This window comes from Marivirga tractuosa (genome assembly GCF_042140215.1).
GTDB classification, from domain to species: Bacteria; Bacteroidota; Bacteroidia; order Cytophagales; family Cyclobacteriaceae; genus Marivirga; species Marivirga tractuosa_A.
The window spans coordinates 4,225,218-4,282,888 of the sequence record NZ_CP159478.1; the positions used below are offsets into that span (position 1 = coordinate 4,225,218).

The following is a 57,671-nucleotide window of genomic DNA, read 5'->3' on the forward strand; positions in this document are numbered from 1 at the left end:
AAAAATATGGAAAAGCGATTCTCCAATGCAGTTACCTTCCCAAATGAAGGAAATAATTTAGAATTGAGACCTGAAAAGGGAACTGCATTTTTGAGATATTCAACTGAAGGTTTTAGCCATATAGACACACACTTGGTAGGTCAATTTAATTATCTAAATGTGGCTGCAGCACTATGTATAGGTAAATATTTTGACGTTTCTATGGAAAAAGCCATAGAGGCAACGCAGGAATATATGCCTGAAAATATGCGTTCTCAGATGATCAAGACGGATAATTATACTATTTTATTGGATGCTTACAATGCCAATCCTGATTCTATGGAATTAGCTATCAAAAGTCTGGGAGCTATTGAAAACACAGAATCAGTAGTTATTTTAGGGGATATGCTGGAATTGGGCGATACATCAGAGTTGGAACATGAGAAACTGGGAGAGTTGGCAGTGGATTTGGGTATTAGCAAAAGATATTATTGTGGAAAACAAATCCAATCCGCATCCAAAAAAGATACTTTCGGTAAGTATTTCGAAACTAAAGAAGAATTGATTGAGCACCTAAGGGCTAAACCTTTAAAAAAGGGAAGCACTGTTTTAATTAAAGGCTCCAGAAAGAATGCTTTGGAAGAAATAGTTCCTTTTTTGGTGAAGTCTGAGGGGAGATAGGAATTGAAACTTCGTTTCAATAATACAAGATTCCCACCTTCGTGGGAATGACGCACGGATTGAGATTTCCATAAAATCAAAAACTTTAATCTCAAGAAATTAATTTCATAAAATCAAAAATTAAAAGTAGGATTAGGACGTCCCCGCTTTAGAGTGCGGGGCAGGCTATCCTCGGGAAGGCGGGGATCTATTGATTTTAGGCTCCTCTTGAAAAATGCTTGAAGCAGCGAACGTTTAGGGGGTATAATAATTTAATTTCTTTACCTCATGCATTTTTACATCCTAAATCTGATTTTAACCTCTTGGATTAGTACAATTTCAGCTCTCAAGCAGCTTGATTTTTTCCGTTTTTTAGCGATTGGACGTACCTGTCCTGTAAAATAATGTGATGTTCATTTTTTTCTTGTCAGGCTGCCAGTCGGACTGGGGGAGAAATTTTGTTCAAGGCCAGTTTCTTGGCGTTTGATGCCATAACACCAAAGAACACCCATACCCTTTCGTTTTGAGCGCCCCTTGCTTTTATTTTCCTTAACCCATAGTGGTTTTTATGGTTCCCAAAACTTCCTTCCAACACCGTTGACCTGTCCTTGTTAAGTTCTGCCTGTAAGGCTTTTTCGGGCTTGCTTAATTTGACGGGCCTTTTTTGGCAAAGTTGGTGAAGATATGTTTAGAGGTAATGTAGCGCCTGTTTTCATTTGTAGGGTATATCTTGTCGGCAGACAGTTGGTGCAGTTGCCCAAAAAGCATCCTATGCTTTAAACAGCTTATCTTAAGTCTTTTACATTCGTTATAGGCATTAAAGTCCATCAGGTCAAAATACTGAATACCTCCTGTTTGTAGCATGTGGACTTTCATCCCAAATTCCACGGGCTTGTTCTCCTTTCCCCTTACTATTGGGCGAACATAGGGCTTATAGAGTGAAACAATGCGGTCTTTTACCTTTTCGCCAGGATTATTGAACAGGTATTCTTGTTGTTGCAGTACTTTTTTAATGGTGCGGATGTAGCCGTACTGGTGGGAAGTAAGTATTACTTCCGGATGAAGGTTGAGAAAATCCTGCAATTGCCCCAGCCCTTTGCCCAACAGGTAGATCAAGCTCTTCTTACGGGCCTTCCCTTTTTTTATGCTCTTCTTGCGCAGCCTATCATAGGTGAGCTGTTTGCGCTTTTGATCAATAAACTTGTTCCTCGGTCTTCTTTCACCGGTAACCTTGCAAAGTTTGAAAAGCAGTTTTTCATATACCCATTGATTGGACTCCCATAATAACTTTACATCTGTGGGAAAACGGATGCAGCTCTCATAGCAGGTGGCATCCATGGACAGCACATGGGTGTTCTCTATGTCATCCTTCCAATGATTGAGCAAAACTGTTTGCAACTGGTTTAAATCCGCATGCTTTGCAATATGGGTCCTTACCCTTGAAGGCAGGTTAGAATCTTTAATGAGTTTACCATCAGCCAGTGGCCTGTTGCAAAATATTTGCAAAGACCAATCGGTATTGAAACGCTCTATCAACTGGTGGTCGCTCAAGTTCAGGTAATGCTTTAAAAACATCAGGGCAAACATGCCCTCATTGCTCAACCATCTGGGAGCACCTTTACTGTTTTCATCCTGCGGAGGGAGACATTCTCCCAGTTCTTTTAAAGGAAGCCTTTCGTGTACTTTTCCGATTTCGAGTGTCTTGAAAATATACCATTTTGGAGAAACTATTGATTTGAGTGGGAATAAATTCAGCTGTGCCATATATTGCAGTTGTTATTTGTTTTTTTCTCAACTACAATATAACACAAAACCCCGAAAATTGCCATATATGGCGAAATTCGGGGTTTTAAATTAATTTTCCCTGGTTTTAATTCATTGAAAAACAATTATTTATATCTATCCAAGGGGAGCCGATTTTAACCAAAGGTTAAAATATACAATCAGCTAAGCCGAAAATACATCAATTTCTATTCCAACTCCACCTTAAACATTTTACCATTCCTGCCCGCCATTAAAGCTGTTCGGCTGTCAATAAAGGTGGCTGTCCAAATATCTTCTTCACTTAAGATTTGCCACTTTTCTTGATCACCCAACCAAATCTCAGCTCCTTTTGGTTCACAAACCAATACAAACTCATTTTCTAAATAATTTGTGACCGCTAAGCCGTAGAAAGAGCCTTGAGTTTGATGAGATGGAAGAGTTTTCCAACTTCTCCCATTATCTTCAGAATAGTAAACATTTTCCAATTGCTGATCCGTAATGGCTAAGTCACCGCCTGTAATCCATAATTTGTCATTTGACTTTTTAATGGCCGTCAAACCTGCGAATTCACCTGTCATCATAGGGGTGCTTTTCACTTCCCAGCTTCTGCCATAGTCTGATGTATAAAAAACCCTTGCACTTCCGTTGGCTCCTGTTGCTATCCATGCTTTTCCATCTGCGTCAGTCAAAATATTGCTGCCGCTTGAAGCAAAACCACCTTCGCCCTCATTTGCCTTTGGAGCAGTCGGAATTCGAGTCCAGCTTCTACCAAAGTCAGCTGTTTTAAGAATATATGCCAATGAATCAATTGCATCTCCATAAACAAGTCCTTGTCCATTTTCCCAGAATTGCACGGCATCTATGAAACCTTTCTCATTTTCCATCTGAAAGACTTTTCTCCATCCTGATTCTTCATGGAAATAGAAGATTTGGCTCAATTCCCCCTCACCTGCACTTAATACAATGGCTTCTTTATCACTAATGGGATGAACATCACGAAATTGAAGACTATCAATCTCAGGATAAGTAAAGACTTTCCAATCTTCGCCTGCATTAGTCGATTTAAGCAATGTGGAATAAGTCCCGCTTGCCCAAACTATGGAGTCGTTGAATGACTGCAAACCGATAATTAGCGCATCGGTATTCGTTTTTAGCTCTGTTACTTTAGGGGTCACTTTTTTATTTCCACATGATGCGATTAAAAATATTACCACTATCATTAAGCCTGAACTAGCTATTCTTTTACCAATCAAAATATTCTTCTTCATTTAATTCAACTTCTTTTTCTTCTTTCTCTGGGAGTTTTTCTCCTTTGATGATTTTCTTTAAAGTTTTGCCCTCTTCTTTAATTCTCTGTGCTACAGATTGTAATGACCGCTTTCTATCCCAGCTGACTTCAAAATCATCTGTAGTACCCAAAATCTTCAAATAAAGATTAGAGTATTCTCCACTTTCCTCTATGGCACCGAATGCCGCATCACTATCTTCCTTTTTATAGTTTTTTAAAGGTACTAATAATCTATAATTAATTTCTTGATTGAAAGTATGAGTACCTTGTAATAAAATATCAGATACATTAGACTGAATGGACATCTCAGGTAGGTAAATTACTTTATTCTTGATTTCTATGGTGTTGCTTAATTCCCCAAAATTCAAATGTGTGAGCTCATCTTCTCTCACATAATCGGACAAACTTAGCATAGGCTCAAAATTGTTGAGCTCTCCATTTTCAACCTTTGCATCAATAGTAGCAGTAAAAGCATCGGATTGAAAATTCAAGCTTTCATCTAGCATTATAAAAGCTTTCACATCAGCATCAATTTTCCCTTTCAAATGACGGTCTGTTAAGAAATCCTGCTGGAAATTTTCGAAAGTATAAAAAATGCTATCTACATTCATTCCTTTAAAATAGGCTTGAGTGTTAATGATAATTTCATTTTTCTTTTTCGCATTTACTGTACCACTCAAAGTCATTTTACCCCCATTGCTTTCCAAAGCCAATTGAGGTGCCTCTAGAATTTGATTAGATAATTTAATTTTACCTGAAATTTCCCTGCCTTCAAATCGCTTAAATTCCAATTTGGAGATATGAGAAGTTAAGTCCAATTGCAGTTTAGGGCTTAAGGCAAACTTGAAAGATTCTTCCTGTTTTTCGATTGAGTTTTCAGCATTGGACAATCCCGATAGCAACTCATTTAAATTAATGTTTTCACTGATAGTTTCTGCCTCAATTAGTAGTGGTTGGTTTTCTTTTAAGAAATAAGGTATGATATTGAGAAAAAATCCACTTAATTCAATATCAGAATCTCCAATCTTTCCCTGCAAATGATTGATGGCAATGTCATTCTTATTAAACATTAATCTCCCATTCAATCCAGAAATAGGTAGGGGATAATCTAAATAAACCCCACTCAAATTGCTCAGAATAATTTCCCCAGAATTATTGATTCGGGAGGCAGTGGAAGCCTGCTTAAAATCATTATAATAGCCAGCTATATTTAAATTGAAATCAATTAAGCCTTCTAGTTTAGTGTATTTTTCATGATTGGGAAAGAAAGTAAATAAATCCTGAGTTGAAATCTGACCTTTGGTTGAAAGATTAATAAGGTAATTTTCAAAATCCTTAATGCCTAAATTAGCGCTAAATGCTTTTCCTTTAAGATTTCCCGTTAAATCTTTTAAAACCAATTGAGAAGTTTTCAGGCTTTGCCTCTCACCATTATTGAAATTCCCATGAAAGCTTAAATCCTCAAATCTTGTATTATATTCAGCTTGAAAAAGAGAAGCATTCTCCACACTAAAATTGAAATTGATTCTAGGACTTTCCTTAGACGTTAACTTTCCGATTAAACTTCCTTCGAATTGGGCGTTGCCTGTGCTTTCATAATCATCCAATTGCTTTCTATATTCCTCAGGTAATAGAGAAATAAGCGTTCTAAAATCCGACTCCACACCTTTCACTTGAATATCCATATGACTGTTGAGAATTTCATAATTACCTGAAACTAGAAATTCATTGCCCGACAAAAGGATTTGAGAAGGCAAAATATCTACAGTTTCCGCTCCTTGGGTATAATCCAGTTTAGCTTTGACCTTTAGATATTTATTTTCAAAATAACTGTACTCTCCAATTTTTATAGCTTTGGAATTAATTTTTCCCTCAGCCTTTATACGGTAAACCTCCCCCACTTTATTTAAGCTTGCATACAAGCTTTCAGCAAATTGCAAATAAGATTGCTTTAAAGACTCATCCACATAATTGACCTGCACGGCTTGAATCTGTATATTCTTCAAATTGAAATTGACCGATTGATTAGATGATTCACCTGAACTTTTAATAATATCATAATTTCTCTCGCCTGTTCGAGTAGTGCGAATGGTTACCTCTCCCCTTTTCAAAATTATTTTCTCAAATGAATAATCTCCTTTCAGAAAATCCAAAGTGTTAAAGGACAAAGCAAGTTCCTCCAACTTAGCTAAAGGAAAACTGCTCCTTTCTAGGGATTCTTCTATGAAAACATCCTGAAATCGCAATGAGATGTTAGGAAAATCAGTCCACCAGTTAATATCAATAGTACCCACCTCCACAGGCGTTTGTATAGTTTTATTAACTTCGGATAGGATTTTATCGATCAGTTGATCTTGATTATAATATAAATAAGCCGACCCGCCAGCAAAGAGCAGGATAAAAAATAAAAAAAGATAAAGAATAAACTTTCTGATGCGCTTCAAAGTATTGCTTTTGATTGATGAACGAAAATTGTGAATAAGGGGTATAAATCCAAATTAATTTTTTTAAAGGATTTAAACAGTTGATTTTCAGTTTTATAAAAGAAAGCTTAAAAATAATTTAAATTATTTTACAAAATCAATTTGTAAATATAAAAAGCAGTACTACATTTGCATTCCCAAAAGACAACAAAAGGTTGTGAAAAATTAAAAAAGGGGATATAGTTCAGTTGGTTTAGAGCATCCCGACTTACGAAGTCGGGAGGGTCGTAGGTTCAAATCCTACTAATCAGCTGGTTTTGATATAATGGGAATATAGCTCAGTTGGTTTAGAGCACCTGCCTTACAAGCAGGGGGTCGTAGGTTCGAATCCTACTATTCCCACCACAAAAGCCTTTCGATTGATTTCGAGAGGCTTTTTTCATTTTAAGGGGACTACATTGGGGACTACAATTATTTTCCGAATACTGCAATGACTAATCAATATTGTTTCTTTTTAAAGAAAATCTTCCTATCATTGATAATTAATAAATCTTCAAACACAAAAATTGAGAGGGTAAAACCTTTTTAAATTTTTAAAGTTTATTAATAATAATATAGATAATATTATTTATAATTTTATCTTTGCAGACTTAATGTAAAAACCATGGCAAAACCAATCAAAGAAACTCCAATACTTAAGGGGAAAGATGCACAAAGGTTTAATTTTAACGCTGAAACTGTTAAAGATAGACATGTTGATGCTAGAACAAAAAACAGAATACAGGAAAACTATAATTATTTAAAAAGTATTACTGTAGGGTAAAGATTTACAATATTGCCACTTCCCGAAAATTCACAAATTGTTCGACTAACTCCAGATTACACATTCAAAAGATTTAATTGTGGTGATAGTGACTTAAATGAGTTTCTTTTAGAAGATTCAATAAGTTATCTACGCAAACTTTTGGCAGTTACGAACATTATTGAAAATAATGATCAAATAATTGCCTTTTTTAGTTTATTGAACGATAAAATTACCATTGATGACACACCAAGTAAAAATCAATGGAAAAAGCTTTTCAAAAAAACAACTGGAAAAAGTTTCAAAAGTCACCCAGCAATGAAAATTGGACGGCTGGGTGTAGATGTAAATTATCAGTCTAGTGGAATAGGAACTATAATACTTGACTACTTGAAGAATCTTTTCATAGATAATAATAGAACTGGTTGTAGATTCATAACAGTTGATGCATACCGTGAATCACTAGCATTTTATCAAAGAAATGATTTTCAATTTATGACAAGTGAAGATGAAAATGCTGATACACGATTAATGTACTTTGATCTATACACTCTTTCAGATGATAATTAATAGTTTTCATTTGAGTCTAATAAGATAAAGTAATTAAAATTGAATGTATAAATTGAAATTAGCTGTATAATTATTTCATTAAAGCAAGCTCCATAGCATTACGGGGCAATTTATCAGCTTTATTGAGTTCACTCAAAACCTTCAAATACCTTTTAGTTGGCTTGCCTGCATAGTATCTCTTAAAATATTTAGCATTCATAGCCTCATAGTATTTATCCTTCTTAAATAATGGGTCAATCCATCTGAATAAACGCCTGTTTTTCTTACTGTATGTTTGGCTTTCGTACATACAATTATTAAAGGCTTCACGGTGGAAAAAATATCCATCTACTGAATAAAGTTTACGGCAGAGCTTATTTGTATGAGAGAAACGGAAATACCAAACAGAACCCTTGCACAAATTAGAGGGCAAAGAATCTAATTGCAGTTTATACTTTCGGGGTTCATCCCTGTATTTATAATCTAATTCAATGTATGGATAATATTCTTGAGTGTTTACCAAAAATGAAATACTACCTGTCTGCCTTCCATTTGTACTCCATTTGATTGTACCGCATTGAATTTAATTAGAATTAAGGTACTCTAACCTTTTAAGGTCTGCAATACTTAATTGCAAAGCATCATTGTAAAGAATTGGAAAAGTAAATGGCTTTGGCATAATTTCTCTGTTAGCGCGAAACCTAAATAACTAAGGAAAACGGACTTTAATTCGTTTTATTATGTGGAGGTATGAAATTATAAAGAGGTCCCTTTTAATGCAGTTAGATAGCATTTTCAAAGCATTCCAAACGGGAATTAATCCTTCCAATCCCTATGAATTCAACTGTTTTAGTTTTTATATTCGGTCTTTTAAATATGGGCTTGGATATCTATTTCGTGTTTGTCATATCAAGATTGGATGAGAATTTGATATAAATTAGTGTAACCTAATTTTAAAAAACTAGATTATAAATATATGAGAACTTTAAATACACTATTAATATTCACCTCAATATCTCTTGCTCTCTATTCTTGTAGCGATTTAACTAATCCAGATAATAATGAGCCAGAACCAATTAGTATACATAATCGAACATCTGAAACCATCTTAGTAATCGATAAGAGCACTCGTGAAGAAATACTGGTAGAACCAGATGAAAGTATGCCATTGAAAGAGTATGGCAGTATTACTGACAATTATATCTTTAAATTACCTTCAGATGAAGAGAAGTTTGTATACTTTGAATATAGCAATGACGGTAAATTCATTTTTGCGATCTATGATTTTTACCTTCAATATATAATTACTGGATCAAATGGAGCAGAAGAAGCAAGTTTAACTTGGGAAACTAGTAATGGTGGTACTGGACAAAACACAGTTAACCTACCATACACCATAGAATACGACACTCCTTTTAGCGATGATTTTTACTATATATCAGCCCAAATTGAAAATGGATATGGTACTATAAAAGTGGAAATAATAAATAGGTTTGGAAATGTAGTAGATTCTGATGCGGCAACTGGTGAATTTGCTATTGCAACTGCCTCTGACTAAAGGCTAAAATGGAACAAGGTTGATGTAGAGACAATCATAGCTAACTCCCTTTTTACAATACTCTCAAATGAAACCCAATAACAAAACAGCCTCTCTCCTTTCAAAACCACATCTTCAGGAACCATTTTACAATATTTTTAAATTATTATATAATAAGATCTACAATTTAAACTTTTTTTTATATATTTGTGTTGAAAAAAAATATCTCTGTTGGCCAGAGATATTTATCTGGTTGCTTCTATCAACCTTTAAATAAAAAATATTTATGATCACAAATTTACTAAAAAACAGAACATTGCCAAAAAGAAGAAGATTGGCAACACAAGACGGGTGTCTTCTTGATTTACAAGAAGAACTTCCAATAATGTTTAAAGCTTTTAGTGAGGCTTTTGAAGCATTTGAGAAAGAAATAAGTCAAACACCACCTATGGCACGGGCTAGAGGCTTTGAAGCTTCCTTATTAAATTCAAAAATGATTCAAAGTATTCAGGATAATTTTCCAAATAATTGGAAATTTGGAAAATATAAGCGTTTTACATTACAGAAAAATGGCTATACAATATTATTTAAGAAACTAAATAATAAGAATATGCCTATGAATATCAAAACAAATACAGTTAACGCCATCGCTCAACAAGAGCAGTTATCTTTATTTGACGATAATTCACTAGTTGCAAATCCAATACTTTATTTTGGTTACAAAAAAAGTAATATTGGAAGTATTGTCGACCCTAAATTAATATATATTGACGACAATAAACTAAAATGGATTATAACAGCTGATGATATTGTAACTACCAAAAATAGCGAAATAGAGGAAGCTTTTGAAGAAACAGAAATGGATCTTCCTAAGATAAAAGAAGATGTGAAAAGAAAAAAAGCATCAAACGAGTAAAATAAATTAGTTTAGAAGCAACCAGTTTATTTTTTTAATCAAAAATCGTAAAATCGAAATGGAATTTAATTATAAGCAATTAACTTTCGCTCGCGAATACAGGAAGTATTCCCAGACCGAATTAGCTTCCAGAATTCCTGGACTCTCGCAATCGAATCTATCTAAATTTGAAAAAGGTTTAGATACATTGTCAAATGACTTAATAGAAAAAATAATTGATTTTCTAGATTTTCCCAAAGAGTTTTTCCAACAGCACATACCTTCCATGGTAGAAAATGCAGAATATCGTAGAAGAGCTACTATCACAAAAGGGGATAGACTGGATATTGAATACAGCATAAGATTCATTAGCCACCTAATAGACCAAATGAGTAATGCTATAGAGTGGCCTGACTTAAAATTGAAAGCAATAGATATTGAGGACGGATTTAGTCCAGTCTCAATAGCAAAATTGATTAGAAAGCAATTCAAATTAAAAAACGGTGAACCTGTCAAGAACATATTTTCTATAATTGAACAAAGCGGAATTATCATTTATGAATTAGATGCAAATGAAAAATTCGATGGTGTATCATTTCAAACTGAGAATGGTTTTCCACTAATTATTGTTAATAGTAATTTTAGTAATGACAGGAAAAGATTTACCCTTGCTCATGAATTAGGACATTTAGTGATGCATGTTTTAACTGAAAATCCGATTTCAGAATATCGTAACAAGGAAAAAGAAGCAGATCAGTTCGCATCTGAATTTTTAATGCCTGAAGATGGAATTCGAAATTCTCTTCTCAATTTAAAACTAAGCTATCTTGCTGATCTTAAATCTTATTGGCTAACTTCTATGGGTGCAATTATTCGAAAAGCAAAAGATCTTCATTGCATTTCAGCAGATAAATACAAATATCTAAATATTGAATTAAGCAGAAGAGGCTGGAAAAAAAATGAACCAGTACATGTTTTTATTGATTCACCAAAACTATTTAGTGTTGGATACAAGCTTCATAAAAATGACTTGGAATATAGTGATGAAGAACTTTCAAAAGCATTTCGTGTACCTACAGATGTGGTAAAAAGATATTACAATCTACCAAGAGGTGAATCAAAACTTAGAGTTGTAATCTAAATCAACTTCAAAAGACTATTAAAATATGGTTAAAAATTATAACTACTCATTTATCAATTTATTAAAATAGCCTTACAAGCAGGGGGTCGTAGGTTCGAATCCTACTATCCCCACACCTAATTAAAAGGGTTACAGACATAAAGTTTGTAACCCTTTTTTCATTTATATACATATATTGAGGTGTTAAGTTTTCTACTTATTATATTAGATAAAACACCTACAAACTAATTTTATTCCTTCTCAAACCCGGCTTATATTCTTGACTTTTCTGGTACCTGGTCCATTGCATGCTCTGCAATAGCGGTAATAGACAATGAGGGATTAACTCCCGGATTGGCCGATATCATGGAGCCATCTATGACCATCATATTTTTATAACCAAAAACATTATTACTCCTGTCAATCACTCCTTTTTCAGAGTTTTCAGCCATAACAGCACCTCCCAAAATATGCGCTGTTGACGGAATTCCTGCCAGCGTTTCCAGCGAGAAGGCAGTGGCATTCCCATTTATAATTTTTGCATAATCTTTAGTTAGCTGAACAGATTCGGGAATATCCGGGCTCGGTGGTTTTCCATTTCCCACTTTCGATACCAGATTGCCAAGCCATCCTCTTTTAAAGTTAATGGTGCTATCAACCGACTGCATAAATAACAATATGACCGTTCGTTTTGACCAGCTGTTGAGCCAGTAAGTTCTGAAATAACGGACAGGCGACTTAAACATATTGACAAAGGTGTTTCCAATCCTTTTAAAAATAGTGTTTCCCTGTGACATGGGTAAATGCAATAACTTCCAAAAGCCTGAGCCTTCTGAGTAACGACAAATCTCGAGATGCGTGTTTTCATCAGTATGTAAAATACTGCCGATAGCCACTCCTTTAGAGACATTAATGTTTTTCTCCAGACTGGATACGCTGATCAGTGTTTCATTATTGGTTCTTATTTCTTCACCCGTTTTATCGGACAGAAGTGGCAATGAGCCTTTTTTCTTCAATTTTAATAATAATTTTATTGTGCCCATTACCCCACCGGAGAAAATCACTCCATTTGAGGTAAGAGATTTTTTTGTTTTAAAAAACTTTGTACTGGATTGAAGCTGAACATGATAACCATCTGACCCTTCTTTATTGTCAATTGGTTTCACATCAATTACTTCCTGTTCGGCTAGTATTTCAGCTCCTTCTTGCTGGGCAAGATGTAAATAATTTTTATCCAATGTATTCTTGGCGTCATAGCGACAGCCCGTCATACAGCCCCCGCAAAAAGTACAGCCTGACCTTTTAGGGCCTTTACCATCAAAGTATGGATCATCTACCTCAACTCCCGGTTTACCAAAATATACAGCCACTTTAGTAGCTTCAAATTGACTGCTGATATTTCGCTCTGCAGCCAACTTTTGAAGGGAAAGATCACCGTCAAATAATTCTGGGTTTTCGGCAGCGCCCAGCATTTTATGAGCTATTGCATAATAGGGCTTTAGCTCTGTTTCCCAATCTTTTAAACTAGCCCATGAACCCGTTTTATAAAAGGCAGTTTTAGGCACAGGTAAGGTATTGGCATAAACAAGGGAACCGCCTCCTACACCGGCACCCGAGAGAATGGCAACATGCCTGAAAACAGTGAGCTTCATAATACCGAAAAAACGCAGCGATGGCAACCATAACCACTTGCGTAAATTCCAGTTGGTTTTGGCAAAATCTTTTGATTGATACCACTTTCCTTTTTCAACAACGAGAACCTTATATCCTTTCTGCGAAAGTCTTAATGCACTAACCGAGCCCCCGAACCCACTACCAATTATAATGTAATCGTAATCAAAATCCATGATAACTAATTAAAGAAAATAAGTGATTGTTTTAGATATATAGATTAAATATATGGAAAATAATGATGGAGTAAATTGTTTATGGATAATTGGTAGAATTGATTTTATAACATCTACAATCCATTATCTCTTAAATGCTGAATTTCTTCTGATTGCTAGAATTACTCAAAAGATTTCACCCCACCAAAAACTCTTTAAACCCCTCATAATCCACTTTCATTTTTACACTCTTCTTTTCTTTTTGTATTAAAGATTGAGCTGAATCAGGTAAAATATCTTTATCCGTTACTTTCTGCACCACATCCATAAATTTGCAGGGATGGGCTGTTTCCAGTACTATGCCTTTACCTTCTGAGGATTTCATGAATTCCATTAAAGCTAAATAACCTACTGCGCCATGAGGATCTAATAAATAATTATTTTTAGTAAATACTTTTTTCATAATCTCTAAAGTTGTTTCATCAGAAAAGGCATAACCTTTTACTTTTTCTCTGATTTCCTCTTCTGAAAACAAATCTATCATACGCTGGAAGTTGCTGGGATTTCCTACGTCCATGGCATTGGAAATGGTTTGGATGGTAGCCTTAGGTTCATAATTACCGCTATTCAGAAATCGAGGTACCACATCATTACGGTTGGCTCCTGCTACAAACTGTTTGACGGGCAAACCCATTTTCTGCGCTATCAAACCAGCTGTCAGATTGCCATAATTCCCGCTAGGAACTGCAATAGTTAAGGGAGCATTTCCGAATTTTATAAATGGAGCGAAATAATAAACCATCTGAGGTAAAAAGCGAGCAACATTGATAGAATTAGCAGAACTGATATTAAGCTTTTTTCTTAAATCACTATCCAAAAAAGCTTGTTTGACTAATTGCTGGCAATCATCAAAATCGCCTTCTATTTCCAATGCTTTCACATTTTCATCAAAAGTGGTCAGTTGCTTTTCTTGTAGCTCGCTTACTTTTCCAGAAGGATATAAAATTACAACTTCAATATTTTCCACTTTTGAAAAAGCTGCCGCTACTGCCCCACCTGTATCGCCTGAAGTAGCCACCAAAATGGTGCATTTTTCCTGTTCATCTTTGTAAAACTCTTCCAAACATAAAGCTAAAAATGTAGCCCCTACATCTTTAAAAGCATAACTAGGCCCATGAAATAGTTCTAATGCATAATTATTGTGCTTTATTTTTTGAAGTGGGAAATCAAAGGAAAAAGTTTTCTGGATGATATTTTTCAATTGATCATCTTTCAAATCCTCCTCAACAAATGGCTTTAATACATCAAAAGCGATTTCACGAATGCTTTTATCCTGAATATTCTTAAAATAATCTTGAGGTAACTGAGGAATTCTCTCAGGCATAAACAAACCATTATCAGATGGTAATCCCTCAATTACGGCTTCCCGAAAACTTTTCCTCAGATCTTTATTTTTTGTGCTGTAATAGTTCATGACTCCTCCATTTTATAAGTTCCCCTTGCATTAATTTTGGATAAATAAATTTTGGAATCAATTTCTAAATCAGCATAAAATTGTTTCCATTTATCGCCCACTTCTTTAGCTTGATTCTCATTTTCACAAAAAGCAAAAATAGAAGGCCCAGAACCTGAAATACTACATCCCAAAGCTCCAGTTTCCATAGCTAAAGATTTAGCCTGAGCAAATCCAGGAATCAGGTAAGAGCGAATGGGTTCTGCAATTAAATCATTCATGCCCGATCTTATCCAATCGTAATTAGAGGTGGTAAGCCCACTTATCAATGCGGCAATATTCCCCATTTGGGTAATCACATCTGGCAAAACCATCTCCTTTTTCAAAATTTTCTTTGAATCAGCTGTCTTCACTTCAATCTGTGGATGAGCAACCACTATTCTTAACTCTTTTGGGAAAGGGATATTTAATATTTCCAGCGGATGATAACTTTTTATAATACAAAAACCACCCACTAATGAAGCCGCAACATTATCTGCATGGGCTTTTCCTGAAGTTGCTTTTTCGCCCAACATCGCAAATTCCACCAGTTCGAGTTGTGAGAAAGCTTGATCTAATAATTCATTTAGCGCAAAAGCAGTCGCAGCAGCTGTACAGCCGCTCGAACCCAATCCACTCCCAGGTTTAACAGCTTTTTCAATTTTTATACTCAACCCCTGTTTTAAGCCTAATTGATTGAGCATGGCTTGAGCCACAATTCCTGCAATATTTTCATTAGGACTTAAGGGTAAGTCAGGATATTCTGGAATGGGATGAATAATGATTGCATCGGAATCCAGCAATTCTATCTCCAAATGCTCTCCTACACCTTCCAAGGCCAATCCCAGGATATCATATCCAGGACCGACATTGGCAATAGTAGCAGGAGCAAATACTTTTATTTTTTTCATTTTTTTATCTTTTGATCTGTTTTAGCTTTTGTCTTTATCGGTCAGACGGTTCCAACCGTCAGACCGAAGCAATTAATTCCAGTCTGACTATCGCCTGGCCTAGTCAGGTATTCCAATTATCGATCAGACGCGTAATGCGTCAGACCGAACTAGCCAGCTAAACCATTTTGTCTATTATTTTTTGTCAATTGTTAACTGTTTCAGAGAGCATTTGCTATCCGTATGATATCTCCAAAAATACCGGAAGCCGTTACGGCCGCCCCAGCTCCTGCTCCTTTAATCACTAATGGCTGTTCAGGATATCGCTTGGTATTGAACAACACTATGTTATCCTTTCCTTCCAGATTATACAAAGGACTATCAGGCGCTACTTTCTCCAATCCTGTATTGGCTTTTCCGTTTTCGAAAGTGGCCACATATTTCAGCTTTTTGCCTTCAGCATTTGCTTCCTCCACCAGCTTTTTAAAATGTGCTTCTTCCTTAGCTATAGCTTCAAAGAATTTTTCTACATTTTCAGCCTGCATACATTTTTCAGGAATAAAAGGAATAGTGTCAATATCATCCAGCTCCATTTCAAAACCGCTTTCCCTGAGCAAGATCAAAATCTTTCTTTTCACATCTACCCCACTTAAATCAATTCTTGGATCGGGTTCAGTGAAACCTTCTACTTGAGCTTGTTTTACCACATCTGCAAATGATTCGCCTTCTCCTGTATAATTATTAAAGATAAAATTTAAGCTGCCCGACAAAACAGCCTGTATGCCCAATACTTCATCTCCACTTTTAATTAAATCATCCAAAGTATTGATGACTGGAAGCCCGGCCCCTACATTAGTTTCAAATCGGAAATGACTTCTATATCTTAAAGCTAAATTTTTAAGATTTTTGTAATCTCCAAATTTACCGGTGCAGGCAATTTTATTGGGCGTGACTACTGAAATACTGCTTTCCAAAACACCCGCATAAGTATTGGCCACCACCTCATGAGCAGTATTATCGATAAAAATACTGTTCCTTAGATTTAACGCTTTCATTTCCAGTAGAAAATCTTCTAAATCCATCTTTTGTCCTTTCTCCATGAGGGTTTCCACTGCATTTTCTAAAGGAATCCCATTCAAGTCAAAGAGCATTTTACGGGAATTGGCAATACCACTGATTCTTAGATCAATTTGATTATGCTCTTTCAAGTACTCTGATTGTTGATTTAATTGGTCAATCAAAGTTTGTCCGACATTGCCCGTTCCCACTATAAATAAATTTACTCTTTTCAGATCGGACAAAAAGAAACTCTCATGCAATGTATTGAGTGCCTTTTTGACTTGCTTTTTATCTATTACCGCAGAAATATTCTTCTCCGAAGAACCTTGTGCTATGGCTTTTATATTAATTCCATTTTGCCCCAGTACGCTAAACATTTTGCCACTAAGTCCTATTTGGTTTTTCATCTGCGAACTCACTAAGGCCACAATCGCTAAATCAGTTTCAACATAAAGTGGATTAAGCATTTCCTCCTTAAATTCTAAAGAAAAAGCCTTTTCAATGGCAAATTTCGCTTTTTCCACATCCTCTAAATCTATGGCTACACAAATACTATGCTCTGAAGAAGCCTGAGTAATGAGAATTACACTCACCTTTGCTTGTGCCAAAGCTTCAAACAATCGGTGCGAGAAATAAGGAATTCCCACCATGCTGCTACCGGATAAATTAAAAAGGGCAATATTTTCAATGCAGGATATACCTTTTATAGACTGAGAATCAGGTTCGGGGAACTCATGAATTTTTGTTCCCTCTGCATCTGGCTCAAAAGTGTTTTTGATATAAATAGGAATCCCTTTTTTATAAACAGGATGTACCGATGGCGGATACAAAACTTTGGCGCCAAAATGAGTCAACTCCATGGCTTCTTCATAATCAATTTGAGGAATAGCAAAAGCCTGTTTTACATATTTTGGATTGGCGGTCATCATGCCGCTTACATCCGTCCAGATCTCCAGTTCAGGTGCGTCTAAAGCAGCAGCTATTAAAGCTGCAGTGTAATCTGAGCCTCCTCTTCCCAAAGTTGTGCTGTTGCCGTATAAGTCTTTACTTACAAAGCCGGGACAAACTAAAACGTCTGCTTTTTGATTTTGAAAATAAGGTTTAATTTTCTCTTCTGTAAGTGCCATATCGACATTGGCTTTACCAAATTCACTATCTGTCAGGATAAATTCCAGTGGATTAATCAGATTGCTTTTCATCCCCTCTTGCAGAAAAAATTCATTGACTATGAAGGCCGACAAAACCTCACCAGATCCAATAACCTTATCTAAGGTTTTATTCGATAATTCTTGAATTAAAAAGACACCTTTGAGAATATCTTCTATCTCATTAAGGACTAATCTTACTTTTGCCATTAACCCGCTCTGAGCTTTAGCGCCCAATAAGTCTTGGACAGCTTCGAGGTGGCGATTAATTAATTCATCGAGCTGAGCTTTATAGTTCTCATCCCCTTTTTCTGCCAACCGACTACATTCCTGCAGTTGATTGGTGACTCCACTAAAAGCTGAGACCACTATGATCAATTGGTCATTTTGAGATTTCTTAGCCACTATGGCTATTACTTTTTTTATGTTTTCAGGGCTTCCTAGGGAAGTACCTCCAAATTTCAATACTTTCATTTTTTATTTTGATTAATGATTTGATAAAATCAACTTTTCCTAAGTGCTCTGCAGTTTGACGGTTGAAACCGTCTAATCCCTAATCTACATTAATGGCAGTTTCATTTATCGGTCAGACGGTTCTAACCGTCAGACCGAAGCATGCAACAGAGTTAAACCGGTCTGACTGTCGTCTGACCTACTATATCAATTGATTTGAATTTACGGCAAAATATGCCTTATGGCGATATGAAAATATTAACCCCGCAATGGGGTTGTAATGAATGTAGTGGTGAAGGTAGAAATGCCCATACCAATTCCATTCAGCAAGTTGATTGCTGTGATTGAGATTGATTGATATGTGAATTGTTTATTTAACATTTCGTAAAACTGACCGAAATCTAACAGAATATTTTTTAAAGGAAAAAATTTAATAAAGAAATATTGAAAATTATATTTCGAAAAAGGGATTTTAAACCTAATAAACCACTATCAATCTATCATCCTTAAGACTAATTAGTAACACTTTTAAAATTTAACAATACTTTTCTCACCACTCATAAAAAAGCATTCGCTTCTCTTCATTATTTAAAATAGATTGACAAAAAATACACAACTATGAAAAAAATATATTGGCTTATAGGAATACTATTTATATTCCATACAAATGCTGTTGAAGCACAGCGAAACAAAAAAAGTACTGGTACTCAATACGATGAAAAGCTTTATGATGCTTTAGAATGGCGAGGAATCGGCCCTTATCGAGGTGGGAGATCTGCAGCGGTAACAGGAGTAGCAGATCAGCCGAACTTATTTTATATGGGTGCGACTGGAGGAGGTGTTTGGCGCACAAAAGACGGAGGTAACTCCTGGGAAAGCATTTCTGATGGCCACTTTGGAGGTTCGATAGGTGCTGTTTCAGTTGCCGAAAGCGATCCTAATGTGATTTATGTAGGTGGGGGAGAAAAAACTTTGCGTGGAAATATGTCTTATGGCTACGGAATGTACAAATCAGTAGATGCAGGTAAAAACTGGGAACATATTGGGCTGGATAATAGCAGACACATCAGTAGAATCAGAATACACCCTCAAAATCCTGACATTTTATATGTGGCTGTAATGGGCGATATTTTTAAAGATTCTGAAGAAAGAGGAGTTTATAAATCCACTGATGGCGGAAAAACCTGGCAAAGAAAATTATTTGTAAATAATAGAGCTGGTGCTGTGGATCTGATTTTAGATCCAAACAATCCTCGAATCATGTATGCTTCTACTTGGAATGTAAGAAGAAGTCCTTCTAATTTTTCTAGTGGCGGGCCAGGTTCTGACATCTGGAAATCAATCGACAGTGGTGAAAACTGGGTGAAGTTGTCTGAAAATAAAGGCTTACCAAAAGGTGTTTGGGGTATTTCAGGAATCACAGTTTCTCCTCAAAATTCCAATCGATTGTGGACTATAATAGAAAATGAAAATGGAGGGGTTTTCCGTTCCGATGATGCTGGTGAAACTTGGCAAAAAACCAATGATGATAGAGCTTTGAGACAAAGAGCTTGGTATTACACCAGAATTTATGCCGACACTCAAGATGAAGACATGGTTTATGTAGTGAATGTTAATTACCATAAATCTAAAGACGGAGGTAAAACATTTACTTCTCATAGAGCGCCACATGGTGACCATCATGATATGTGGATTGACCCTAATGACAATCAAAGAATGATTATGGCAGATGATGGTGGTGCACAAGTGAGTTTTGATGGCGGAGAAAACTGGAGCACTTATATGAATCAAAATACTGCTCAGTTTTATAGAGTTGTAACAGACAATCATTTCCCATTCAGAATTTATGGAGCTCAGCAGGATAATTCCACGGTAAGAATTGCGCATAGAACAACTGGCTATGTTATTGGTGAGCAAGATTGGGAGTCAACTGCCGGTGGTGAAAGTGCACATTTGGCTATAGATGAAGAAAATAATGATGTGGTTTATGGTGGAAGTTATGATGGGTTTTTAACACGTTACAATCATAATTCAGAAGAAATTAGAGCAATAAATGTATGGCCTGACAACCCTATGGGACATGGAGCTGAGGAAATGAAATATCGTTTTCAGTGGAATTTCCCAATTTTCACTTCTCCTCACGATCCAAACAAATTATACACAGCTTCTAATCATTTGCATGTCACCACAAATGAAGGACATAAATGGGAAACCATCAGCCCTGATTTAACCCGAAATGATCCAAGCAAATTAGGCCCTTCAGGACGAACCAATAACAAAAGACAATACCAGTGTGGAATATTATTGCACCATATTCGCTGCTATTGAATCTCCTTATGAAGAAGGTTTATTATGGACAGGTTCAGATGATGGTTTAGTACATGTAAGCAAAGATGGGGGTGAAAATTGGGAGAATGTAACGCCTAAAAACATGCCTGAGTGGATTATGATTAATAGCATTGAAGCCGATCCATTTACTAAAGGAGGAGCCTATATTGCCGCTACTTCCTATAAAAACGGTGATTATCAGCCTTATCTATATAAAACCAAGGATTATGGTAAAAGCTGGACAAAAATTGTAAATGGCATTCAAAATGATCATTTCACCAGGGTTGTTCGTGCGGATCCTGAAAGAAAAGGCTTGCTTTACGCAGGAACTGAAACGGAAATGTATGTTTCATTTGATGATGGGGCTAGTTGGAAAAATTTCCAGTTAAACTTACCAATAGTTCCGATCACAGATTTAACTATAAAAGATAATCATCTGATAGCAGCTACTCAGGGTAGAGGCTTTTGGTTGATTGATGATTTAACTGTCTTGCACCAATTAAGCGATGTAGTAACTCAAAATGATCACTATTTATTCCAGCCTAAAAAGACTTATAGAATTGGCGGAAGAAGTGTGGAATCAAAAACTGCAGGTGAAAATATGCCATCAGGAGTGATTACTTATTTCCATTTAAAGGATACCGCTTCTGCTGATACGGTGAAAATCCACTATAAAGAAAAATCAGGAAAAGTAATTGCTACTTTCAGTACTCATCCTGATAAAAAAGCAAAAGAAGAAAAGTTGACCGTAGAACCTGGCAGCAATCAATTGATATGGAATATGCGATATCCTGATGCGGAAGTATTTGATGGAATGATATTATGGTGGTCATCTACTAGCGGCCTAACGGCACTTCCTGGCAAATATGATGTGGAACTTTCAGTGAATGGTGAATCACAAACTCAGGAATTTGAAATAGTAAAAGACCCTAGATCAAGCGCTACACAGGAAGATTTGAAAGCGCAATTCGATTTTCAGAATGAGGTTATTGCAAAACTATCTGAAACCAATTTAGCCATTAAGGACATAAGAAAAGCCAGGGTTCAAATTGAGGATGTGATGAAAAAGCAGAAGCTGATACCATTAAAAATATGGGGAAAAGCATTCTAGAGGAGATGAAGGAAATTGAAGAATCGCTTTATCAAACCAAAAACAGAAGTGGCCAAGATCCATTGAATTACCCTATAAGATTAAATAATAAATTAGGTCATTTAAATAGTTTAATGGGGATGGGTGATAACAGGCCTACTGAATCAGCAATTGAATTTAGCAAGGAAGTTACTGCTAGAATTGACAAGCATTTGGATGCGTTAAATTTAATTCTTGATGAGAAAGTTGCTGACTTTAATGATTTAGTAAAAGCCAATGAGGTGAAAGCTGTTAAACTCGATTAGTTTATAGAATTTATCACAAGACCAGTAAAAGAAATTATTCAAATAGTAAGCCTATGATCCTCGGTTTTCCGGGGATCATTTTTTTTATTCAATTTTTAACCCTCGACAAACTCCTGCCATTCGCAGAAAGCATCTTCTTTCATGACTTTAGCCATTTTCACCTGACCACCCTTATGCTTATTGGTATCGTTCCATTCTAAAAATTTATCGGCTGAAATTAAGCTGACTTTTACATCTTTCAATGCTTTGTCACGAGCTACCTTGTAATTCTTATTGCTGTTTTTCAAATGTTCATCTAAGTGTTCACGAATGGCTTCATCATCCAAATTATCATTAACTTCATCCAGTCCTAAATACCAATGGTGAATGTATTCATCATTTTCTTTTACTGCTGCAACCGTAAATTCCTTAATATTTAAAGGGAAATGCTCATTTAGGCTCTCGATGGCATCATCCATTTTATTTACTGAAAGTTGTGAACCTACTACATTCAAAAAGAATTTAGTTCTTCCTGTTATCTTAATTTCATTCTTTGATACATCAGTGAATTTAATAGTATCACCTATCATATAGCGCCATGCTCCGCTTACAGTCGAAATCAATAAGATGTATTCTTTCTCCTCCTCTACTTTTGAGATATCGATGGCTTTTTTCTGAGGATTAATTTTCCCTGATTCCAAAACACTATCTTCATCAAAAGGCACAAATTCAAAATACACCCCATTATCGCATAACAATTGCATAGCATCGGTATCAGGACGGGTTTGGGTAGCCAGATATCCTTCTGAAGCTAGGTAAGTATCAATATACTGGACTGGTGTATTGAATAATTTATCAAAGCTTTTTTTATAAGGATCAAGCGCAACGCCACCTGATGTATAAACTGTCAAATTTGGCCATAGATCATGAATAGAATCTACCTTATTATATTCCATTACCCTTTGCAACATCAATTCAATCCATGAGGGAATTCCGGAAATTGTTCCTATATCCCAGTTTTTTGCTTCTTTGGCAATGGCTTCTACCCTTTCATCCCAGTCGTCAATTGCACTGATTTCCTCTCCAGGTTTATAGAAATTATGAAACCAATTGGGAATATTTGAAGCACTGATTCCGCTAATCTCACCTTCTAAATGGCCATTTACCTTATTTAAATTGGTACTGGAACCCAACATTAAAATTTGTTTTGTAAAAAAGCTTTCTGGTAAATTTTTAAAATTAGATAGGCTTAATACTTGCTGAATTCCTGCATTTCTAATGCTTTCCAGCATATCATCTGTAACGGGGATATGCTTACTATGACCGGTAGTCCCTGAACTAACCGCAAAATGTTTGACTTTTCCTGGCCAACAGATATCTTCTTTACCTTCAAGAGATTTCCTCCACCAAAATTCCATATCATCATAATCATGGTAAGGCACTTCCTCAGCAAAACTTACAGCTAGATTTTTCCGCTTCAATAAATCCTCAAATCCGTAATATTTTCCAAAAGCAGTATCTTTAGATTTCTCAAGCAATTCTTTTAAAGTTTCCTTTTGAGCTTGAATGGGTGAATCATGTTTTTTGATTCTGCTCCCAACTTCAATTGCTGCTTTTATAATATTACTGATGATTTCCATGAAAAAATACTAAGTGAAAAAATATATTGAAGAATTAAATACTCTTCTTTTTAACCAAAATATTTCTCTAGGGTTGCGGCAACGCCATCTTCTTTGTCTGGCAGTGTAGTTTGATCTGCTTATTCTATGTATTAGGATGTCATAAAGTGCAGATTCAAGAAAAAAAGAGTAAATCTCTGCATGCAAATCCTTTTATACTTTTTCCATTGATGAAAAAGTATATCAGCCAGAGGCTGACCAGCTATTGGCTGGCAAAAAATCTAGGTAAAATGATGCTAATACCCGCAAGAGCCACCGCTGGCTCGCCATTTTACCCTCCCACCCGCTTTTTCGCTTAAGGCGAAAGTGGGGGAGTTAGCCTTTAATAAACTAAACAAAAAAATTAGACTTATTTAACCCTTATTTGAGTTCGTATAAAATATTTTTAATCAACTTTAGTGAAAAACCAATATTTTAATTAAATAGATGAACCAGCAAGAAAAGTAGCGGTAAACACGCTAATTCCTAACCAAAATATTTCTCCAGGGTTGCGGCAACCCCATCTTCTTTGCCAGGTAGCGTAATTTCATCCGCCACATTTTTCACTTCGTCTTTCGCATTTCCGACTGCTACTCCACAGCCAACTGCCTGCAACATTTCTATATCGTTGTAATTATCACCAAAAGCTATGACTTCTTTTATATCAATTTTGAGTTCTGTCTGAAGAAGTTGAGATAAAGCACTTGCTTTGGAAATTTGCAATGGTGCTATTTCTAAATATGTATCTTTAGAGCGGTAAAGATGTAAAGGCGCATCCATAGAGTACAATTCCGCTACCAAATTATCAATTAATTTAGGTTCGCCCATGCACATAATTTTATGCGCTCCCTTTTCTTGGGCTTTCCAACTATCCATTAAATCTAAGTTAGGTAAAATGGCCGCTTTCACTTTAGTATTATTGATTTCCCTCAGCGTCCATTGATCTTCAGAGGGTGCATACCAGTCATCATCTAAATAAAAGCCAGCATGTAGATTTTCGTTATGACTCCATTTGGCAATAAATTCACATAAGGCAAAAGGTATTGTTACAGAATCTAATACTTTGATGCTGTCATTTTGCGAAATTATATAGCCTCCATTATAACAAATCAAAGGTTGATTCATTATGTCCAAAGACTCCTGCAAATGACGCATAGCAGCAGGCATTCTGCTTGAAGCCAAAACCACAGCAACATCATTTTTAAGACTTTTAATGATATCAATAGTCCTTTTCGATAATTCTCTTTCCGGATTTAATAGGGTTCCGTCAATATCTGTGCAAATTGCTTTGAACATATTCGTGCGCTAAAATTTTTCAAAAGCAAAACTAGTATTTTTGAATCGGTTCAAAACAATCCACTAAATTATTTATCATGCCAATGCCCATGCTCCGATGACCAAACTTTACCGGGAGGTGCTTCGCCTGGAGGCTGAGCAACTGGTCCGCTATTTGAATTCCTGTTTTGTGATGGACTTTGTTGCGCATTATAATAAACCGAAAAACCTGCAATGGCTACAATAACCACCATAATGGCAATGTACATAAGGTTTTTATTACTGTTGACACCAGAAGACTCATTGCCCATATGGCAATTCTTATATTTTTTTCCGCTACCGCAATGGCATGGTTCGTTTCTACCTAATTCTTTCTTCATTTGAACTACTGTTTTTTCGGAACTTAATTTACAAAAAATTTAGATATGAAGTAGATTATTATTTTCAATGAGCTACTTTATTACCAAATTTCACCTCCAATTAATAACCTGAATTTCATTTTCTTCGCGTTGCTTCATGTGTTCAGGAAGATGGTCGACTATTTCCTTTTGCAATGCTTCTATTATTCTTCTTTTCAAAAAATCTCTTTTCATCACAAGACTTACTTCTCTAAAAGGAGTTGGTTTTTTAAAGATTCTAAGTTTTTTACTGTCGTTTGGAGATAAATCCAATGTAGCTAATTCAGGTAAAAGCGTTACGCCTCCTTGCTTATCCACCATTCTTTTCAAAGCTTCCAAAGAACCGCTTTGATAATTTAAAATATTATCGAAATTTCGATTTTGGCATATATTCAAAACCTGCTCACGAAAACAATGGCCTTCATTTAATAACCACAATTCATTGTTTTCTAAATCCTTTCCTGAAATAGGTTTTTCTGGCGGTTCTAAATCGGTATTGTGGGCATAACCCAAAAATTTCTCATAATAAATGGGGATTTCCCTAAAGGAACTATCATTTAATGGACCGACTACTATTCCCACATCTATGGCTTCCGATTTTATTTTCGCTAAGGTATCTTCGGTTAATGATTCTTGCACCTGAATATGAATGGAAGGATATTTATTCATGAAACTTTTGGCAAATAATGGCAAAAGATATGGGGCGATGGTTGGAATAACACCTATTTTTAAAGTACCTGAAACCTCCAGTTTTTGATCTTCAATGATCTCCTCCATTTTCTTAGCCTCGTTTACCACTTTACGAGCTTGCTCCAAAATTAAAGACCCTAATTCAGTTGGAACCACTGGTTGCCTGCTCCTATCAAAAATCTTTACCCCTAAGTTATCCTCCAATTTATTGATTTGCATACTTAGGGTAGGCTGGGTAATAAAGCAATTATCTGCAGCTTTCCCAAAGTGGCGATAGGTATCCAATGCAATGATATATTCGAGTTGAGAAATAGTAGCCTTCATGTATTTGGAAGATTTTTATAAAAAATGTTTATGCTCGCAATTTAAAGAATTGAACCAAAATAATAGCTTTATTATTTAGAATTAATCCAATTATGATTAAATTTGCCTTCGAAATTTAAAAAACACAAATAAAATGAGAAATATTATTTTAGCACTTTTAGCAATAAGCATGCTTTGGGCCTGTGGTCAAGGCTCTTCTAATCAAGAAGGAGAATCAGAAAAAGACGAAAGCAAGGAAGTAAATGTCTATACGCACAGGCATTACGAATCTGACCAACAACTTTTCAAAGACTTTGAAAAGAAAACAGGCATTAAAGTGAATGTTGTTAGTGCTAATGCAGATGAGTTGATTCAAAAAATGACTTTAGAAGGAGAAAATTCTCCTGCTGATGTATTGATCACTGTAGATGCAGGTAGATTGCATAGAGCAAAAGAAGCTGATCTTTTACAATCAGTGGAATCTGAAACCTTAAACAATACAATCTCTTCAAATTTAAGAGATGTGGATAATCAATGGTTTGGATTGACTATCAGAGGACGAGTAATCGTTTATAATCCCGAAAAAATAAGTGCAGATAAGATTTCAACTTATGAGTCTTTGGCAAATCCTGATATCGATGGAAGATTATTAATTCGTTCTTCTTCTAATGTTTACAATCAATCCTTGATGGCTTCTATCATTGCACATAATGGAGAAGAAGCTGCTTCAGCTTGGGCAAATGGAATAGTTGAAAATATGGCGAGAGATCCTAAAGGTGGTGACAGAGATCAAATTAAAGCGGTATATGCTGGAGAAGGAGATGTTGCCGTTTCTAATACCTATTATTTAGGTAAAATGTTAAATTCTTCAAGCGAAGAAGAAGTGAAAGTTGCAGAGGCTGTTAAAATTTTATTCCCTAACCAAGACGGAAGAGGAACACACATCAACGTAAGTGGAGCGGGTGTTGCTAAATATGCACCAAACAAAGAGAATGCAGTTAAATTTATTGAATTCTTAGTTTCTGAGGAAGCGCAAAAAGTATTTGCAGGGGTTAATTATGAGTATCCGGTAAATGAAAAAGTAGAATGGGCTCCAACATTAAAAGAATGGGGAGATTTCAAAAGAGATACATTAAACCTTTCAGTTTTAGGAGAAAATAATGATGAAGCAGTAAAAATATTTGACAGAGCGGGTTGGAAATAATTTGTGAGTAAGCTAAAGTCAATTTTAAAATTTAAAAAGTATGCCAATGGTTGGTCCTTTGCATTGATTGCATTGGTGCTGATTATTGGCTTACCTATTTATACCCTTTTCTTTAAGCTTTTTGACGAAACTACAGACAGTGTTTGGGGGCATCTAGTAGATACCGTACTGGCTGATTACATTCTCAACTCAATAGGTTTAGTGATAGTCGTAAGTATTCTCACTTTGCTCATGGGCATTTCCGCTGCCTGGATTGTGAGCACAACCAATATTCCATTTAGAAGGCAATTCGAATGGATGTTAATTTTACCTCTTGCGATTCCTACTTATATAGCAGCCTACACCTATGCAGGCATTTTTGATTACACCGGACCGATACAAGTTTTCCTAAGAGATATCGGTTTCTCGGATTTAGTATACATTGACATTATGAATTTCTGGGGAGTAGCCATAGTCATGGCACTTGTATTATTTCCCTATGTTTATGTGGTAGCTCGATCTACCTTTATGAGCCAATCTGCTACACTTTTAGAAGCTTCACGAATTTTAGGTAGTTCTTCATGGAGAACCTTTTTTAAAATTGCACTGCCCATTAGTCGACCCGCCATCATTGGTGGACTTTCATTAGTCATGATGGAAGTTTTGAATGATTATGGCGCAGTAAAATATTACGGCATCAGTACTTTTACCACTGGTATTTTTAGGGCTTGGTTTTCTTTTGGCGATCCAAATTCAGCAATCAATCTATCTGGAATTTTGATGGCTTTCATTTTCATCATGATCATGGCAGAAAGATTACAGAGAGGAAAAGTGAAATTTGATGAAGGTGCCCGGATTGGCAGACAACTTAAGAGATATCAACTAAAAGGCTGGAAAAAGTTTTTCGCCTGGATGGTATGTTTTATTCCTTTATTCTTAGGCTTTATAGCTCCCGTTTTTCAATTAATTCTGTGGTCATTCCAAACCATCAAGAAAATTATTGATTTCGATTTTTTGATTTTGATGGCTAATAGCTTTGGTCTTGCGCTGTTGGCAGCTGTTTTATGTGTAAGCTTTTCAGTTATCATTTTATTTGCAGTTAAAGTAAATAAAAATAGATTTTTTAGTCTATTAGCAAAATTTGCAGCATTAGGGTATTCCATTCCTGGTGCAGTAATTGCCATTGGAATTATGATTCCGTTGCTAGGCTTGGATAAATTCTTGATCAGCACTTGGCAAGATAGTTTCAATATGAAAATAGGATTAATTTTTAGCGGAACCATCTTTGCACTCACTTTTGCTTATGTAGTCCGTTTTTTAACAGTTTCATTAAACCCCATTGAAGCAGCATTCAAGAAAACAGGAGACAGCATAGATGAAGCTTCCTATTCTTTAGGGGCAGGCTCATTCAAAACCCTTTTGAAAGTAAATTTACCTTTAATAAAAAGTGCCTTGATTTCCGGAGGGATTTTAGTTTTTGTAGATATTTTGAAAGAATTACCGCTTACTTTAATTTTACGACCTTTTAATTTTCATACATTAGCAACCAAAGCTTACGAATTGGCGAGTGATGAAATGATTGCCGAATCTGCAACACCTTCGCTTATCATTATCGTTATTGGCACCATACCCATTATTATTTTAAATCGCTTAATGAAAAACACTAAAGCTGATGGAAGTATTATCAATTAAAAATTTACATAAAAGATTTGGTAAAAAGCTTCAGTATGCGGTCAACAATGCAAGCTTGACGGTAAATAAAGGCGAACTTTTGGCATTAGTTGGAGAGAGCGGCAGTGGAAAAACCACTTTATTGAGGTTAGTTGCTGGCTTTGAAGAAGCAGACTCAGGTCAAATATCAATTAATGGCGATAAAGTGGTGGATGATAATTTCAGTATGAAGCCTGAAAAAAGAAAAATCGGAATGGTTTTTCAGGATTACGCATTATTTCCACATTTAACCGTTGCAGAAAACATAAAATTCGGCTTATCCAAAAGTCAATTTCCTAATTTGAATGATCGGGTAAGAGAGGTTACAGACATGGTGGGCTTAAGCAGTTATGCCAACCGATATCCACATCATTTATCAGGTGGGCAACAGCAAAGAGTAGCCTTAGCTAGGGCATTAGCACCCAATCCAGGTTTGATTTTATTGGATGAGCCTTTCAGTAATTTGGATGCCGTTTTAAAAGACCAAGTTCGGGAGGAAGTTAGGAGTATCATTAAAAAAGCGGGAGCCACTGCATTATTCGTTACGCATGATATGCGGGATGCGCTTTCATCAGCTGATAGAATAGCCATTTTGAAAGATGGAAAAATCCAGCAAGTAGGAACGCCAAGAGAGTTATACGAAACTCCTAAGAACCTTTATGTTGCCAGCTTTTTTGGTAAAATTAATGCTATGAATGCCACTGCAGAAAATGGTACCTACAAACTAAAAGCAGGTGAAATCAAAGGGGCAAAAACCGATAAAACAGGACAGATTTTAATTGCCATTAGACCTGAAAATATTGAAATTCTTACTGAAGAACAGGAAGGGACTTTCCCTGCCAAAGTAGTTTTAGCCCAATATTTTGGAGATCACCAGCAAGTTCATGCTGATATAGGAGCAGAAACTCATGTGGTCATTCACGCCCACGAAAAAATATTATTTGACAAAGAGGACAATATTTTCCTAAGATTCAACCCATCTAAAATTCATGTATTGGATACTTGTTGGTATCCTGGCTTGGTGAGTTAATATTGGATAATAACCAACTTAAAAATAAACCACAATAGATAAGAAAAAAGGACAGCCGTAGGCTGTTTTTAACCACGAAGTTTCTCTAAGGATTTCACAAGGGACACAGAGGGATAGCTATTTAGTAAAATGTAAAAGCTTCTTATTTATTACTTACCATTAAAATTCTAGGATACATTTTAAGATTTTGGCTAAATATTTGTGATATTTATATAATCAAAACAATATTAATTATGAAAAATCTTACCAGACTCAGTTTATTCATTTCTATTCTATTTTTAACATCATGTGACTTCTTAAACGATGCAGTAGAAGAGCAAGAAAACACTATCAATATTGCGGAAGGATTAAAAGAAGCTTTAAAAGTTGGTACAGATACGGCCACTTCCAAATTGGCAGTTGTAGATGGTTATTTGAGTGATGAAGCAGTTAAAATACTCTTACCTGATGAATTGGAAGGTCAAATTGCAGCGCTGAAAGCAGTTGAAATTGATGTATTGACAATAGGTACTATCACCGGAGAACAAATTTACAATACTGGTGTTCCTCTTTTAGGAATTCCTAGTTTAGCAGATAAAGAAGAAGAGTTAATCCTTGGTTTAAACCGAGCTGCTGAAGAAGCTGCCAGTGAAGCCGGTCCGATATTCTTTGATGCTATCCGAGGCATTACCATTGCTGATGCAGAAAGCATATTATACGGTTCTGATACTGCCGCTACAGCTTATTTAATTGATAATACTTATCAATCACTTTTTGACACTTTTGAACCAAAAGTCGATAATGCAGTGAATTCTGTAAGCATTGGCAATCGTACAGTAGATGAAGTATATAGTAACTTTGTTAATGAATTCAATGATATTTTAAACACCTCTGTACAAATAAGTCTATTTGAAAATCCGACATTAGGTTCAATAGCTGGAATTCAAACTATAGAAGAATCAGATATATCAGCTTATGCTACTGGCAGAGGTTTAGATGGACTCTTTTTAAAAGTGCAGGATGAAGAAGCTAATATCAGAAATAACGTAAATGCCAGAGTAACCAGCATTTTAGAAGAGGTTTTTGGCTTATTGGATTAAATCTGTTTTCATCCGTTTTGCTTTGCAATGCTAGTTTACTAGCTGGTGCGAGCTCAATGTCGTTAAGTTAAGCTTTTATTAAGCCTCATCCTTTAATCCTTCTCCTACTGGAGAAGGAAAATTGTCTTAACTTAACGACATTCCGCATGCGCCAACTTTTGAGGGAGGACTGAGGGAAGGTTTTCGCTTAAAGCGAAACCTCTTTTGTTTTCTTCAATTTCTTTTCCCGCAAACTCTTGATAAATACCTCGAAATCTCTAAACCGAATAAAATTTGCTCGGAGAGGGCGGGCAGGAGGACAAAAGGCGGGCCAGAGATGGCATGTAGCGATGAAGCATCTTTTTGTCTTGATTTTTTCTTTCTTTTTGATCAAGCAAAAAGGAAAAGTAGAAACTACAAAATATAATTTTGGGTATAAATCTCTATTTAATATCTAAAACCTCAGATTTCCTCTAAAACATAGCTTTCTGAGGTTTTAGATATGATAAAAATTCAAAATAAGAGACATTATATTTGTTATAATGAAAATTAGAGTTTCTTTTTAATTTTCAAGAGAACCCTTTCCCGATAAATGCGGAACAGGTTGTGGTAAAAAACCAAGCTGGCAAAGTCTTCCCAATGTGCGAGCTTCCCAGCTCGTACCATTTATTCTACATTTAAAGGATTTCAAAACACTATGTTAGTTTCCTAATGCGCGTTGCAACATTCAAATAAATAAAAGAAATCAAAGCTATTCCAGCACCTGTATAAAAAGTCTTCTCAAAATTTGCTGATGAGTTGCTGTAAACCCAGCCGGATACAAATGCCCCCATACCTATACCTATTTCTAGAAAAATATAAAGCGTTGCCAAGGCCTTTCCTCTTTTATTATCTTCTGCTAAATCAATAGCCCAAGCAAACACAGTTGGTGAATTCATCCCAACTGCAAAACCGAAAATAACTCCTGCCCCCATTAGGCTTATAAATGAATTAGAAAAAGCAATTAAAAGCATAGCGATGCAAAGAATAAAAGAAGAAACTTTCAATACTTTAACTCTCCCTATCTTATCAGAAATTTTTCCTGCTACTATTCTAACCCCTAAAGAGGCCAATACGAATACAGCGAAAAACAATCCTTTATTACTAATACCAAGGTGAGCACTATAATCAGGCATAATCGTTAACACTAATCCAAAAGAAAATACACTTAGAGCCATGTAAATTGCTGGTACTAACACTCTTTTTTCAATGATTTCATTTTTCTTGAGTTTAAGCAAACTAAAATTAAATTGCACTTTGTCTGCTAAAGTCTCATTCATACCAGCCAGAATAACAATACTCATTAAGGCAGTGGCTGCAGAAGCATAAAACACATAATCGATTGGGAAAGTGCTGCCAATATATCCGCCTACAGCATTTCCTGTAGCCGTACCCACACTAATAGCGACTCCAATGATGCCCATAGCCTCTCCCCTTCTGTTAAAAGGTACTATATCAGCTACGTAAGCAGCATTTCCTGTGGGCGTAAAACCAGTTGAAAATCCGTGAAGAAGGCGAAGCGCAAAAAAGGCAATCACACCCGTTACAAATGGATAGGCAAGTCCAGCTGCAAAACATACGACAGCTCCAAAAATCATTACAGGTAGCCTACCAATTTTATCTGCAAGTTTTCCGCTAAAGGGTCTTGATATACCTGCTGTTATGGTGAATAGGGCAATAATTAATCCTTTATATTCTCCTCCACCCAAACTCGTAAGGTAATCAGGTAGCATGGGAATTATCATATTGAAACTGGCGAAAAATAAAAAAGCACTAAATGAAAGTGCTATAAAGGGGCGGTTAATCAAACGCTCTTGCTTCATGATGCGAATTAAAGCAAATTAGAATTATAATGCATCTTCTTTAATTGATTAGTAAAATTAAAAAAGGAGAATATGGTACTCTTCATAAGAAATGAGTTAAACCGTTAAAACGGTTTGGGATTAGTGCGTTTTCCTTTGAGCCACGGTTAAAACCGTGGCTTATGGATGTTGCCAACCTATGGTTTTAACCCATGATTATGGATTGATTTACGGCTCGTCCCATATTCTAAACCCAAGGTTTAACCCGTAATTTATGAATGTAGCCAACTGTGAGAATGAGCCATAGCCTACGAATTCATTCGTGGACTATGATACACCACCCATGTTATCTAAATGGATTTATCCATTTTTATGCATCATCCCCCTCAAAACCGTACAGTTTTAAAAAGGTCTCATATTCTTCCTGAAATGATTTTTTCCGGTGATGTTGTTTTTGATTCTTAATGTATTGAAAAACCTTTTCAATTGCAGATTCGGAAACGGAATATGCAGCATACCCTGTCTGCCAACCGAATTTATCTGGAATCAAATCATTTTGATTGATAAAATACGAACTGCTGCCTTTAATTTGTTTAAGTACTTCCATTATAGATCTTTGAGGACTTAATAAAAACAAACAATGGATATGGTCAGGCATCCCATTAATAATTCTTACAGGACATCCTAGTTCTACTAATTCATTTCTGAGGTGTTGATGTACTTTTTGCTCAATCGATGGATGTATCAATGGCATTCAATTCTTGGTTGCCCAAATCGCATGTATCCAAATTTTATTAAATGAATGCGGCATAATCGGTTTTGGTTTTTATACAATGGTTCTTAATTATACTCAATTTTATAAATCTTTGCTTGACAGCAAAAACTAAATTGTAAAAATGGTTTTAAAAACCATAATGATTTAAACCGTTAAAACGGTTTGTACTCATTCATCCTCCTTTCCGCCACGGTTGAAACCGTGGCTTATGGTTCCCAATGGATGAAAAGAGCCATAGCCAACGAATTTATTCGTGGGCTATGAGATACTCCCATGTTGACAAAATGGATTTATCCATTTCCATTTGATATCTATTCAATCTGGCTCATGAGTTAAACCGTTGAAACGGTTTGGGATTCATTCGTCTTTCCTTGAACCACGGTTAAAACCGTGGCTTATAGGTGTCGCCAACGGATGAAAAGAGCTATAGCCAACGAATTCATTCGTGGGCTAAATTTTTTCTCATTAGGGAAAGCAATAAAATAAAGCGCATCAAGTACAATGGTTCTCATAAGTTTTGGTTAAGCCCCCCGTTTAGACCAGGGTGTAAAAAACAAATTAAATACTAAAGTTGTGATTATTTGGGGAGATTTGCAATAGGTGGGGATGGGGAAGTTGGAATCTTCATAGCGTTGCTATTGGTTTTGAGAAAGGCAGAAGTATATTTAAAAAAAGTATTCCCACTATGCATGGCTGGAACGGTGACTCTTAATCAGCTTTTGTTTTATAGAAACCCGCAAGGTTTTCGAAAACCTTGCGGGTTTGGGGAGTAATTCTCTAATAAGTGTCTTTTACCAATTGATAATCAGGATTTTGGATTAACCACTCCCTAAGCGTTACCAAAGCAGTTTCATAATCATCCACTTCAAGTTCACCATATTCATCTGTGGGTAGTGGGAAGTTCTCAATAGCGGGTGCTACATATTCCATGATGCGGTAGCCACATAATATGTTCGCATTGCTATCTGGGTTGGCAGAGCTACAATCGGCTTCATCACTGAAAATAAGTTCTTCCAAAAAATCAAAGATTTCTATTGAACGGGTATAAACCAACACAGGCACTATATCATAGACAAATGCATCATTGATTTGAGCATTCTGTATTTTATTGAGCACTGTAGTGGTTGCTTGCTCATCTCCTCTTCTTGCTAAGGCTAAATTTAAATTAAAGCTTTCCCAACCATCTGTTACTTGAAGTTGAACTTGTTGTAAAGCTTCAACAGCTGCTTCATTAGGCATATAACCGACCAAGCGTACATATTGGGCTAAGTGCGGCATATCTGCTTTGAGCCTGTTGATAATTTTTAATTGTTGGTTAAAGTTGAAATCAGTATTTTGAAAACCAGCTAGTGCATTGATGGCTTTCACCATGATACCTGCATCCTTACCATCTAATGCTTTAATTTGCTGGTTGATTGCTTGTTGCCTTATCGCAATTTCAAGATGGTTCTGACCTATACGCTTGCTAATATTATATGCTCTGGTTCTTATCACTTCATTTGAATCATTTTGATAGGTCACCAAAGCGGTTAAAAGCTCATTAGCTTGTGCTTCTTCATTTAAAATGCTCTGTGGTACGGGGGCATAGCTTCCAGCCTGAACCTCTGAAAAGTAGGTTTGGAGGAGTGCAGTATTATCTTGTGCATAGATATTTATTGGGATGATGATAAAGAATAAGAATTTCAATTTCATAAAATTATCATGTTATTTTTTTAATTATATAAATTAAAATGGAGTCTAATTTCTTTAGCCCAGAAGTGAAGTTGATTTTAAAAACCTACAAAATAGATTGGGTTTCAAAATGCTTACTAAATAACGCATGTCACTTAATTATCTTTAGGTAAAATAGTTTTTGGTTGTGTATCTGAGCCTTCATGAGGCTTCAAGTAATCATTTTCATTTTGCATGTATTCAACATATTCTTTGATATAATTTTTTAAATGTGCAGCTAATTCATTGTTACAATATTCGCTTTCATATTTCAAATTTTCCTCAGGGTTTTTGCTGTTTTTTGGAACAAACGAATCCCCTTTATAAGACGAAATGCAGTTATTCTTGAAAAAATAATACTTTTGAACCTCTACTCGACTTAAAGAATCATCATCATTTAAGGTGGTAGGGTCTCCATTGAAATCTTCACCAAAAAATAATTGTTCCACATATTGTAGATCACCTCGCCAAACATAAAAAACAGTTTTCTGGTATTGAATGGAAAATGGCCAATCATATTCTTTTCCTGGATTTATATTTTTTCCTGTTTCTAAAACTATCTTCTGTATAGAGTCATTCTTATCAAGGAAATATGTGCGCCTACTGTTATTTGTAAATCCATTTAATCTAAATGTTTCATCTCCCTCGTAGGTATAATCTAGATTGTGATAATTTTCATGTCTCAGCTCTCGTGTTTTAAGATTTGAGTAGAATTGGTACTCAAATCTATTGATGATATCAACATATGAATTAGGAAAAATTTTCCTTTTATACTTATCAGATTGAGATTCAATATCAAAAACACGTTTGTTTATTATACTTTCTAATGAGTCACTATTGACATTCTTAATAATTTTAAAACCATACTGGTCTTTGTCTGACCACTGGATTGTAGGTCTGGGGGGTATAGGTTCCTGACCTCTCATTTTTCGAACTACATTTCCTAATTCGCGTGATGACATGTCATTTAGTTGCTGTTCACTGTATATCATAAGCAATGAATCTCTTAAGCTTTTTTGTGAAAAGGAAATATTCACACTAATCAAAATGAAAAATATGGTCAAAAATAATTTCAACATAATTATGGTTTTTTTAAATATTCTACAGTCTTACTTTCACTAATTTCAAAATGCATGTAATCGATATTGCTACCGTTCCAGTCCATCCCCCCCCACTTAATATCAGATTGTCCTCTAAATACGTTAATTAAATCTAAAGGAACATTGCAAAATCCCTCCTCAAAAAGTTTATTTCCAAAATTTTCCTTCACAGGTGCATCATCCCACTTTTTAAGTTCTAAAGCAAAGTTATCAAAACTATTTTCATAATCTGAATTGACTATATCAAACAACGCTCCATATTCTTTAGACAATTGAGTTACAGCAATATCCTTAAATTCATCAAGATTAATATCAGAAAACACTTTCCTCATTAATGAATCAGACACTTGCTCATTATACAAGGGCGATAACATATTATAAAGTTGCTGAATCTTAACCTTTAAATAACTAATTTCAACTCTACCTTCTTCCGAAAAAACTACAGCTTCTAGTGGGGTAAACTCACCAGTCTTTTCATTTAAAAATGAGTTGAGTTTTTCAACTCTACTCAAATAGACAGGCAGATTCTCAAAAAAACCTGACTCCACTGCCACCTTCTCATCAAACAATTCATTATATATTGTATTATTAGTTAAATCTTTAAAATTATAAGCGTTTTCCGAGCTATTATAAGAATCAATACTTCCGTATAATGAAACAAACCTGTCAAATGTCATCTTTTGATTACCAAATTCACTAAGAAACTTGCGATTGGCTGTGGTGATCTTAGTCGGTGTCCTAGATTCATGATCTGCCAAATCAAGGTCTGTGACCTGCTTTATTAGAATTATCATTTCTTTTTCCCCTTTACCTGACGTGTAGGGTTGGAGAAACAAGTTTGCTTTAGGGTATATATCAACTACTGTTCCAAAGCTGTGCATGCTTAGTCCGTTCCCACCTTTTTTAAAACGGATCCCTATTCCTAAAGTATATGTGCATGTTTCGGCAATTTCAGCCATTCTTGCCTCTCCTAGTTTCTCTTTTACATATTCTAATTTAGGAGCAAAAGACTTAAGAACTTTAAATTTTGACTGTAGAAACTCAACCTCAACAGTATTATCAGAAAGGTATTGAAGAGGATTATCGACACTATTCAAGAATGTACCAACTCCAAACCCTGTATTACCAAGCTCATCAATAAATTTTTCGTATGCAGGAAAACTACTTCCTACTAGTTTCTGAGCTTCCTCATCAACTTCTTCCCAATCTTCCCAAGCAGGGTCAACTTCTATACTTTTATCAATGACAAGATCCACAAAAGTTGTATATGAATTATCATTTGCAGTTTTTAAAACTGTTGTACCTGGTGTGTTCTCTCTACTAATATGGGCATCAGTAAAATCAACCTCATCAAATTCTGAATTTACTATACCAATTAAAAATTTAAAGTCAGAATCATTTACACTATTTAAAACAACAGAATTATCAAACAATTCTCCATCCCATTCAATCTTCTTTTCTTGGTTAAGACTCTTCGTCTTTGTAAATAACACATCATTATTTTCATTAGTGAGAATAATGATCAAACTAAAATCATTTATGTTTTTAGAGTCCCAATTAGTTGTATTAATATAATTCTCCCAATTTTTAATGTTAAAATTAATTTTAATATCATTTTCACCCAATAAAAAATTAGAACTTGAAAGTATCTCCAAGACATTATTAGAAACAAACTCTCCATCCATCGCACCCTCCTCATCATCCTCAAAAAGCGTATTGACATTTTCAGGATCGTGCACCAAATCCCATTGGTGTTTATAGAGTTTAGTGCCGTCACTATAGTCCATCAGGTTATTGGTACTCCCTTGACTGGCAATATAGCCTTCATTACTGAATGTATGGCGCAACCTAAAGGCCCCGTGCCCCAGTTCATGCGCTATGGTTTTGGTGAGGTCATTGGTGTTGTCACTGAAAACGAACCCATATTGCCTCTTAAACGGCATATAACCTGATTTACTTGAGCCTGTCCCCGACATCAGGAATACATAATAGGCATCTCTATCAATATTGTTATTACGCCTATACTCTCGTTTAAAATCATTCATGGCCGAGGAATAAGCGGAAAGCATGCCGCTCCCTTCATCATCCAAGCCCGCCAATGACATTTCACTGGTGTAGTTATTGGCCATTACTACCTCCCACTCTGCCACTGCTTGCCCGTAAATGCGGTTTAATTCGTTTGAAAGTGTGGAAGCCGTTGGGGTAGAAATACCATTGACCGGTACTACGACCACTTTTTGTGAAAGCTTGTCATAGCTTTTCACTTTTAATTTCCCCACGGGAACTTCCTCTTCTACGGTCTCTCCCTCATCATTGGTTGATTCTTGAAGAACATAGGCGACTACCTCTTCCTCCTCCAATGCTGTTTGTACAGTTACTTGTTTCTCGTTGTTTGCCGAACCTGGCCCTGTGCCCAAATTGCCGGCCATATTTTTAAACCTGATAACTTCAGGAAATTCATTCTCTCCCGTTTCCGTTGCCATAACAACATCGGTAGTGCCCCTTTTCAATGACTTCCAGGCCAGCCAATATTCTTCTCCATTGAGCTGTGTTTGCTCATAACTTCCTGCAAGTGCATCATGCTGTTTAAAATCAAACCCGTATAATTGGTCAGGGTGAGTTTTAAATTCTACTATGTAATTGATTTCATCATCTTGTGGTAATGCATCAGGATTAGATGGGTTTGAATTATGAGGCCCGCTCACATTCCCTCCATCATCCACTATATAGGTATTCCCTTCATCGTCCTCTATCACGATATCCCCGTCCTCGTTCTCATCGGCTGTCTCGGGGTCTATCTCTGTTTCATTGCCATCTGAATCTATCACGGTGATGGTGCCATCCTCCTCATCCACTATCACATCTTCTATCTCTCCTTCTATGTCGATGTCGGGTTCGGGAAGCTCGTCAAAGCTGTCCTCTTCCCCTTCTTCCTGTTCGCCCGTTCCCTCTTCGCTCAGGTCGGGCTCGTCTTGATCCAATCCTATAATAAAGGGCCGTTGGGGTTGTAGATGCTCTCCACATTGCCGCCTATCAACTGCTTGTCGGTATTGACGGTGATGTTCAGCAGTTCGGCCTCCACTCTGGCCCCGTTGAACAAGGGCACTTCTATCAAGCCCCTGCCCGTATAGGTATCGCCCGTTTGGTTGAGCTGGGTGAGGATGACGGTAAAGCCTGCCGCTGTGATGCGGTCGCCTATCTGCAATTGTGCAATCGGTTCTTGGTTCGTGATTTCAGGTCGGTTGGGCTCTGCCCCACAGTCGAAGTCCTGTATTTCCTGTTCGAGGGTTCTGAGGGTCAGCACATTTTCCGATTCCCCCTCGATGGCGCCACAGCTTGGGATTACCCTGATCTCATATTCAGTATCGGCCTTTAAATCATAGACCACCTGTGTTTCCAGGTTGGTGCCGTAGTTGAACCAGTCCTCTTCGCCTTTTTCCCTGATCTGTGCCACATAGCGGTTGTGGTTCCATTCGCCCTGCCATGTAATGCGGATTCTGTCAGTACCCATAGCCTCAGCTCCAAGGTTGGTGATGGGCTGGCAGGCATCCCCGTATTGAAAGGATTTCACCTCACTCTTGCCCTGGTTCTTGAACAGGTCACGGCCTGTCAGGTTGATGGCCTGCACCTGCCAGGCATAGCTTCTGCCGGGGATCAGCATCGCATCGTTCAGGCCATAGAAATAGCTGGTGGTCATGATTGTGGTCTCGAACAAAGGCTGAGTGGTCCTGGCCACTTCATTGGGGTCTCGTCCCTCCGGCCAGATCTCCCAAAGGCGGAAGATATATTCGGTCTCAAAGGCACTGTTGGGGGAGGAGGTGTGCCGTGGCGTCCACTGAAATTGTATTTGTTGCGGGTCTTGCAGTCTGAGTTTCTCTTCAAAAGGCAAATTCAACAATGGCGGGTCGTTGAGCACCAGCCAGGCCATGGATGAGCCCGTATTACTGACTTTATTATTTCTGTTGTAATCCAGTACTTCTATCTTAAAGTAATAAAATCCCTCTGGCAGTTTTTGGGTGGAGGCCAGTTTGTTGCGGTTGATGCCGCTTACTTCCATGTTTTGGATATTGAGGTAGCTTGTTAAGTCTGTAGCATCCACTTGATAGGGCAATCCGGGCTCCAATCTAATGCGCGGGACTGTAACCTTGTCTGGTTCTTAATCTTATGCCTGCTCCCTCTATGGTGATCCGAAGTTTTGCTTGGTAATCTGTTTGGGTAAAGTCACGCAATAGCAATTGGATGTTCCATTTGTTTTGGCCGGCATCGCTATAGTCCGACAGGTAAAGGCTATAAGGCGGTAGCAGGTTGGAGGTGACCTGTACGGGGTTGGCCGAAACTTGGGCATGAGCTGTTGTTGGGGTATAAAAGCTTAGAACAGTTAGAAGAAAAATTACTAATAATTTGTAGTTAGGGCTTCGAAGTCCATTAAAGCACGAGCTAGAAGCTCGCGCTAGCTTTTGGGTGGTGGAGGTGGAAGCTTGCGCTTGCTTTTCAGTAGATTTTTTTGCTAACGAGCTTACTGAGCACACGCGACAAACAGAGCTGGTGCGAGCTTCCCAGCTCGTACCAATTTGCATAATTGGAATGAAAAAGATTCTAGCTAGTACCCAATTTCTAAAGCCAAAAGCTATCTTGTTTTCTACTATTCTGTATAAATTTTTCAAATTAATACCATTTATTATCTAATATTTTACTTTGAGCTGGAACTTGGTACAACACCAGCACGAGCTTGGAAGCTCGCGCTAGCACTGCAACTGCTAGCACTGCAACTCCTGACCTGCTGGTGCGAGCTTCCCAGCTCGTACCTCGTATCCTCTTATTCAAAGAAAAGAAATATCTAACAATCCTTTCCCTCCACAATAATCTATTGCGCTACTGTATTTCCAATCCTGTGGCTCTCTTACAAAACCAGCTTTCACAGGATTGTTATGCGTATATTCTAATTTTTGATCCATTACCTCTGGAGTCCACAATTCTATAGGATGATTATGCTGCTGCCAAAATTGTCTTTTTTTAGCATTTGAATTTTTGCTAGCTGCTCTTTCCATTATCCATAACAGCCAATCTTTTCTACTTTCTTGTGCATTTTCTTCAATTGACTTCTGTAACTGATTTGATGTAAACTGTTTAAATGATTTCAATACATCACCAGGATTATTTTCTTTAGCACTATAGATCAAATGAATATGGTTGGTCATAATGCAGTAAGCAAAAATATCCATCCCCTTCTCTTTTTTACAATGCTGTAAGCTTTCAATTACTTGATTAAAATATACTTCTCTAACAAAAACATCAATCCAATAGACTGTTGCAAAGCTGACGAAGTAAATTCCTTCCTTATTTAAAAACTTGTGTTTTCTGCTCATTTGGTTAATCTTTGGTTCTTTATATTATTAAGCAAAAGAAGCAAAAGCACGAGCTTGGAAGCTCGCGCTAGCACTTTTGATTGCCAATTCCACTTCGATTGCTGGTGCGAGCTTCCTAGCTCGTACCTAGTACCTCTCAAAACTGATAACTATAAGTTAATGTCCCATTATATTCTGCCCTAATCGTACTTTCAGATAATTCATTTCCTAAAGTTTTTCTGTTAATAAATGCATTGGTAAAACTGAAATTATGCTTTTCCTTCAAGCTATAAGTCGCACTTAAGCGACAATTGAAAATGGTATTTTGTAATTGACTATTGTTATAGCTATTGTTTATAGCAGACGACAAACTTAACCTAAGCTGCTTTTCCATGAGTGATTTACTGACTGAGAAGACTGGGCCAACCGTAAGGTTTTGTATTTCAGTTGCCTCTTGCAAACTCACATTCATGGAAGCAGAAAAACTAAGTTCCGATGGCTTCCATTGGTTTACATAGCCAAAATTCCCATTATAAAACATGGAGCCTGAATTTTGCTCTTCCCCCCCTTGCTCATCGGTGGTCTGCTGCGCTGATAAATTAGCCGTTAAAGAAGCCGATTTTTCTTCCGTTGCTTTTAAAACATAATTGGTATTGAAATTTATATTTTGTGATATCTGCGTGAAATTCAAAGTATCGGTAGGTTGCACCAATGGGTTAGGGTTATTGATATCTTCAAACTGCGAACGGATATTGGTATAAGTTTGGAAATTAGAATAGCTGCTGCTTAAACTCAATTTATCGGAAGCGGTATAATTCAGATTTACAGCCCCTACCCAACGGGTCATTTGGTTCACTTTCTGATCTTCCAGATTATCCCTCTGAAGCCCGACATTACTGCTTATACTTACTTTATTGTCAAATAGCTGAGTAGCTCCGTTTACCGTAATGTTCTCCAGGTCACTATTAAAATAATAAGCTCCATGTGTTTTGTATTCAGGGTCTACCCTTTCATATCCTATTCCGATTGTATATCCATTTCCGCCATAATTTAAATTGGATTTAAAGGCATGATAATAAGAGGTAGACAAACGATGCCTAAACAAGCCATTACTGCTAGGAAAAGGGGCAAATACTTCACGGTTAATGGTTTCTGATTCCAGATTTCGGCTAAGGGCAGATTGTGCATATTCAAAAGATAATGAAAAGCTGCTGAAAAGCGTGGTGCTTCCGTTTAAGCCAATCACCATATTTTCTTCCGGCAATACTTCCGAATCCTCTGGAACAAAATCTATTGAATTAGGATCGTCTTTAGATTTGAATAAAATTAAATTCAGTTGGTAGCCCTCGCCATTATAGCCCACATTGGTTCCATAGCCAAAACGTTGGTACATGGGGTCATTCCCTACAGCGGTATCCACTACAATGGGCTTTTGCAATCTCCCTGCCATAGCACTCACACTCCAAGGGCCATCGGGTCGTAATTCTACTCCACCCCCTAAGAATAAATGACCGCTTAAGGTATAAGGACTAAAACTCATGCTTGTATAACCAGCATGCAGGGTAATCCATTTATATGTTGGGCTTACTCCATATTGGTTAAAGGGCTGCTGAAAGCCAAATTGCTGATTAGAAAAATTGAAAGTTAATGGTATACTTAAACCATAAATGGAAAAATTAAGATTTCCATTGAGGTAATAATTATAGGGGTCACGTCTTTGATCACCACCAAAAGAGCTATTGAACAGTTGTGAAACTGAAACGCCACCATTTACTTTGATAGCTTCCCCTTTCCCAATTTGGGATAAATCTTGCCCGTTCAATTTAAGAACAGAAAAAGATAGAAATAAAAAAACGATATAGTGTCTAATCTTTAGTGGCATAAATCAGGAATTCTACCCTTCTGTTTTTAGCTCTATTTTCTTCATTATTATTTTTCACCAAAGGTTCGGTGGCTCCTTTACCCTCATAGCTCAATCTATCAGCAGCAATGCCAATACTTTCCAGATAATCTCGAACTCCTTTAGCGCGTTCTACTGAAATTTTCTGGTTGGCCTCTTCTGTCCCTACATTATCAGTATGACCGGTAACCCTTAATTTTAAAGCTGTATTGGCCTGCATCATCACAGCTATATCATCCAAATAGGATTTAGCTTCATCATTCAAAGTGGTCTCGTTAAAGCCGTAATTGAAATTTTTCCTCAGTTCGAAAGAGAAATCACGGCTTACAGAAGTCTTATATTCCTTTTCGATGACTTTTACCGGTTGATCTTGAAAGTCATCCTCTTCAAATTCACGTGTACTACCGATTGAATGCTCTTCTTCAGGAAGCTCTTCTTCTTTAGTGATCGACAATCGCTTGAAAATACTAACTGAGAATTCAGTGGAAGCCATCTGAGCTTCATTTTCAAGGTGTAAGTCTATTGCAAAGCCTACTGAAAAATTTCTTTGGGCTATTTGAGTACCCAAACTAATTCGGTCTCCTGAGAAATATCTTGCAAATACATCTAAACTACCTGCAGTAAAAGGATCAAATGAGCTTTTATCTTCAAATTGAAAACTCCATTTTGGCCCTGCTCCCCAAAAAATTTCATTTAAGCTTTTATGACCCAATGCTTCTACATAAAAAGCATGCTGGTTCAGTTTAAAAAACTGATAGCCTCCTAAAGCTGAAAATTGTAGTGGGATTTCATCGTCTCCGTTAATAAAACTACGCGCGGGTTGATTGAGATTAAAAAGCGAAACACCTAAATAGTTTCTTCTATGTCCTTCCGCATCTTCATCATACCACATCAATCCTGAGGCAACAGAAAAATAAGTCAGCTGTTGTCTTTCAAATTCTTCTCCCAAACCGGCAGTTTCGTCAAACCCTTGATTATTTACCCATTGGCTTCCGGTTGTAAAACTTGCAGTATTAAAACCAGATTGGCTGGCACTTAGCTCCACCCCCATTGCTAAGAAATTATTGGGCAAAATTTCCAAATTATAAGCAAAGCCTGGCTTTATGCTGTAAAAAGTATAGGGGATGCCTTCCGAAACCTTATCGCTTTGGGCGACTAAGCTAAATCCTCCCCATCGCTTTCCTGCTGATTGATTTATAAGTGCATATTGAAATTGCATCTGCGTACTATTGATACTCATTCCATTACTGTATCTCTGGATTCTGTAAATTGCATTCGCTCCAATTAAATTTTTGGAGGCCGAAGCAGCAGGATTCAAAGCAATTTCACCAAAGCCATAATTGGAAAATTGAGTATTTTGAGCATAGAGTGAAGTACTCATTAAAGCACAAAAAATCAGCACCAATCCAGCTGCTTTGGAAAAGCAATTGCTCAAATAATTCCCTAAATAAATAAGGTTCTTTTCGTAAATTTTCTCCATCCGCTATCTCATCAAATTAATTACCCCTGATTGCTGCCCATTAAAACTTAAAGGACGCTCATCAAAATATTTACCTTTTATACTCCAGACATAAACACCAGATTCAATAGGATTCCCATTATGATTTCCATCCCAGCCTTCTCCATAAGCCTCCTCCACAGAGTTTGTACTGTACAATAATTTACCTCCTCTGGTAAATACCTTGAATTCAATTTCTTTTATCCCTGCCCCATAGATTTTGAAAAAATCATTTTGACCATCATTGTTTGGCGTAAAAAGGTTAGGGATGAATAATTGATTCTCCACGAATACCGTCATCTCCTTTTCAGCTAAACAACCTAGAGAATCCAATACCTCCACAGTATAAGTAGTGGTTCGAACTGGATTGGCAATTGGATTGGCAATAGTGGCATCTGATAATCCACGCTCTGGTTTCCATTGATAAAATTGCCCTCCTGAAGCCAGTAACTGAATGGCATCTCCTGATCCTATAGTGGTGTCTGCTGATAGTGTGATATCTGGAGGTAATTGGACTCTTACCGTAACCTCTGCAGTGTCGGCTTTGCAATTTCCTGCCCATGAAATTACTTGATAAGTAGTAGTTTCTGATGGATTTGCCATAGGATTAGCCACATTCGGATCATCCAAGGATTCAGACGGGCTCCATTCATATTGATAAGGAAAATTGCTCCCATCTGCTGTAGGAGTTCCACCCAATTCGGTGAAATCATCCAAACAAATGATTCTATCTTCACCCGGATCCAGAATAAGCGGTTGATCCAAGGCAACAAAAACTGAATCGGTATAGCTACAACCCTCAGCATTCTGCACTTGAAGGAAAAACCATGTGTCCTCTTCTGGCTTCGCAATAGGATTAGCGATGGAAGCATCAGAGAGCAAATCAGCTGAGCTCCATTCTAAAGTCCAGTTTTCATTTATTCCCTCGGGATTTAACTGCACTTCCGCTTCTTCGCAGATTAAAATGGAATCGCCTGCATTAAAAACTGGCAACGGAATATGCGTGATTTCAACAGAATCTCTAAAAACACAGGAGGTAGCATTCCATTGCTCGGCCCACCATGTCACATTTTGTTTGACTTCTAAGTTCAGGATAGCTGTGGTATCCAACAGTTGTTCGCCTAAATTATTAAACCAATTGATGGAATCAGCTGGTTTATCAATTTCCAATCGTAAATTATCTCCATCACAAACTTGCAGATCATCACCTAAAGAAAATTCGGGCAGCTTATTAGGATTGATGTAGAGCGTATCGTAATTGACGCAAAGCTTTTCATCTCTTGCTGTTAAAAAGAGCGTATCCGCTGAAGTTGCCACATAAGAAATTTCATTAACATCCTCAGCAATTAAACCTTTTAAAGTAGATTCCCATTTTATATAATCATATGTTTGAGAATTTGTAATCACCACTTCTTCTCCTGTGCATACTTCTATACTTTCTGGTAAATCAAGTAGTGGCAGTTCATTTACAGTAAGTGCTAAGGTATCATAAGCAGAACAACCTAAGGAGTCAATAGTTTCTATTGAAACCGTAAGGCTTGAATCAGCTAAAAAGGCAATATTATCGGAATGATTATCAATAAGGGAATCTTCAAAATACCAGTTAATACTATCCTGCAGATTTTGGACTGAAAGATTTACTTCTTCTCCTTTACAGATTTCAAGATCATCTCCTAAAGAATACTGCATAGGCTCATTTGCCACAATTAAAATGGAATCATAATCTACGCAACCATTAAAACTAAACACTTCTGCTATGATAGTATCCGTTTTTTGTACTTGATAATCAAAAAAGCGACTCCCCTCTTCCAAAAGGCCATCAGAAATGGAATACCAATTTACAGATGCAAAACCTGTCCCTGTGTTTAGTAATATGTTGGAGCTTTTGCATATAATAGTATCATTACCAATATCAAAATTGGGTAATTCCAGCTTTGTGATTTCCAAAGTATCATAATTGGTGCACCCTGAGAGGTTGGTTGCCTCCACACAAAGGATATCATTTTGGGTTACCAACCATTCTAAAGTCTGGCTATTTTCAGATAATACCCCCTCTGCATCACTAGTCCATTGGACAGATGACCAATCTCCCGGAAGTTCTATTGTAGTACTGCTTTGATCACAGATTTCCAAATCTGAACCTAAATCCACCACAGGAAGTGGATTGATATTAATCACTACAGTATCGGTAATACTGCATAAATCTGCATTGGTTTTAGTAATGAATAAAGTGTCTATTTCAGTGTAGGAATCGGTAAAAGTATTAACGTCTTCAGCCACTTGACCATTTAAAGACGATACCCATTTTATTGAATTATAAGTTCCAGCAACATTCCATTCTAGTTCTTCCCCTTTGCAAATGGTAGTATCAGTAAGTTCCACGGCAGGGGGCAGGTCAAGTTTTTGAATAATCACGGAATCTAAAATGGTACAATTATTAGCATTAATAAACTCAGCAACCAAAGTATCATTTGCTATCACTTCAAAATCAATAGATTCACTGTCTTCAAGAATAAGACCTTGATTAACGCTATACCAATTGATGGTATGGTCAGGCATATTCAGATTATAGCTCAAAAGCTGTCCGTCACATATACTCTCTGATTCAGGGAGTGGACTGACTGGCAATTCCAACATCTCAATGGCCAAAGTATCGTAAACCGTGCATCCTAAGGTCTTGATGACTTCCACTACAATTGTATCGGTAGCAAGTACTTCCCAAGTCAAATCGTTTTGGTCACTGAACAGCAGACCGTCCTTCAAAGAGTACCAGTTAACTTCATCGTTTACTGTTCCGATAGAAAAAGCTATTTCTTCATTACGACAAATAGCGGTGTCTTTTCCCAAATCAGGATCGAAACATATTGTAAAACTCTGCTCAGGAGAAAATCCTGAAGTTTTACCTCCAGCATCTTTGGATTGCACGGACCAAAAATAAACCCCTTCCTCTAGATTCTTGAGATGAAAACTATTTTGTTGAACTGGCTTGATATTATGAGTGTATAAACCTCCAGATGTTAAGTCTGCCAAAGGTGAATGGATATCTGTATCTCCACTACTTGAACCAACATATAAATTGTAGGAAATGCTTCCAGCATTAGTTAAATCATCCGTAGCTTGATCCCAATTCAACTGAACCGAATCATTTTTTGAAATATGGCTGAGCCCATCTGGAATAGAAGGTGGATTATTCACATTTACAGTCTGGTTTAAAAGCAAACGGCTAATGACCACACTACTGGGATTTATATCAGAAAAACCTGAATAGAAAATATCTTGATTTCCGTTTTGGTCAAAATCTATTACTGAAACCGCTCCATTAGATATTCCATCTACTACTGAATTATCTTCAGTAAAATTTATTCCATTCCAAGTATATAAAAGACCTTGAAAATCACTGCTATTGTCTAAACCAAAAAGCAAAATATCCAGGTCTCCATCATTCTCTACATCAATCACTTCAATTGAACTTGAACTTAAAGTGGATAAGCCCGCTGAAAATTCAGAAAATTGCCCTGAGCTATTCTCATATATTTTTACAAAAGGTGAAAAGCTGTTATTCCTACCGCTGATAATTAGATCTAGTTTGCCATTCTCCGTAACATCTGCTGTTACCATTTCCTGGATCAAGTAATCATCCAGTGCACTATTCGCTTGATTCACTATATCCTCACCATCTTGATTTAAATATATTTTTGTAGTAAAAAAACCATCAGCCTTCTCCCCAGAAATAAGGATATCATGATATAAGTCTTCATTTACCTCGAGTACTGCCCAAGTTCCTCTATACACTTGGGGTAATGTAATTCCACTTTCATAAAAATCATTTCCATCATTGAGCCATAAACTGCTTTCTATATTACCACTACTGTTGACCCCCATCATCAGTATATCTGAATGACCGTTTTGATCAAAATCAACAGCTGCCAATTGAGCAGAATGCATAGCAGGTAAATTATAAGCCGTTTCAACGAAGCCTGTAGCTGATCCCAATAAAACTTTGGTTTCCGGGACTGCTGACGAATTTTCCCCTGTATAAATTATATCAGTGAAATTATCACTATTGACATCCATCAGAAGGAAATGACTTTTTTCCAAAGCTGAAACAGGCAAACCTTCAGAAGAAAAGGTATTATCTCCATTATTCCTGTAGAGACTAAAAATACGATTACCATTTTCCGTTGCCCCATCCACAATCAAATCAGGAAAACCATCATAATTAAAGTCTAGCCATTCTGATTGAGAATTTCCTAAAGCTGGAACCCCAAAAGTATTATGTTCAGTAAAAGACTGAGAAAACAGGATTTCAGAAGTGAAAAGAAATAGTATTAGGAATAAGAATTTAGGACGCATCATTTCACTATAAATTTCTTGGTAACCGTTTTTCCACCTGATTGAGCCATTACTAAATACACTCCTGATGGCAGGCTTTGATTATCTATATCAAAAACATAATGCTCGTTTTCCTTTCCCTTCAAAGATGTAATTACACGCCCTTTATTCAAATCAAAAACATGAATCTCAATATCTCCAGGATTATTCAAACGAGTATCGAGTCGAAATACTCCATAATTTGGGTTTGGAAATACATTAACATCCAATTGAATATCATTCCCCAGTTTAGCCTGCATTTCCCTTTGCATTTCGGCTACTTCGGGAGACATCACTTTTATAGTTTTTCTGATATCATCACGACAAAGGCTAATATGGCCCTCATACCAACTTCAAAATCACCAGTCTGAGTGAAAATCACTTCTTGATATGTTTCATTTTGAGAAACCACATAAATATCCGGGTTATCACGGTTATCCCAATGAACAGAATCAGGAACTGGCCAGCTGACATCTACAATGATAACAGTATCCCCTACTATGGCATCTGAAGTCAGTAAGAAATCAGAATCTATTAAATCATCGTCTTTATAGACTTCAAAAGTATAATCATCTGTACAACCATCTGAATTGGTAGTATATAAAGTATAAGTTCCTTCTTGATTTATTTCTGCTTCTCTATTATCAGATGAAAAACCATTGTTTGCAGTCCATTGGTAACTTTCCCATTTTTCGCCACCGTCTAAAATCAAACTTCCACTTCCGCATAAATAAACTTCTTCTGGAAGTCCTTCTATGTTGATTTTTTCTGGGTCTTCCAATTCAATTTTATCTGAATAAGAACAGCCGTTCTCATCAAAAATAGTGTAGAGGTGCTCACCCGCCATCAAATCATTCCTTTGAAACAATGTGTCCCCATCATGCCACTCAATTGAATAATCTCCCGCTCCTCCTGTAGGAATAATTTCTGCAAAACCAGTTGGCTCTTGATAGCAAATTGGGTTTTCAGTAATTTCCTCTGAAACCCGTATGATGCTTGGCTGATTTAAAGAAATAGATGTTGAAAATTCACAACCTTTTGCATCCTCAATATTAATTGAATAATTACCAGCTGTTAAACTATCCAGTGTATTTCCTGTGGTTCCATCTTCCCACTTTATTTCATAAGGTTTATTACCACCGCTAATTTCTACCGTTAATTGCCCATCCGTTCCTCCATTACAAGAAGGCTGTTGTTTATTTACAGCTATATCAAGTGGTGATGGTTCAGGCACTACAATTTGTTGAGAACTCTCGCATCCATTTGAATCAATCACGCTTACAAAATAGGTACCCGTAACAAGATTACTTCTATTATTACTCGTTACATTATCATTCCAATTTACAGTGTAACCACCAACTCCACCTGAAATATCCAGATCTATAACACCATCTGAATTTCCAAAACAACTTACGGGACTAACCTCATAATCAATGGTAATAGTTTCCGGTTGAGTGATCACAAATTCTTTAGTTAAAGAACATCCATTATCATCTTGTATAGTTATTTGATAAATACCATCTTTTAAACTAGAGCGATTCTTATTTATAAATCCATCATCCCATTGGTATTGATAATTTCCACTTCCACCTTGAACATCAAAAGAGATGCTACCATTAGACTCACCATAACAAAGTGGGTTTTGGAGGTTTAAATTAATAACTTCCAATGGAGCTGGGGTTCCTACAGCAATGGTATCCTGAATTGCACAGTTATTATTATCTGTAATGCTATATACGTAAAGTCCAGAAGTTAAATTTTGTCGCAGAAACCCTCTGGCCCATCTTCCCATTCCACATAAGGATTAGCTGCATTAAAAACGTTGTTAATTTCAATTTGTCCATCAGAAGCCCCAAAACAAGAAGGTTCTATAACCGTGTATTGAACATTGATATCTTTTTTCACAGGAACTACAATCTCAAATTCTCTTTCACATCCGTTGTCATCCTGAATGGAAACTAAATGAGAGCCTGATGCTAAATCACTTCTTGAAGCTTGCGTATTGCCATCTTCCCATAACACATCATATTCTCCGGATCCGCCAAAGATATTTAGATTTGCATAACCCGTTGCCTCACCTCTACAAATTGGCATCCCACTTTCTAATTGTATATCAATTGGATTTGGACCTGTTAAGGTAACTTCTTCATAAACAAAGCAATTAGTCCCATCATAAACCTTAACACTGTAATTACCTAACGCTAAACTGTCTGCAGTTTGTGTGGTATCTCCATTGGACCACTCATAGGTATAATTTCCTTTTCCACCTCCAACATTTACTGTTAAGCTACCATCATAAGAGTCCGAACATTGAGGTTCTATTTGTTCAAATGAAGCAATGAAAACTGGGTTTTCTGATTGAAGATTAAATGATTTAGAAGTTGAACAATCATTTGCATCGGTTACTAATACGGTATAATTTCCTGCTTTCAAATCAATAACTTCCGCTTGTGTTTGCTGTTCAGGATCGTTCCATAAATAGGAATAAGGTGGCACCCCACCACTAACATTTATTTGAATGGAGCCATCATTACTATTTGGGCAACTATTTGATATTATTGACTGTGTTTGAATTAGAAGATCGCTGTCAATATTATCTAAAGTGAAAAATAAAGTATCAGTTTTACACTGACTTTGAGTCTCCGCATATACCCAATAATTTCCAGCAAATAAATTTTCTGCGTGAAAAGTATTTCCTATGCTAGGATTTGACCAAACATAATTTAAATCAGAAGACTCTGTGATCAGTATTTCTCCATTTGCATTTCCACAGCCAGGCATTTTTATAGATTCAACCTCAAGGTTTGGCTTTTGAAATGTGGCTAATTCTATAGAAATTTCCTTATTACAGCCGTCCGGATTCCTTAGAACCACTGAATAAATTCCAGCAGTTAAATTTTCCATTCTATTAGAAACCATGAAATGGTTAGGCCAATAGATTTCGAAATCATGATCTTGTTCTAAGAATTGAATTTCAATAACCCCATCATTTTCTAAGCAAGTAGGCTCCGTTTTAATAATTTCATAACCTGGAAATACATTAGGGTCATCCACTAAACTTACAGAGTCTGTCACTTTGCAGCCAAGAGCATCTTCTACAGTTAAAAAATAAAATCCTGCGGAAAGATTGGAAATTGAATCTAGATTTTCTTCCCCAGTAGACCATGTATAATTGTAATCTCCTGAACCTCCTGTAACCTCTGCTTTTATTAATCCATTTTCATTTTCACAACTTGGCCTTTTAACTTCAAAATCAATCGACAAATCTGATTTATCCGGTATATTAAAAGAGAATTCATGTGAACAGTCTGCAGAATCTATAATTTGTAATGAATACATCTCCCCTGCTGCTAATCCATTTGCAGAAAAATCATCCAGTGAGTTTAATGATTCAGGCCAAATAATCTCATAAGGAGATTTAAGGTTTTCGTATTCAAACCTTATATATCCATTCGCAATATTACATTCCGCTTCCCTATATTCTACCACATTAGTTTTTACCGGTAAAGGTTCTTTTATTTCAAATGATATGGATTGAGTACATTCTAGTGCATCAACAACTTCAATCTCATATTGACCTGGACTTAAACCAGACTTGGAATTCCCTGATTCAACCCCATTCCAATTTATAGTAAATGGTGGGCTTGCACCATTTACTGACACCTCAGCGAAACCATTATTTAAATTACAATAGGAATCTTTAAGGCTGTCAATAACAATTTCTATAGGGCTAACTTCAATCATGCTGATTTCAGAAGTAAAACTACATCCTAAAGAATCCTCCACCGTAACCCTATAATCACCCGTACCTACTGCATTAGGATCAATACTGTTTAACCAAGTGGTCAAATAAGGAGGAGTCCCCCCTTCTATATTGACATCTAGTTGACCATTATTTTGCCCACAAGTAGCTTCTGAAACTATATAAGGATTCAGTTGCAGTTTAGTAGGCTCAGTTATGGTAATGATAATCGTATCAGAACTGCAATTCCCCTTTTTATTCCACAAATTATATTGACCTGCAGCTAAGCCATTAAATAAGACAGAGTCCTGATGCTGAGATTCCAAATCGAAATCTATGCTATCATTCCACAGATAATAATCCATAATTTCGTATTGACCACTAACCTTTATGGAACCTGTGGCTTCTCCATTACAGTTGACATTCGATACTTCAATTACATCTATTACTGGTCTTTGATAATCAATAGAAAAGGAATCTGATACCTCACAACCTTTTGCATCCCATACTGTAATCTGATGATCACCATACTCTAGATTTTCATAAACTGAAAGTGTATTATATTCATCAATTTGAACAGAGTCTGGTATTAAGTTGTCTATCTGAACCTTATACTTTTGACTAATCCAGCCTCCTGAAAGATTAACTTGAAGCTTTAAAGGATCACTTGTTTCACAATTGTATGCTTGAGCGGTAATTGAATCTATTGCAAAAGGTTTAGAAGGTTGTGAAATCCCAATTTCTAGTGATTTTTGACTACAATCAATATTGCCATAAGTAACCTTAACATTATAACTTCCTCTTGATAAGTTTTCTATCTGATCAGAAGTTTCATTTTCAAGTAATTCACCATTTTTATACCATTCAAAGCTGAAATTCTCTGAATTTGTATTTTCACCGTAAGATGGATTAATTTTAATGCTACCATCATTTCCTCCGAAACAACTTACCTGTTCTACGTCAGCAGACAACATAACAGAATCTGTTCTCGCTATTTCTACATTATCAATAATTAAACAGCTACTCTGGTAAGAGTTCTCATAGTAGTTTTCATCTTTCAACCATATTTCGTAAAGCTGTCCTCCTGCTAAATCTGTAAATTGGTAGTTATAGTCTCCGGAATCAAGCTGGATCCAATTTTGTCCTTGATCAATCGATAGGGAGTGCCTGCCATCACCTCCAGATGTAGTAACATCTATAGCAGCATCTATTGTATTGCTACAAGTAGATTCAATCGGTTTTAAATTAACTATCTTAAGTGTATCTGTACGTTCCTTGAGGAAAATATCCTGACTAAATTCACAACTTACTTCATCATAAATTTTAACAGTGTATTGACCTGAAAATAGATTTTCAAATATATGTTCATTGGTATCTGATAAAATCAGAGAATCAATTAATGTTTTTGTAGAGTCATATAATTCAAAAGAATAGTTCTCTGCTGATCTTCCTCCCGTGGCGCGTACATGAATTTTTCCGGTACTATCTCCTAAACATAAAGGATAATCTGAATAAAGTATATCCGTTTTTAGCTGTGGTATATTTTTTATTTCTAATACGGAGTCTTTAATTGAACAGCTCGTATTATAATTAAAAGAGTTAGCATCATATACTTCTACTTTGTAAAAGCCGGCTGAATCGATATAAGTGGCGGAAGTTCCTCTTATACTATCCAGAACTATTGTACCCGCTTCATTATAAAATACCATCACATATTCATCATTCTCAAAAGGAATTCCTCCTGAAGGCGTAATCGTCAGTTCACCATCCAACGAATAAAAACAAGTGGGTTCATTCATTGTATAGTTGAAGTCCACCGAATCCTCGGGTTCCACCATATCGAAGTTTTCAAATCGAGTCATATATCTAAATCCTGAAGGATAATGACTGTTATCAGATTTATCTATCACTTGTATGTAATAGTTGCCTGCACTAACATTAGGGAAAACAACAGTATCTTCGCTTGAATTGATGGTTTGAGAAAAGTAAGTATTTTCACCTGATTTCAATTCTACAAAATGTGGATAAAGTCCCCCCGATGTTTGTACTTTAACAGTATCAGTACCATTCTTACAAGCAATATTTACCCCACCAGCATAGGAGGTATTTAAAGTAGTTTCAATCTTGATAGTGTCTGGCGCATTTAATTTAAATGGAAAGCTTTTTAGACATCCCAGCTGATCTTTAACTTCGACTCTGTAGTTTTTATGGGCCTGTAATAGACTATCGAACGCATAGATATCATTAGCGCCTTTGTCTACGCTTTCAGTAATCAAGGTATCAGCATCGGCATCAAACAGAGAATAAATATAGTTTTGACTACCATCTTCTAATGTCATTCCACCCATGGCTTTCATAAAGATTGTTCCTAAAGTATCTGCTGCATGCTTAAGATGATAATCACTGCTATCTTTATCTTTATACCAAACCTTAATTTTAGTTTCTACATCATCGAGCTTGAATTCATTTTCAACCTGTCTTAAGGTGAATGAATTTGAGTTATCCGCTTCAGAAAGTGTACAACCGTCTCCATCTGTACCTGTAATTCGATAAGTTGTAGCTATACTCCCTATAACATTTGCATTGTGAAGGACAATACTATCTGCATAAGTAATGTAGTCTCCATTATCTTCATCTAATTCTACGCCATTTTTAGTAATGGTAAAATCATCACTTACATTTCCAGTATTTGAATCAAAATTAATAGGCCAGGTGATTGATATCTTATCATCTTTGCATTGGACGTAATATTCACCATTAAGCTCTATGCCACCTTCAGCTTCATTTACTTTAGGGTTGGCCATGCTGGGTTGGTCGGGGATATTGAAGCTGATGGGGTCGGATAATATAGTACATGGAAATCCATCTTCTAATTGTAAAAAATATGTACTATTCCTTGCTGGCCCATAAAAAATAATTGAATCAGCATTTTCAATTATGTTTGGATCAGTTACAGGATCAAGATTTGCATCCAATAAAGTTCTTATCACAGTTCCTTCTTCATTTTGAAAACTGTATTTAAAAGTGGCTTCAGAATCATAACAAATAGGGTCTTTTATGATTTGCCGCTCAAATTGAAAATAATCACTTGGATTACTCATTTTCTCACTTAGGGTGATATCACCATGGCAGTCGGAAAGATTCGTACCTCCCGACTCGGTAACTTCCAAATAAACCACTTCATCTCCTGCAGACAATTCTTTCACTATCGTTCCTGAATAACTATAACTATTTTCATCTAGTGTTTCCCCATCATTTTTAACTATCACTGAGGTTATAGAAAAATTACTATTGTTTTCTCCATTAAAAGTGAAGTCGAAATAACCATCATCACCCCCAAAACAGGTTGGTGTACTTTCTGTAACTTTACTGATAATTATTGGATTGGGAGCTGTAATATTTACTGTTGCCCTATCGCTTCGTGTGTCACAACCATTATAATAAGCATCAATTATATATCTTCCAGCTCCAAGATTAGGAAATTCGTGCTGCTCATTTTCATTTTTTCCAGTCAACCACTCTGTTCCCTGATTGGAACCAGTAACCTTTGTCAATTTATATTTAACCAAACCGTTTTGGGTATCATTTGCTTTTACAAAAATAGAAGCATCTGTATCAGAAGAACAATTTAGATGTTTATCATTATCAAGAAGATCACTTGTCTTTGGATAACCAGAGGTAAAATCCACATTATGATAATTAATGGATATATTTCTTTCTTTGACAGCATCAGAATTACTCCACGAACAATCACTATACTTTGCCATAATAGTATAGTCACCATACCCAAGAGTTTTACTTAATTTTTCTGAGGAATTATAATCTGAAGTAACTATGGTAGTCCCATCAGCAGCATATATCCTGTAATCAAATTTAGCATTAGTATCACCACTTCTTTGTAACTGGTATTCCACCTTAGCTGTACTGTAGCTACAGTCCACCGTATAGCTAGTGCTGCTAAAATTAGATTTAGGAGTTACAGATGGGGGGTCTTTTATAATAAAAGTTTTTGCTTGAAAACAAAGATTTTCAGCGTCTTCTCCCTTATCCTTCCGAATAAGAGGTTCCAAAGTGATGTTATATGTATCTGCAGGCAGGTTCAAAGGCACTTTTGTAAATGTTTCTGCAGTAGCATTATATTTTTTTACCGAGTCAGAACTTGATAGAGAAAATCTATTGTTAGCATCCACTTCTACCTGAAAAGAGTCATCTGATCCAGATGGGCGATCAAGAAAAACTATAACAGAAGATGCACTACCTCTGGTAATTTCATATGTTACAGATCCATTTTCGCCTTCACATTGTGGATCGTATGTTGAAATCTTTTGAAATTCAGGTTCAACATAAAAATCCATCACAAATTCATCATCCTCATATTTGTCAATACAATTTTTATATCTGACCTCATTAAAAAAAGTAACTTTCACATGCATCTTATCAAATGAAGGTGTGAAATTATATTCACCCCCAACACTCAGTTGGTCCCAATCTTTTATTGTA

General features: G+C 36.4%; 39 protein-coding genes and 2 tRNA genes (2 of these 41 cut by a window edge). 15 read left to right on the plus strand and 26 right to left on the minus strand.

The features are described 5' to 3' along the window. A protein-coding gene (gene murF, locus ABWH96_RS18895; protein ID WP_375579060.1) for a UDP-N-acetylmuramoyl-tripeptide--D-alanyl-D-alanine ligase crosses the window boundary here: on the plus strand, positions 1-660 show its 3' portion. 651 nt of this gene lie to the left of the window's left edge; 660 of the gene's 1,311 nt are visible here — the last part of the coding sequence; its start codon lies beyond the left edge, outside the window; its stop codon occupies positions 658-660. A gap of 406 nt (positions 661-1,066) precedes the next feature. Here the strand turns inward: murF and ABWH96_RS18900 are convergent, their stop codons facing one another. From ABWH96_RS18900 to ABWH96_RS18915, 4 genes are all read right to left on the minus strand, one after another. Beyond that, on the minus strand, positions 1,067-1,234 hold the full coding sequence (locus ABWH96_RS18900) for a hypothetical protein (RefSeq protein WP_375579061.1): 168 nt from the start codon (positions 1,232-1,234) through the stop codon (positions 1,067-1,069). Positions 1,235-1,284: 50 nt separating this feature from the next. Beyond that, positions 1,285-2,403, minus strand: coding sequence for a transposase (locus ABWH96_RS18905; protein ID WP_375579062.1), 1,119 nt, complete (start codon positions 2,401-2,403; stop codon positions 1,285-1,287). Positions 2,404-2,609: 206 nt separating this feature from the next. Continuing rightward, positions 2,610-3,671 (minus strand): WD40/YVTN/BNR-like repeat-containing protein, encoded by a 1,062-nt coding sequence (locus ABWH96_RS18910; protein ID WP_375579063.1) that lies wholly within the window; start codon positions 3,669-3,671, stop codon positions 2,610-2,612. Continuing rightward, positions 3,646-6,135: an AsmA-like C-terminal region-containing protein gene (locus ABWH96_RS18915; protein ID WP_375579064.1), complete on the minus strand. Its 2,490-nt coding sequence runs from the start codon at positions 6,133-6,135 to the stop codon at positions 3,646-3,648. Before ABWH96_RS18915 ends, ABWH96_RS18910 begins: the two co-directional genes overlap by 26 nt. A gap of 217 nt (positions 6,136-6,352) precedes the next feature. Between ABWH96_RS18915 and ABWH96_RS18920 the strand changes: the two genes are divergently transcribed. The 4 genes from ABWH96_RS18920 (at position 6,353) to ABWH96_RS18935 (ending at position 7,486) form a co-directional block, all read left to right on the plus strand. After that, positions 6,353-6,424, plus strand: a tRNA-OTHER gene (locus ABWH96_RS18920). Positions 6,425-6,441: 17 nt separating this feature from the next. Further along, positions 6,442-6,519: transfer RNA gene (locus ABWH96_RS18925), tRNA-Val, on the plus strand. A gap of 259 nt (positions 6,520-6,778) precedes the next feature. After that, complete coding sequence (locus ABWH96_RS18930) at positions 6,779-6,937, plus strand: hypothetical protein (protein ID WP_375579065.1); 159 nt, start codon at positions 6,779-6,781, stop codon at positions 6,935-6,937. Positions 6,938-6,949: 12 nt separating this feature from the next. Further along, positions 6,950-7,486, plus strand: a complete 537-nt coding sequence (locus ABWH96_RS18935; protein WP_375579066.1) for a GNAT family N-acetyltransferase — start codon at positions 6,950-6,952, stop codon at positions 7,484-7,486. 70 nt (positions 7,487-7,556) lie between these two features. Here the strand turns inward: ABWH96_RS18935 and ABWH96_RS18940 are convergent, their stop codons facing one another. After that, a complete protein-coding gene (locus ABWH96_RS18940) occupies positions 7,557-7,988 on the minus strand; it encodes a hypothetical protein (RefSeq protein WP_375579067.1) in 432 nt (143 codons plus the stop codon). A 453-nt stretch (positions 7,989-8,441) separates the two neighbouring features. Here ABWH96_RS18940 and ABWH96_RS18945 point away from each other — a divergent pair, with 453 nt between their 5' ends. The 3 genes from ABWH96_RS18945 to ABWH96_RS18955 all read left to right on the plus strand — a co-directional run bounded on the left by ABWH96_RS18945 (position 8,442) and on the right by ABWH96_RS18955 (position 11,038). Continuing rightward, positions 8,442-9,023, plus strand: a complete 582-nt coding sequence (locus ABWH96_RS18945; RefSeq protein ID WP_375579068.1) for a hypothetical protein — start codon at positions 8,442-8,444, stop codon at positions 9,021-9,023. A 265-nt stretch (positions 9,024-9,288) separates the two neighbouring features. Then, a complete protein-coding gene (locus ABWH96_RS18950) occupies positions 9,289-9,918 on the plus strand; it encodes a hypothetical protein (protein ID WP_375579069.1) in 630 nt (209 codons plus the stop codon). A gap of 58 nt (positions 9,919-9,976) precedes the next feature. Then, positions 9,977-11,038 (plus strand): XRE family transcriptional regulator, encoded by a 1,062-nt coding sequence (locus ABWH96_RS18955; protein WP_375579070.1) that lies wholly within the window; start codon positions 9,977-9,979, stop codon positions 11,036-11,038. Positions 11,039-11,289: 251 nt separating this feature from the next. Here ABWH96_RS18955 and ABWH96_RS18960 read toward each other — a convergent pair whose 3' ends face one another. From ABWH96_RS18960 to thrA, 4 genes are all read right to left on the minus strand, one after another. After that, the gene (locus tag ABWH96_RS18960) at positions 11,290-12,864 is read right to left on the minus strand and encodes a GMC oxidoreductase (protein WP_375579071.1); all 1,575 of its coding nucleotides are present in this window, start codon (positions 12,862-12,864) and stop codon (positions 11,290-11,292) included. A 175-nt stretch (positions 12,865-13,039) separates the two neighbouring features. Further along, positions 13,040-14,317 carry a threonine synthase gene (gene thrC / locus ABWH96_RS18965; RefSeq protein ID WP_375579072.1) on the minus strand — a complete coding sequence of 426 codons (1,278 nt, stop codon included), beginning with the start codon at positions 14,315-14,317 and terminating at the stop codon, positions 13,040-13,042. Next, a complete protein-coding gene (locus ABWH96_RS18970; RefSeq protein ID WP_375579073.1) occupies positions 14,314-15,246 on the minus strand; it encodes a homoserine kinase in 933 nt (310 codons plus the stop codon). The genes thrC and ABWH96_RS18970 overlap by 4 nt, the downstream gene beginning before the upstream one ends. A 200-nt stretch (positions 15,247-15,446) precedes the next feature. Then, the gene (thrA, locus tag ABWH96_RS18975; RefSeq protein WP_375579074.1) at positions 15,447-17,903 is read right to left on the minus strand and encodes a bifunctional aspartate kinase/homoserine dehydrogenase I; all 2,457 of its coding nucleotides are present in this window, start codon (positions 17,901-17,903) and stop codon (positions 15,447-15,449) included. A 597-nt stretch (positions 17,904-18,500) separates the two neighbouring features. Here thrA and ABWH96_RS18980 point away from each other — a divergent pair. From ABWH96_RS18980 to ABWH96_RS18990, 3 genes are read left to right on the plus strand one after another with little or no spacing between them, the layout of a single operon-like run. Next, a complete protein-coding gene (locus ABWH96_RS18980; protein WP_375579075.1) occupies positions 18,501-20,210 on the plus strand; it encodes a WD40/YVTN/BNR-like repeat-containing protein in 1,710 nt (569 codons plus the stop codon). Beyond that, entirely contained in the window at positions 20,176-21,321 is a 1,146-nt protein-coding gene (locus ABWH96_RS18985) for a WD40/YVTN/BNR-like repeat-containing protein (RefSeq protein ID WP_375579076.1), read from the plus strand. The genes ABWH96_RS18980 and ABWH96_RS18985 overlap by 35 nt, the downstream gene beginning before the upstream one ends. Continuing rightward, a complete protein-coding gene (locus ABWH96_RS18990) occupies positions 21,303-21,605 on the plus strand; it encodes a hypothetical protein (protein WP_375579077.1) in 303 nt (100 codons plus the stop codon). The genes ABWH96_RS18985 and ABWH96_RS18990 overlap by 19 nt, the downstream gene beginning before the upstream one ends. Before the next feature lie 95 nt (positions 21,606-21,700). Here ABWH96_RS18990 and ABWH96_RS18995 read toward each other — a convergent pair whose 3' ends face one another. The 4 genes from ABWH96_RS18995 to ABWH96_RS19010 form a co-directional block, all read right to left on the minus strand. Further along, on the minus strand, positions 21,701-23,224 hold the full coding sequence (locus tag ABWH96_RS18995; protein ID WP_375579078.1) for a GH3 auxin-responsive promoter family protein: 1,524 nt from the start codon (positions 23,222-23,224) through the stop codon (positions 21,701-21,703). Between the two features lie 504 nt (positions 23,225-23,728). Next, positions 23,729-24,538 (minus strand): Cof-type HAD-IIB family hydrolase, encoded by an 810-nt coding sequence (locus ABWH96_RS19000; protein ID WP_375579079.1) that lies wholly within the window; start codon positions 24,536-24,538, stop codon positions 23,729-23,731. A gap of 68 nt (positions 24,539-24,606) precedes the next feature. Then, positions 24,607-24,897, minus strand: a complete 291-nt coding sequence (locus ABWH96_RS19005; protein ID WP_375579080.1) for an SEC-C metal-binding domain-containing protein — start codon at positions 24,895-24,897, stop codon at positions 24,607-24,609. Between the two features lie 90 nt (positions 24,898-24,987). Further along, the gene (locus ABWH96_RS19010) at positions 24,988-25,929 is read right to left on the minus strand and encodes a LysR substrate-binding domain-containing protein (RefSeq protein WP_375579081.1); all 942 of its coding nucleotides are present in this window, start codon (positions 25,927-25,929) and stop codon (positions 24,988-24,990) included. A 133-nt stretch (positions 25,930-26,062) separates the two neighbouring features. On the opposite strand from ABWH96_RS19010, the gene ABWH96_RS19015 reads away from it, so the two are divergent. The 4 genes from ABWH96_RS19015 (at position 26,063) to ABWH96_RS19030 (ending at position 30,910) form a co-directional block, all read left to right on the plus strand. After that, positions 26,063-27,112: a Fe(3+) ABC transporter substrate-binding protein gene (locus ABWH96_RS19015; protein ID WP_375579082.1), complete on the plus strand. Its 1,050-nt coding sequence runs from the start codon at positions 26,063-26,065 to the stop codon at positions 27,110-27,112. Positions 27,113-27,115: 3 nt separating this feature from the next. After that, complete coding sequence (locus ABWH96_RS19020) at positions 27,116-28,783, plus strand: ABC transporter permease (RefSeq protein WP_375579083.1); 1,668 nt, start codon at positions 27,116-27,118, stop codon at positions 28,781-28,783. Continuing rightward, positions 28,764-29,831 carry an ABC transporter ATP-binding protein gene (locus ABWH96_RS19025; RefSeq protein WP_375579084.1) on the plus strand — a complete coding sequence of 356 codons (1,068 nt, stop codon included), beginning with the start codon at positions 28,764-28,766 and terminating at the stop codon, positions 29,829-29,831. Before ABWH96_RS19020 ends, ABWH96_RS19025 begins: the two co-directional genes overlap by 20 nt. Before the next feature lie 233 nt (positions 29,832-30,064). After that, positions 30,065-30,910 carry a DUF4197 domain-containing protein gene (locus ABWH96_RS19030; protein ID WP_375579085.1) on the plus strand — a complete coding sequence of 282 codons (846 nt, stop codon included), beginning with the start codon at positions 30,065-30,067 and terminating at the stop codon, positions 30,908-30,910. A gap of 674 nt (positions 30,911-31,584) precedes the next feature. Here ABWH96_RS19030 and ABWH96_RS19035 read toward each other — a convergent pair. The 13 genes from ABWH96_RS19035 to ABWH96_RS19095 all read right to left on the minus strand — a co-directional run. After that, positions 31,585-32,751: an MFS transporter gene (locus tag ABWH96_RS19035; protein ID WP_375579086.1), complete on the minus strand. Its 1,167-nt coding sequence runs from the start codon at positions 32,749-32,751 to the stop codon at positions 31,585-31,587. Positions 32,752-33,100: 349 nt separating this feature from the next. Next, positions 33,101-33,484 carry a transposase gene (locus ABWH96_RS19040; RefSeq protein ID WP_375579087.1) on the minus strand — a complete coding sequence of 128 codons (384 nt, stop codon included), beginning with the start codon at positions 33,482-33,484 and terminating at the stop codon, positions 33,101-33,103. Positions 33,485-34,282: 798 nt separating this feature from the next. Continuing rightward, entirely contained in the window at positions 34,283-35,197 is a 915-nt protein-coding gene (locus ABWH96_RS19045; RefSeq protein WP_375579088.1) for a hypothetical protein, read from the minus strand. A gap of 134 nt (positions 35,198-35,331) precedes the next feature. Next, the gene (locus ABWH96_RS19050) at positions 35,332-36,294 is read right to left on the minus strand and encodes a hypothetical protein (RefSeq protein WP_375579089.1); all 963 of its coding nucleotides are present in this window, start codon (positions 36,292-36,294) and stop codon (positions 35,332-35,334) included. Positions 36,295-36,296: 2 nt separating this feature from the next. Next, positions 36,297-39,296, minus strand: coding sequence for a hypothetical protein (locus ABWH96_RS19055; protein ID WP_375579090.1), 3,000 nt, complete (start codon positions 39,294-39,296; stop codon positions 36,297-36,299). A 2-nt stretch (positions 39,297-39,298) separates the two neighbouring features. Next, the gene (locus tag ABWH96_RS19060) at positions 39,299-40,372 is read right to left on the minus strand and encodes a hypothetical protein (protein ID WP_375579091.1); all 1,074 of its coding nucleotides are present in this window, start codon (positions 40,370-40,372) and stop codon (positions 39,299-39,301) included. A gap of 763 nt (positions 40,373-41,135) precedes the next feature. Next, entirely contained in the window at positions 41,136-41,681 is a 546-nt protein-coding gene (locus ABWH96_RS19065; protein WP_375579092.1) for a transposase, read from the minus strand. A gap of 136 nt (positions 41,682-41,817) precedes the next feature. Beyond that, a complete protein-coding gene (locus ABWH96_RS19070; protein WP_375579093.1) occupies positions 41,818-43,542 on the minus strand; it encodes a hypothetical protein in 1,725 nt (574 codons plus the stop codon). Next, on the minus strand, positions 43,526-45,040 hold the full coding sequence (locus ABWH96_RS19075; protein WP_375579094.1) for a PorP/SprF family type IX secretion system membrane protein: 1,515 nt from the start codon (positions 45,038-45,040) through the stop codon (positions 43,526-43,528). Before ABWH96_RS19075 ends, ABWH96_RS19070 begins: the two co-directional genes overlap by 17 nt. Before the next feature lie 3 nt (positions 45,041-45,043). Further along, entirely contained in the window at positions 45,044-49,414 is a 4,371-nt protein-coding gene (locus tag ABWH96_RS19080; protein WP_375579095.1) for an FG-GAP-like repeat-containing protein, read from the minus strand. After that, a complete protein-coding gene (locus tag ABWH96_RS19085) occupies positions 49,411-49,722 on the minus strand; it encodes a T9SS type A sorting domain-containing protein (RefSeq protein ID WP_375579096.1) in 312 nt (103 codons plus the stop codon). The genes ABWH96_RS19080 and ABWH96_RS19085 overlap by 4 nt, the downstream gene beginning before the upstream one ends. Positions 49,723-49,727: 5 nt before the next feature. Then, positions 49,728-51,221 carry a SprB repeat-containing protein gene (locus ABWH96_RS19090; RefSeq protein ID WP_375579097.1) on the minus strand — a complete coding sequence of 498 codons (1,494 nt, stop codon included), beginning with the start codon at positions 51,219-51,221 and terminating at the stop codon, positions 49,728-49,730. Continuing rightward, positions 51,182-57,671 carry the 3' portion of a hypothetical protein gene (locus ABWH96_RS19095; RefSeq protein WP_375579098.1) on the minus strand. 596 nt of this gene lie beyond the right edge of the window, so 6,490 of the gene's 7,086 nt are visible here — the last part of the coding sequence; its start codon lies beyond the right edge, outside the window; its stop codon occupies positions 51,182-51,184. Before ABWH96_RS19095 ends, ABWH96_RS19090 begins: the two co-directional genes overlap by 40 nt.

What these genes read in the sequence shown, in the direction of transcription:
- ABWH96_RS18955 (WP_375579070.1), top strand. Translation starts at nt 9,977, where the DNA reads ATGGAATTTAATTATAAGCAATTAACTTTCGCTCGCGAATACAGGAAG.
- ABWH96_RS18945 (WP_375579068.1), top strand. Translation starts at nt 8,442, where the DNA reads ATGAGAACTTTAAATACACTATTAATATTCACCTCAATATCTCTTGCT.
- ABWH96_RS19000 (WP_375579079.1), bottom strand. Translation starts at nt 24,538, where the DNA reads ATGTTCAAAGCAATTTGCACAGATATTGACGGAACCCTATTAAATCCG.
- ABWH96_RS19070 (WP_375579093.1), bottom strand. Translation starts at nt 43,542, where the DNA reads ATGCCACTAAAGATTAGACACTATATCGTTTTTTTATTTCTATCTTTT.
- ABWH96_RS19060 (WP_375579091.1), bottom strand. Translation starts at nt 40,372, where the DNA reads ATGGAAGTAAGCGGCATCAACCGCAACAAACTGGCCTCCACCCAAAAA.
- ABWH96_RS18950 (WP_375579069.1), top strand. Translation starts at nt 9,289, where the DNA reads ATGATCACAAATTTACTAAAAAACAGAACATTGCCAAAAAGAAGAAGA.
- ABWH96_RS19050 (WP_375579089.1), bottom strand. Translation starts at nt 36,294, where the DNA reads ATGTTGAAATTATTTTTGACCATATTTTTCATTTTGATTAGTGTGAAT.
- ABWH96_RS19075 (WP_375579094.1), bottom strand. Translation starts at nt 45,040, where the DNA reads ATGGAGAAAATTTACGAAAAGAACCTTATTTATTTAGGGAATTATTTG.
- ABWH96_RS18990 (WP_375579077.1), top strand. Translation starts at nt 21,303, where the DNA reads ATGGGGAAAAGCATTCTAGAGGAGATGAAGGAAATTGAAGAATCGCTT.
- ABWH96_RS19065 (WP_375579092.1), bottom strand. Translation starts at nt 41,681, where the DNA reads ATGAGCAGAAAACACAAGTTTTTAAATAAGGAAGGAATTTACTTCGTC.
- ABWH96_RS18995 (WP_375579078.1), bottom strand. Translation starts at nt 23,224, where the DNA reads ATGGAAATCATCAGTAATATTATAAAAGCAGCAATTGAAGTTGGGAGC.
- ABWH96_RS19015 (WP_375579082.1), top strand. Translation starts at nt 26,063, where the DNA reads ATGAGAAATATTATTTTAGCACTTTTAGCAATAAGCATGCTTTGGGCC.
- ABWH96_RS19010 (WP_375579081.1), bottom strand. Translation starts at nt 25,929, where the DNA reads ATGAAGGCTACTATTTCTCAACTCGAATATATCATTGCATTGGATACC.
- ABWH96_RS19025 (WP_375579084.1), top strand. Translation starts at nt 28,764, where the DNA reads ATGGAAGTATTATCAATTAAAAATTTACATAAAAGATTTGGTAAAAAG.
- ABWH96_RS18910 (WP_375579063.1), bottom strand. Translation starts at nt 3,671, where the DNA reads ATGAAGAAGAATATTTTGATTGGTAAAAGAATAGCTAGTTCAGGCTTA.
- ABWH96_RS18980 (WP_375579075.1), top strand. Translation starts at nt 18,501, where the DNA reads ATGAAAAAAATATATTGGCTTATAGGAATACTATTTATATTCCATACA.
- thrA (WP_375579074.1), bottom strand. Translation starts at nt 17,903, where the DNA reads ATGAAAGTATTGAAATTTGGAGGTACTTCCCTAGGAAGCCCTGAAAAC.
- ABWH96_RS19035 (WP_375579086.1), bottom strand. Translation starts at nt 32,751, where the DNA reads ATGAAGCAAGAGCGTTTGATTAACCGCCCCTTTATAGCACTTTCATTT.
- ABWH96_RS18930 (WP_375579065.1), top strand. Translation starts at nt 6,779, where the DNA reads ATGGCAAAACCAATCAAAGAAACTCCAATACTTAAGGGGAAAGATGCA.
- ABWH96_RS19030 (WP_375579085.1), top strand. Translation starts at nt 30,065, where the DNA reads ATGAAAAATCTTACCAGACTCAGTTTATTCATTTCTATTCTATTTTTA.
- ABWH96_RS19045 (WP_375579088.1), bottom strand. Translation starts at nt 35,197, where the DNA reads ATGAAATTGAAATTCTTATTCTTTATCATCATCCCAATAAATATCTAT.
- ABWH96_RS19080 (WP_375579095.1), bottom strand. Translation starts at nt 49,414, where the DNA reads ATGATGCGTCCTAAATTCTTATTCCTAATACTATTTCTTTTCACTTCT.
- ABWH96_RS19085 (WP_375579096.1), bottom strand. Translation starts at nt 49,722, where the DNA reads ATGTCTCCCGAAGTAGCCGAAATGCAAAGGGAAATGCAGGCTAAACTG.
- ABWH96_RS18960 (WP_375579071.1), bottom strand. Translation starts at nt 12,864, where the DNA reads ATGGATTTTGATTACGATTACATTATAATTGGTAGTGGGTTCGGGGGC.
- ABWH96_RS18970 (WP_375579073.1), bottom strand. Translation starts at nt 15,246, where the DNA reads ATGAAAAAAATAAAAGTATTTGCTCCTGCTACTATTGCCAATGTCGGT.
- thrC (WP_375579072.1), bottom strand. Translation starts at nt 14,317, where the DNA reads ATGAACTATTACAGCACAAAAAATAAAGATCTGAGGAAAAGTTTTCGG.
- ABWH96_RS18905 (WP_375579062.1), bottom strand. Translation starts at nt 2,403, where the DNA reads ATGGCACAGCTGAATTTATTCCCACTCAAATCAATAGTTTCTCCAAAA.
- ABWH96_RS19005 (WP_375579080.1), bottom strand. Translation starts at nt 24,897, where the DNA reads ATGAAGAAAGAATTAGGTAGAAACGAACCATGCCATTGCGGTAGCGGA.
- ABWH96_RS19090 (WP_375579097.1), bottom strand. Translation starts at nt 51,221, where the DNA reads ATGGGAAGATGGGCCAGAGGGTTTCTGCGACAAAATTTAACTTCTGGA.
- ABWH96_RS19040 (WP_375579087.1), bottom strand. Translation starts at nt 33,484, where the DNA reads ATGCCATTGATACATCCATCGATTGAGCAAAAAGTACATCAACACCTC.